This is a genomic window from Streptomyces sp. NPDC002446 (assembly GCF_053595675.1).
On record NZ_JBSFYC010000025.1, the window covers coordinates 1 to 55,558 of the forward strand.

52 protein-coding genes (1 of these 52 cut by a window edge) are annotated in these 55,558 nt (G+C 73.0%); 20 read left to right on the top strand and 32 right to left on the bottom strand.

Annotated features, from left to right (window positions below; genetic code table 11):
- Positions 1-220 precede the first annotated feature (220 nt).
- Positions 221-994, bottom strand: coding sequence for a DUF72 domain-containing protein (locus tag ACWD6P_RS16420; RefSeq protein ID WP_451444770.1), 774 nt, complete (start codon positions 992-994; stop codon positions 221-223).
- A 154-nt stretch (positions 995-1,148) separates the two neighbouring features.
- Here ACWD6P_RS16420 and ACWD6P_RS16425 point away from each other — a divergent pair, with 154 nt between their 5' ends.
- Together ACWD6P_RS16425 and ACWD6P_RS16430 are read left to right on the top strand one after the other, a co-directional pair.
- Positions 1,149-1,943, top strand: a complete 795-nt coding sequence (locus ACWD6P_RS16425) for an alpha/beta fold hydrolase (protein ID WP_451444771.1) — start codon at positions 1,149-1,151, stop codon at positions 1,941-1,943.
- Positions 1,940-3,214, top strand: a complete 1,275-nt coding sequence (locus tag ACWD6P_RS16430; protein WP_451444772.1) for a cytochrome P450 — start codon at positions 1,940-1,942, stop codon at positions 3,212-3,214. Before ACWD6P_RS16425 ends, ACWD6P_RS16430 begins: the two co-directional genes overlap by 4 nt.
- Positions 3,215-3,657: 443 nt before the next feature.
- On the opposite strand, the gene ddaH is transcribed toward ACWD6P_RS16430, so the two are convergent.
- The 3 genes from ddaH to asnB all read right to left on the bottom strand — a co-directional run bounded on the left by ddaH (position 3,658) and on the right by asnB (position 6,909).
- The gene (gene ddaH, locus ACWD6P_RS16435; protein WP_451444773.1) at positions 3,658-4,443 is read right to left on the bottom strand and encodes a dimethylargininase; all 786 of its coding nucleotides are present in this window, start codon (positions 4,441-4,443) and stop codon (positions 3,658-3,660) included.
- Positions 4,444-4,508: 65 nt separating this feature from the next.
- On the bottom strand, positions 4,509-4,916 hold the full coding sequence (locus ACWD6P_RS16440; RefSeq protein WP_451444774.1) for a GntR family transcriptional regulator: 408 nt from the start codon (positions 4,914-4,916) through the stop codon (positions 4,509-4,511).
- Positions 4,917-5,061: 145 nt separating this feature from the next.
- On the bottom strand, positions 5,062-6,909 hold the full coding sequence (gene asnB / locus ACWD6P_RS16445) for an asparagine synthase (glutamine-hydrolyzing) (protein WP_451444775.1): 1,848 nt from the start codon (positions 6,907-6,909) through the stop codon (positions 5,062-5,064).
- A 223-nt stretch (positions 6,910-7,132) separates the two neighbouring features.
- Here asnB and ACWD6P_RS16450 point away from each other — a divergent pair, with 223 nt between their 5' ends.
- From ACWD6P_RS16450 to ACWD6P_RS16460, 3 genes are all read left to right on the top strand, one after another.
- Complete coding sequence (locus tag ACWD6P_RS16450; protein WP_451444776.1) at positions 7,133-8,062, top strand: GNAT family N-acetyltransferase; 930 nt, start codon at positions 7,133-7,135, stop codon at positions 8,060-8,062.
- 110 nt (positions 8,063-8,172) lie between these two features.
- A complete protein-coding gene (locus ACWD6P_RS16455) occupies positions 8,173-8,712 on the top strand; it encodes a hypothetical protein (protein WP_451444777.1) in 540 nt (179 codons plus the stop codon).
- 215 nt (positions 8,713-8,927) lie between these two features.
- On the top strand, positions 8,928-9,989 hold the full coding sequence (locus ACWD6P_RS16460) for a lytic polysaccharide monooxygenase (RefSeq protein ID WP_451444778.1): 1,062 nt from the start codon (positions 8,928-8,930) through the stop codon (positions 9,987-9,989).
- 90 nt (positions 9,990-10,079) lie between these two features.
- Here the strand turns inward: ACWD6P_RS16460 and ACWD6P_RS16465 are convergent, their stop codons facing one another.
- Positions 10,080-10,547 carry an Lrp/AsnC family transcriptional regulator gene (locus ACWD6P_RS16465; protein WP_451444779.1) on the bottom strand — a complete coding sequence of 156 codons (468 nt, stop codon included), beginning with the start codon at positions 10,545-10,547 and terminating at the stop codon, positions 10,080-10,082.
- An 80-nt stretch (positions 10,548-10,627) separates the two neighbouring features.
- Between ACWD6P_RS16465 and ACWD6P_RS16470 the strand changes: the two genes are divergently transcribed.
- Positions 10,628-11,911, top strand: coding sequence for an APC family permease (locus ACWD6P_RS16470; RefSeq protein ID WP_451444780.1), 1,284 nt, complete (start codon positions 10,628-10,630; stop codon positions 11,909-11,911).
- A gap of 21 nt (positions 11,912-11,932) precedes the next feature.
- On the opposite strand, the gene ACWD6P_RS16475 is transcribed toward ACWD6P_RS16470, so the two are convergent.
- A complete protein-coding gene (locus tag ACWD6P_RS16475) occupies positions 11,933-12,415 on the bottom strand; it encodes an SRPBCC family protein (RefSeq protein WP_451444781.1) in 483 nt (160 codons plus the stop codon).
- A 145-nt stretch (positions 12,416-12,560) separates the two neighbouring features.
- Between ACWD6P_RS16475 and ACWD6P_RS16480 the strand changes: the two genes are divergently transcribed.
- Complete coding sequence (locus ACWD6P_RS16480; protein ID WP_451444782.1) at positions 12,561-13,145, top strand: TetR/AcrR family transcriptional regulator; 585 nt, start codon at positions 12,561-12,563, stop codon at positions 13,143-13,145.
- A gap of 85 nt (positions 13,146-13,230) precedes the next feature.
- On the opposite strand, the gene ACWD6P_RS16485 is transcribed toward ACWD6P_RS16480, so the two are convergent.
- A complete protein-coding gene (locus ACWD6P_RS16485) occupies positions 13,231-14,130 on the bottom strand; it encodes an esterase/lipase family protein (protein WP_451444783.1) in 900 nt (299 codons plus the stop codon).
- Between the two features lie 307 nt (positions 14,131-14,437).
- On the opposite strand from ACWD6P_RS16485, the gene ACWD6P_RS16490 reads away from it, so the two are divergent.
- Complete coding sequence (locus ACWD6P_RS16490) at positions 14,438-15,085, top strand: pyridoxamine 5'-phosphate oxidase family protein (RefSeq protein WP_451444784.1); 648 nt, start codon at positions 14,438-14,440, stop codon at positions 15,083-15,085.
- Positions 15,086-15,109: 24 nt separating this feature from the next.
- On the opposite strand, the gene ACWD6P_RS16495 is transcribed toward ACWD6P_RS16490, so the two are convergent.
- Together ACWD6P_RS16495 and ACWD6P_RS16500 are read right to left on the bottom strand one after the other, a co-directional pair.
- Positions 15,110-16,174 (bottom strand): DNA polymerase Y family protein, encoded by a 1,065-nt coding sequence (locus ACWD6P_RS16495; RefSeq protein ID WP_451444785.1) that lies wholly within the window; start codon positions 16,172-16,174, stop codon positions 15,110-15,112.
- The gene (locus tag ACWD6P_RS16500) at positions 16,171-19,782 is read right to left on the bottom strand and encodes a DNA polymerase III subunit alpha (RefSeq protein ID WP_451444786.1); all 3,612 of its coding nucleotides are present in this window, start codon (positions 19,780-19,782) and stop codon (positions 16,171-16,173) included. Before ACWD6P_RS16500 ends, ACWD6P_RS16495 begins: the two co-directional genes overlap by 4 nt.
- A gap of 222 nt (positions 19,783-20,004) precedes the next feature.
- On the opposite strand from ACWD6P_RS16500, the gene ACWD6P_RS16505 reads away from it, so the two are divergent.
- The 3 genes from ACWD6P_RS16505 to ACWD6P_RS16515 all read left to right on the top strand — a co-directional run bounded on the left by ACWD6P_RS16505 (position 20,005) and on the right by ACWD6P_RS16515 (position 22,328).
- Positions 20,005-21,078: a DUF3533 domain-containing protein gene (locus ACWD6P_RS16505; protein WP_451444787.1), complete on the top strand. Its 1,074-nt coding sequence runs from the start codon at positions 20,005-20,007 to the stop codon at positions 21,076-21,078.
- On the top strand, positions 21,075-21,398 hold the full coding sequence (locus tag ACWD6P_RS16510; protein ID WP_451444788.1) for a nuclear transport factor 2 family protein: 324 nt from the start codon (positions 21,075-21,077) through the stop codon (positions 21,396-21,398). Before ACWD6P_RS16505 ends, ACWD6P_RS16510 begins: the two co-directional genes overlap by 4 nt.
- Positions 21,399-21,887: 489 nt before the next feature.
- Positions 21,888-22,328 (top strand): subtilase-type protease inhibitor, encoded by a 441-nt coding sequence (locus ACWD6P_RS16515; RefSeq protein WP_451444789.1) that lies wholly within the window; start codon positions 21,888-21,890, stop codon positions 22,326-22,328.
- A gap of 119 nt (positions 22,329-22,447) precedes the next feature.
- On the opposite strand, the gene ACWD6P_RS16520 is transcribed toward ACWD6P_RS16515, so the two are convergent.
- The 11 genes from ACWD6P_RS16520 to ACWD6P_RS16570 form a co-directional block, all read right to left on the bottom strand.
- Entirely contained in the window at positions 22,448-23,518 is a 1,071-nt protein-coding gene (locus ACWD6P_RS16520) for a S1 family peptidase (RefSeq protein ID WP_451444790.1), read from the bottom strand.
- 391 nt (positions 23,519-23,909) lie between these two features.
- Positions 23,910-24,857 (bottom strand): slipin family protein, encoded by a 948-nt coding sequence (locus ACWD6P_RS16525; protein ID WP_451444791.1) that lies wholly within the window; start codon positions 24,855-24,857, stop codon positions 23,910-23,912.
- Positions 24,858-25,061: 204 nt separating this feature from the next.
- Positions 25,062-25,970 carry a S1 family peptidase gene (locus ACWD6P_RS16530; RefSeq protein WP_451444792.1) on the bottom strand — a complete coding sequence of 303 codons (909 nt, stop codon included), beginning with the start codon at positions 25,968-25,970 and terminating at the stop codon, positions 25,062-25,064.
- A 277-nt stretch (positions 25,971-26,247) separates the two neighbouring features.
- Positions 26,248-27,033 (bottom strand): DUF1684 domain-containing protein, encoded by a 786-nt coding sequence (locus tag ACWD6P_RS16535; RefSeq protein ID WP_451444793.1) that lies wholly within the window; start codon positions 27,031-27,033, stop codon positions 26,248-26,250.
- Positions 27,034-27,038: 5 nt separating this feature from the next.
- Entirely contained in the window at positions 27,039-28,358 is a 1,320-nt protein-coding gene (locus ACWD6P_RS16540; protein ID WP_451444794.1) for an NtaA/DmoA family FMN-dependent monooxygenase, read from the bottom strand.
- Positions 28,355-29,365 carry an LLM class flavin-dependent oxidoreductase gene (locus ACWD6P_RS16545; RefSeq protein ID WP_451444795.1) on the bottom strand — a complete coding sequence of 337 codons (1,011 nt, stop codon included), beginning with the start codon at positions 29,363-29,365 and terminating at the stop codon, positions 28,355-28,357. Before ACWD6P_RS16545 ends, ACWD6P_RS16540 begins: the two co-directional genes overlap by 4 nt.
- Before the next feature lie 26 nt (positions 29,366-29,391).
- Positions 29,392-30,381 (bottom strand): ABC transporter substrate-binding protein, encoded by a 990-nt coding sequence (locus ACWD6P_RS16550; RefSeq protein WP_451444796.1) that lies wholly within the window; start codon positions 30,379-30,381, stop codon positions 29,392-29,394.
- A 2-nt stretch (positions 30,382-30,383) separates the two neighbouring features.
- Entirely contained in the window at positions 30,384-31,154 is a 771-nt protein-coding gene (locus tag ACWD6P_RS16555) for an amino acid ABC transporter ATP-binding protein (protein WP_451444797.1), read from the bottom strand.
- On the bottom strand, positions 31,151-32,050 hold the full coding sequence (locus ACWD6P_RS16560; RefSeq protein ID WP_451444798.1) for an amino acid ABC transporter permease: 900 nt from the start codon (positions 32,048-32,050) through the stop codon (positions 31,151-31,153). Before ACWD6P_RS16560 ends, ACWD6P_RS16555 begins: the two co-directional genes overlap by 4 nt.
- A complete protein-coding gene (locus tag ACWD6P_RS16565; RefSeq protein WP_451444799.1) occupies positions 32,034-33,896 on the bottom strand; it encodes an FAD/NAD(P)-binding protein in 1,863 nt (620 codons plus the stop codon). Before ACWD6P_RS16565 ends, ACWD6P_RS16560 begins: the two co-directional genes overlap by 17 nt.
- Entirely contained in the window at positions 33,893-34,786 is an 894-nt protein-coding gene (locus tag ACWD6P_RS16570) for an amino acid ABC transporter permease (protein ID WP_451444800.1), read from the bottom strand. Before ACWD6P_RS16570 ends, ACWD6P_RS16565 begins: the two co-directional genes overlap by 4 nt.
- A 439-nt stretch (positions 34,787-35,225) precedes the next feature.
- Here ACWD6P_RS16570 and ACWD6P_RS16575 point away from each other — a divergent pair, with 439 nt between their 5' ends.
- The 4 genes from ACWD6P_RS16575 to ACWD6P_RS16590 all read left to right on the top strand — a co-directional run bounded on the left by ACWD6P_RS16575 (position 35,226) and on the right by ACWD6P_RS16590 (position 38,454).
- Entirely contained in the window at positions 35,226-36,302 is a 1,077-nt protein-coding gene (locus ACWD6P_RS16575; RefSeq protein ID WP_451444801.1) for an LLM class flavin-dependent oxidoreductase, read from the top strand.
- A complete protein-coding gene (locus ACWD6P_RS16580; RefSeq protein ID WP_451444802.1) occupies positions 36,299-36,805 on the top strand; it encodes a GNAT family N-acetyltransferase in 507 nt (168 codons plus the stop codon). The genes ACWD6P_RS16575 and ACWD6P_RS16580 overlap by 4 nt, the downstream gene beginning before the upstream one ends.
- Positions 36,802-37,755 (top strand): ABC transporter substrate-binding protein, encoded by a 954-nt coding sequence (locus ACWD6P_RS16585; protein WP_451444803.1) that lies wholly within the window; start codon positions 36,802-36,804, stop codon positions 37,753-37,755. Before ACWD6P_RS16580 ends, ACWD6P_RS16585 begins: the two co-directional genes overlap by 4 nt.
- A gap of 246 nt (positions 37,756-38,001) precedes the next feature.
- A complete protein-coding gene (locus ACWD6P_RS16590; RefSeq protein ID WP_451444804.1) occupies positions 38,002-38,454 on the top strand; it encodes a cell division protein SepF in 453 nt (150 codons plus the stop codon).
- A gap of 83 nt (positions 38,455-38,537) precedes the next feature.
- Here the strand turns inward: ACWD6P_RS16590 and ACWD6P_RS16595 are convergent, their stop codons facing one another.
- Both ACWD6P_RS16595 and ACWD6P_RS16600 read right to left on the bottom strand, forming a co-directional pair.
- Positions 38,538-39,743, bottom strand: a complete 1,206-nt coding sequence (locus ACWD6P_RS16595; protein WP_451444805.1) for an acyl-CoA dehydrogenase family protein — start codon at positions 39,741-39,743, stop codon at positions 38,538-38,540.
- Positions 39,744-39,877: 134 nt separating this feature from the next.
- A complete protein-coding gene (locus tag ACWD6P_RS16600; RefSeq protein WP_451444806.1) occupies positions 39,878-41,530 on the bottom strand; it encodes an MFS transporter in 1,653 nt (550 codons plus the stop codon).
- Positions 41,531-41,742: 212 nt separating this feature from the next.
- Between ACWD6P_RS16600 and ACWD6P_RS16605 the strand changes: the two genes are divergently transcribed.
- Both ACWD6P_RS16605 and ACWD6P_RS16610 read left to right on the top strand, forming a co-directional pair.
- A complete protein-coding gene (locus ACWD6P_RS16605; RefSeq protein WP_451444807.1) occupies positions 41,743-42,936 on the top strand; it encodes a hypothetical protein in 1,194 nt (397 codons plus the stop codon).
- Between the two features lie 286 nt (positions 42,937-43,222).
- Positions 43,223-44,257, top strand: coding sequence for a phosphatase PAP2 family protein (locus tag ACWD6P_RS16610; RefSeq protein WP_451444808.1), 1,035 nt, complete (start codon positions 43,223-43,225; stop codon positions 44,255-44,257).
- A 106-nt stretch (positions 44,258-44,363) separates the two neighbouring features.
- Here the strand turns inward: ACWD6P_RS16610 and ACWD6P_RS16615 are convergent, their stop codons facing one another.
- The 4 genes from ACWD6P_RS16615 to ACWD6P_RS16630 all read right to left on the bottom strand — a co-directional run bounded on the left by ACWD6P_RS16615 (position 44,364) and on the right by ACWD6P_RS16630 (position 48,120).
- On the bottom strand, positions 44,364-44,579 hold the full coding sequence (locus tag ACWD6P_RS16615) for an I78 family peptidase inhibitor (protein ID WP_451444809.1): 216 nt from the start codon (positions 44,577-44,579) through the stop codon (positions 44,364-44,366).
- Between the two features lie 458 nt (positions 44,580-45,037).
- On the bottom strand, positions 45,038-46,027 hold the full coding sequence (locus tag ACWD6P_RS16620; RefSeq protein WP_451444810.1) for a hypothetical protein: 990 nt from the start codon (positions 46,025-46,027) through the stop codon (positions 45,038-45,040).
- Entirely contained in the window at positions 46,024-47,277 is a 1,254-nt protein-coding gene (locus tag ACWD6P_RS16625) for a glycosyltransferase family 4 protein (RefSeq protein WP_451444811.1), read from the bottom strand. Before ACWD6P_RS16625 ends, ACWD6P_RS16620 begins: the two co-directional genes overlap by 4 nt.
- Before the next feature lie 156 nt (positions 47,278-47,433).
- Entirely contained in the window at positions 47,434-48,120 is a 687-nt protein-coding gene (locus ACWD6P_RS16630) for a transglycosylase family protein (protein WP_451444812.1), read from the bottom strand.
- 284 nt (positions 48,121-48,404) lie between these two features.
- Between ACWD6P_RS16630 and ACWD6P_RS16635 the strand changes: the two genes are divergently transcribed.
- Positions 48,405-49,217: a hypothetical protein gene (locus ACWD6P_RS16635; protein WP_451444813.1), complete on the top strand. Its 813-nt coding sequence runs from the start codon at positions 48,405-48,407 to the stop codon at positions 49,215-49,217.
- Between the two features lie 173 nt (positions 49,218-49,390).
- A complete protein-coding gene (locus ACWD6P_RS16640; protein WP_451444814.1) occupies positions 49,391-49,678 on the top strand; it encodes a hypothetical protein in 288 nt (95 codons plus the stop codon).
- Positions 49,679-49,719: 41 nt separating this feature from the next.
- Here the strand turns inward: ACWD6P_RS16640 and der are convergent, their stop codons facing one another.
- The 5 genes from der to aroH all read right to left on the bottom strand — a co-directional run bounded on the left by der (position 49,720) and on the right by aroH (position 54,214).
- Positions 49,720-51,180, bottom strand: coding sequence for a ribosome biogenesis GTPase Der (der, locus tag ACWD6P_RS16645; protein WP_451444815.1), 1,461 nt, complete (start codon positions 51,178-51,180; stop codon positions 49,720-49,722).
- Positions 51,181-51,268: 88 nt separating this feature from the next.
- A complete protein-coding gene (locus ACWD6P_RS16650) occupies positions 51,269-51,856 on the bottom strand; it encodes a lysophospholipid acyltransferase family protein (protein WP_451444849.1) in 588 nt (195 codons plus the stop codon).
- A gap of 95 nt (positions 51,857-51,951) precedes the next feature.
- Positions 51,952-52,683: a (d)CMP kinase gene (gene cmk, locus ACWD6P_RS16655; RefSeq protein ID WP_451444816.1), complete on the bottom strand. Its 732-nt coding sequence runs from the start codon at positions 52,681-52,683 to the stop codon at positions 51,952-51,954.
- A gap of 86 nt (positions 52,684-52,769) precedes the next feature.
- On the bottom strand, positions 52,770-53,855 hold the full coding sequence (locus tag ACWD6P_RS16660) for a prephenate dehydrogenase (protein ID WP_451444817.1): 1,086 nt from the start codon (positions 53,853-53,855) through the stop codon (positions 52,770-52,772).
- On the bottom strand, positions 53,852-54,214 hold the full coding sequence (gene aroH, locus ACWD6P_RS16665; protein WP_451444818.1) for a chorismate mutase: 363 nt from the start codon (positions 54,212-54,214) through the stop codon (positions 53,852-53,854). The genes ACWD6P_RS16660 and aroH overlap by 4 nt, the downstream gene beginning before the upstream one ends.
- 162 nt (positions 54,215-54,376) lie before the next feature.
- Here aroH and ACWD6P_RS16670 point away from each other — a divergent pair, with 162 nt between their 5' ends.
- Entirely contained in the window at positions 54,377-55,072 is a 696-nt protein-coding gene (locus tag ACWD6P_RS16670) for a nucleotidyltransferase domain-containing protein (protein ID WP_451444819.1), read from the top strand.
- Positions 55,073-55,192: 120 nt separating this feature from the next.
- Here the strand turns inward: ACWD6P_RS16670 and ACWD6P_RS16675 are convergent, their stop codons facing one another.
- Positions 55,193-55,558: the final stretch of a pseudouridine synthase gene (locus ACWD6P_RS16675; protein WP_451444820.1), read on the bottom strand. The gene runs 765 nt beyond the window's last position; 366 of the gene's 1,131 nt are visible here — the last part of the coding sequence; the start codon falls outside the window, past its right edge; it ends in the stop codon at positions 55,193-55,195.

Genomic DNA, 55,558 nt, shown 5'->3' on the forward strand with positions numbered 1-55,558 from the left:
GGTGTCCGGACGTAAAGCGAAGCAGTCCGGACACCCTGCCCCGGAGGACCGACACCGCCACCCGAAAAGCCCCGCGCAGCGGCAACGCCCGCCGCAGGCGCAACGGCGAGCAAGCCAAACATCGACCCAGGCAAAGCGCAGCGGAAGGGCCGCAGGCGAACCCAGCGCAACCCCCACGGCGGGAAAGCCGAAAGCGCACGCAGGTATACCCGGCCCGCGCTCAGCCGGCGGAGCCCCGCCCGGACGGCGTACGGCTCACGGAGCGGCCGGCGGCCGCGGCGGCGCGGGCGAAGCGGACCGCGTCGAGGACGGCCGCCCCGCCCGGGTCGTTGTTGAAGTACGTGTAGACCTCGGCCCGCTCCGGCCAGGTGTCGGCGATCCGCCGCGCCCAGGTGGTGAGCGCCTGCCGTCCGTAGCGCGGCCAGGGTTCCGCGCGGCCCTCGTGGAAGCGCAGATACCCCCAGGCGGCGGTCCGCCACAGGGGCGTCACGGGCCGTGAGCCACGGTCCGCCCAGCACAGCGCGGCGCCCCGGCGCTCCAGCACACCGCGGATCTCCTCGGTCCACCACGAGTCGTGCCGCGGCTCGACGGCCACCCGGGTGCCGGCCGGGAAGCAGCCGAGGCAGTCGTCGAGCAGTCCGGCGTCCGCGTGCAGCGTGGGCGGCAGCTGGAGCAGGACAGGCCCGAGCCGCGGGCCGAGGGCCGCCGCGTGCGACATCAGCCGCTGGACCGGTTCCGCCGGGTCGCGCAGCCGCTTGATGTGCGTCAGATAGCGGCTGGCCTTGACGGCCATCACGAAGCCGTCGGGTGTGCGCTCCCGCCAGTCGGCGAAGGTCTTCTCCTCGGGCAGCCGGTAGAAGGCGGCGTTGCTCTCGACGGTCGCGAAGTGGCGGGCGTACTCCTCCAGCCACAGCCGCTGCGGCCGGTCCTGCGGGTAGAGGACCTCGCGCCAGTCCTTGTACTGCCAGCCAGAGGTTCCGACGAGGACGGTCATAGCCGCGATCCCTGCCCGTTGCCGGGCGGCCCGTATCAGCCCGTGGCGCTCTTGCGGGGTGGGGAGGTTACGGCCAGTGTGGTCGGAAATGGCCGTGGCCGCCCGGCAGGGGCCGCCCGCCGTCGACGCGTTCCGTCACACGTTTGGAGTGAGCGTGGCTTCCTTCGTACTGCCCCACACCCTGCACGGTTCGGGTTCGCACAAGGTGTTCGCCGTGCACGGCTGGTTCGCCGACCGGTCGGCCTTCGATGCGGTCCTGCCGGATCTCGACCGGGACTCCTTCCAGTACGCGCTGGTCGATCTGCGCGGCTACGGCGAGGCGAAGGGCGCGGACGGCGCGTACACCACGGCCGAGGGGGCGGAGGATGTGCTGGCGCTCGCCGACCGGCTGGGCTGGGACCGGTTCTCGGTGGTCGGCCACTCGATGGGCGGCAGCGTCGCCCAGCGGGTGCTGGCCGCGGCACCGCAGCGGGTACGCCGGCTCGTGGGGATCTCGCCGGTTCCCGCCTCCGGGATGCCGATGCCGCCGGAGCAGTGGGAGCTGTTCTCCGCCGCGGCGCACACCCCGGAGAACCGGCGCGCCATCATCGACCTCACCTCCGGCGGGCGCCGTCCGGCCGCCTGGCTGGACCGGATGGTGCGGCAGTCGCTGGAGCGCAGCGAGGCCAAGGCGTTCCGGGCCTGGCTGGACTCCTGGGCCGGGGAGGGGTTCGCCGCCGAGATCGAGGGCTCGGCGGTGCCGGCGCTGGCGGTGGCCGGGGCGCTGGACCCGGCGCTGGGTGCCGAGTTGATGCGTCAGACCTGGCTGCGGTGGCACGACCAGGGCGAGCTGGTGGAGCTTGCGTCGGCGGGGCACTACGCCATGGACGAGACGCCGCTGGAGCTGATCCGGACGGTGGAGGACTTCCTGCGGGCCGATGGCGACGGCGCGGGGGCGGAAGCGGGATGACCGGCGCCGCGGTCCCCCGGGACGCGGTGCCGGACGTCTTCGACCCCCGCGGCTACGCCGACGGCCTTCCGCACGCCGCGTACCGGCTCCTGCGCGACCGGCACCCGGTGGCCTGGCAGGAGGAGCCCGAGGTGCTGGGCTGGCCCGCGGGGCCGGGCTTCTGGGCGGTCACCCGGCACCACGACGTCGTACGGGTCCTGAAGGACACGCACACCTTCTCCTCCCACGTGGGCGCCACCCAGATCCGCGATCCCGACCCCGCTGACCTGCCGTTCATCCGCCGCATGATGCTCAATCAGGACCCCCCGGACCACGGGCGGCTGCGCCGTGTGGTCAGCCGCGCCTTCACCCGCGGCCGGATCGACCGCTTCGCGTCCGCGCTGCGCGCACGGGCCCGTGATCTGCTGGGCACGGCGGTCGCCACGGCGCGCGCCGGGAGCGGGGTGTGCGACGTCGTCACCGAGGTCACGGACGACTACGCGCTGCTCAACCTCGCCGACCTGCTCGGCGTGCCGCCCGGTGAGCGCGGGCTGCTCCTGGACTGGACCCGGCGCGTCATCGGCTACCAGGACCCGGACGAGGCGGGTACCGCGAAGACCGGCCCGGACGGGCGCCCGGCCGATCCGCGCTCCCCGGCGATGCTGCAGGACATGTTCGCCTTCGCACGGGAGCTGGCCGCGCACAAGCGGCAGCACCCGGGCGACGACGTGATGACCGTGCTCGCCTCGGACGGCGCACTGACCACGCCCGAACTGGAGATGTTCTTCTTCCTGCTGACCATCGCGGGCAATGACACCGTACGCAGCGCCGCTCCCGGCGGTCTGCTGGCGCTCGCCGGGCACCCGGACGCGTACCGCGCGCTGCGCACGGGGGCGGTGGGCATGGCGACGTGCGTGGAGGAGCTGCTGCGCTGGCATCCGCCGGTGCTGTCGTTCCGCCGGACCGCGGCGCACGACACCGAGGTGGCCGGCCGCCCGATCCGCGCCGGCGACAAGGTCGTCGTCTTCCACGGCTCGGCGAACCACGACGAGCGGGTCTTCACCGCCCCGCACCGCCTGGACCTGGCCCGTAGCCCCAATCCCCATGTCTCGTTCGGCGACGGCCCGCACATCTGCCTCGGCGCCCACCTCGCCCGCCTGCAACTGCGGGTCCTCTACGAGGAGACGGCCGCCCTGCTGCCCGCCCTGGCGGTCGCCGCTCCGCCGCGGCGGCTCGTGTCGAACTTCATCCACGGCCTGAAGTCGCTGCCTCTGCGGGTGGCTGAGGCGTAGGGCGCCCCGGCTCCGGCTACCAGGCCGGTTTGCGATCGTGGCCGTAGCGGAACGGGCCCGCGGGGTGGTCCGTGACGACGTTTCTCTGCGATTGCTGCTACCGCGGCGCAAGGAACGGAGAGACGGTTCCGGACTGGCCCTTTTCCGCGGTGGCGGCGGGCTGCACCGGAAATGGCAGTCCGGTCAGGACCGAATCCTCTTCGCGTACCGGGCGCGCTCCGCGCTGCTGAAGAATCCCGAGATGGTAGACCTTCACACCCCTGGATTCGCCGTCGGCGGCGCGGGCCTGGGCCGGTAGCCGGACTCCCCACTGCTCACATGGCACGGAATACAACGTTGTCCCCCTGGTCTGCGCTGAGATGCGGCCGGCCACCGCTGGGCCGGCCGCTCCGCCAGCTAAGACCAAGGCGATCAACGTGAGATAAACGCGGCCGCAACCCCCGTCATGCGTACAGCCCGCGCAGCCGTACCGACAGGCAGGTGACACAGCCCTCCAGCTTCTCGAACTCGCCGATGTCCACGACGACGGGCTGGTAGCCGAGGTCGGTGAAGAGCTCCTCGCTCCGGGGCGCGCCGGCGGCCATCAGCAGCTTTCCGCCGCCGAGCAGCACGACGTGGGCGCCGGACGCCTCGGGGACGGGCAGGAAGCGGGGGAAGAGGGACGGGTCGTCGACCAGGGGCGGGTAGCCGATGACCGTGCCGTCGGGGAGTGCGGTCACCGCGGATTTGAGGTGCAGTACCCGGCTCACCGGGACAGCGACCACGCGGGCGCCCAACGGCTCGAAGGCGGCGCGGAGTTGGCGTACTCCCTCGGCGTTGGTGCGGCCGCCGCGGCCGACGTAGACGGTGTCGCCGACCTTCAGGACGTCGCCGCCGTCCAGGGTGCCGGGCGGCCGGATCTCGTTGACGGAGCAGCCGAGCGCCTCGACCGCGGCGCGGGCGTCCGGGATCTCGGATCTGCGCTGGTCGGCGCCGGGGCGGGCGAGCAGTGCCACATTGCGGAACATGACCATGGCGTCCTCGACGAAGACCGCGTCGGGGCAGTCGTCGGCGGGGGCGACCTCGATGGTCTGCCAGCCGTGGGCGCGCAGCGTCTCCACGTAGGACTCCCACTGGCGCAGGGCCAGCGCGGGGTCGACGGGGCGGCGGTCGATATGGGTGACCAGCCCCTCGGCGAGGCGGGGGCCGGGGCGGCGGACGAGGGCCCGTTGGGCCTGATTGCCGGTCATGCGGCTCCGATCGGGAACGGGGGCGGGCGGGCGGCGGACGTCGGTCGTCGGTCGTCGGGCGTCGGTCAGGCGGGGGTTCCGTACGTGGCGCGCAGGGCGTCTTCGACGGCGGCGAGGGCGGCGCGGTGGTCCAGGCCGAGCCGCTGGGCGCGGCGGGCATAGCTCTCGGCGGCCGCGGCGGCTTCCCGGTCCGCGGCGTCGCCGGCCGCCGCGATGAAGCTGCCGTTGCGGCCGCGGGTCTCGATCACCCCGTCGGTCTCCAGGGCCCGGTAGGCCTTGGCGACGGTGTTGGCGGCCAGTCCGAGGTCTTCGGCGAGGCCGCGGACGGTGGGGAGTTTGTAGCCGACGGGCAGGCTGCCGTCCCTGGCGCGGTCCGCGATCTGGGTGCGGACCTGCTCGAACGGCGCGACGGCGGAAGCCGGGTCGACGGTGAGGGTGAGGGTGGGGGTGGGGGTGGGGGCCTGCGGGGACACGGGGCGCTCCTGGTGCTGGTGGTGGGCGGGCGCGGGCTCCCGCGCCCCGGGTGCCCGGGATGCGGGGCGTGCTCGTACCCGCGGGTGCGCATGTTTGTCGCATCCATTGTGCGCCAGGAGCGCCGGGCGTGCCGGGAGACGGGCCCTACAACTGGAGGGTGGTGCCGGTCGTGCGCAGCCAGTCGTTCATGCCGAGGGCCAGCTCGGCTCCGGGGCGGATGTCGCGGGTCGCGCCGTCGGCGGTGGCCTCGGCGAGGGCACCGGGGTCCAGCAGCGGCCGGACGGGGGCGTCGCGGTCGGCGGCCAGGTCCCTCAGTCCGTCGCGCAGCGCCTCGTTGTAGCGCGGGTCCTGGGTGCTGGGGTAGGGGCTCTTGACGCGGTCGGCGACCAGGTCGGGCAGCACATCGCGGGTGGCGGCGCGCAGCAGCGACTTCTCCCGGCCGTCGAAGGTCTTCATCGCCCAGGGGGTGTTGAAGACGTAGTCGACGAGGCGGTGGTCGCAGAACGGGACGCGGACCTCCAGGCCGACGGCCATGCTGGCCCGGTCCTTGCGGTCGAGCAGGATCTGGACGAAGCGGGTGAGGTGGAGGTAGCTGATCTCGCGCATCCGGCGTTGGTGGCCCAAGTCGCTGTCGAGGTAGGGGACTTCGGTGAGCGCCTCGCGGTAGCGGGCGGCCTCGTATCCGGGCAGGTCGAGCTTGGCGAGCAGCCCGGTGTCCAGCAGCGCCTCACGGACCGCTTCGCCGCCGGAGAGGCCGGTGATGCCCGCCGCCGCCCAGGGGAAGGTGTCGGCGTGGACGGCCTCGGGGTCGTGGAACCAGCGGTAGCCGCCGAAGACCTCGTCCGCGGACTCACCGGACAGCGCGACCGTGGACTGTTCGCGGACGGCCTTGAACAGCAGGTACAGGGAGGTGTCGCCCTCGCCCATGCCGTTGGGCAGATCGCGGGCGGCGAGCACCGCGGCGCGGTGGCCGGGGTCCATCAGGGCGGCGGTGTCCAGGATGATGTCGCGGTGGTCGGAGCGGACGTGTTCGGCCAGGGCGTGGGCGTACGGCCCGTCGGGGGTGCCGCGCAGGTCGTCGGGCCGGAAGTTCTCGGTGTAGCCGGTGAAGTCGACGGCGAACGAGCGCACCGGGCCGCGGCCTTGGGCGGCCAGCGACCTGGCGGCGAGCGCGGTGATGGCGGAGGAGTCCAGGCCGCCGGAGAGCAGGGTGCACAGCGGCACATCGGCGATCAGCTGGCGGTCGACGATGTCGTCGAGCAGCTCGCGGATGTGCGCGATGGTGGTGGCGAGGTCGTCGGTGTGCTCGCGGGCCGTGAGGGCCCAGTAGCACCGGCTGGTCACCCCGCGGCGGTCGACCCGGACGATATGGCCGGGGCGGACCTCGTGCATGCCCTTGTAGACGGCGTGGCCCGGGGTCTTGGTGAAGGTGATCAGCTCGGCGAGGCCCTCGGCGTCGACGACGGGCCGTACGGCGGGGTGGGCGAGGATCGCCTTGGGCTCGGAGCCGAAGAGCACCCCGTCCGGGGTGGGGTGGTAGTAGAGCGGTTTGATGCCCATCCGGTCGCGGATCAGCAGGAGTTCTTCGGTGCGCGGGTCCCAGAGGGCGAAGGCGTACATGCCGTTGAGGCGCTCGGCGAACGCCTCGCCCCACTGGAGATAGGCGTGCAGCACCACTTCGGTGTCGCTGCTCGTACGGAAGGTGTGGCCCAGCTTCTCCAGTTCGGCGCGGAGTTCGCGGTAGTTGTAGACCTCGCCGCTGTACGTCGTGACGATCAGGGTGCGGCCGTCGTGTGCGACGGTCATGGGCTGTCTGCCGCCGTCGATGTCGATGACGGCGAGCCGGCGGTGGCCTAACGCGGCGTGGGTGTCGAGCCAGATGCCGGCCGCGTCCGGGCCGCGGCAGGCCATGGTCGCGGTCATCGCCTCAAGCGTCGGGCGCTGGGCGGTCAGGTCGTTGTCGTAGGAGATCCATCCGGTGATTCCGCACATGTTCGCGGCTCCCTCCATACGTGGGCGGCGGGCCTCCGCGCCCCGGCGGCGGCCTGCCAGGCCACCGTACGCCCAGATAGTTGTACCGGCCACCGATGCCTGTCGGGTTGCGTCCGGAATGAGCCACCCGTTTGCCGCAGTACGGAAAAGCGGAGGCACGGCGGGCCCCGTACGCGGGAAAAAGGGCGGCAAAACGGAGCTTCGGCGCGTACCGTCCGCCGCTATGACGCTTACCGTGCGCGACTTCCGCCCCGCCGACGCCAAGGCCGTCGCCGACCTGCGACGGGTCGGTTCGCCGCATCGGCTCTCCACTCCGCAGGGCATCGCCTGGGGCGTCTCCTCCGCCTCCCCGGCGCAGTGTCTGCGGCTGTTCGTCGCCGAGCGGGACGGCAGGGTCGCCGGCTTCGTCCGCGCGGCGCTGCTGGACGACAGCAGCGTCCCGGGCCAGGCCGAGGCGACCGTGTACGTCCATCCCGACCACCGTGGCCGGGGCGTCGGACACGCCCTGCTGGCGTCGGCCGAGGAGCATCTGTCGGCGGCGGGCGCCACCCGCCTGTTCGCCCGGGTGGCCGACGAGCCGGGCGCGCACTCGTTCGCACGGCGCCACGGCTACCGCCGCACCCGCCCGGTCCGCTTCCTCCGCCTCGCTCTCACCACGGCCGGGCTGCCGCCCCTCCCCGCCGCCCTGCCGGCCGGTGTCCGGCTGCTCACCGGCACGGACCTGGAGGCCGATCCGCGACCGCTGTACGCGGCGGACGCCGAGGTCTGCGCCGACGAACCGGGCGATGTCCCGGGCGACGCCCTGACCTACGAGGACTGGCTGCGGCGCATCTGGGAACACCCCCATGCCGACCCGGACCTCACCTCGGTGGTGACCGTCGGCGGCGAGATCGCCTCCTTCAGCCTGGCCGCGACCGACGGCCTGGGCCGCCATGCCTCCGCCATGACCGGCACCCGCCGCGCCTTCCGCGGCCGGGGCCTGGCCCGGCTGGCCAAGACCGCCTCCCTCCGCCGCGCCCGCGACCACGGCTGCACCGAGGCCTTCACCGGCAACGATGCCGCCAACACCCCGATGCTGGCGATCAACCAGCGCCTCGGCTACCGGCCGTACACCGAGGAGTGGCGGTACGTACGGCAGTTGGGGCGGAACTGACGCCGCCTGCGGCCCTCCCGGTGCCGGATGCCCGGCCGGTCACGAAGCACGGCCGGCGATCGACGGGCGGCCTGCCACCACGGCATTCCCGGCTGACAGACTCTTCGGCCATGGCGGACAACGGACTGTGGGTCGGCATCCTCACCGCGCTGACCGCGCTCGGAGCCAGTTACATCACCGCGCGGGCGACCTCGCGCGCAGCGCGGGCCCAGGCCCGAACGACCGCGATGGCACAGGCCCTTCGCGAGCAGCGCGACCGGCGCCGGTCCACGTATCGCGAGATGATGGGCTGCGCGCACGCCTTCTCGGAGGTCACCTGGCAGATCGACGACGTCGACGCGACACCCGACCGTGACGGCAAGGACCGGCTCCTGACGCGGATGTACGAGCGCATCGGCCCGGCCATCGGGAACATGAACAAGGCAACCCATGAGGTCCGGCTCGACGGCCCGGCCGAGGTCTCCGCCGCAGCGGAGCAGGTGCGCCAGACGGCGCGACGCGTGCAGCCGCGGCTCAAGGCGCTCATCGGCGACGGCAGCCCCGGGCGGCGGCGCGACTACGACGCCGCCTACCAGCAATTCCGGGAAGCCTACGGCGCGTTCATCGGCCTGGCGCGAGGAGCACTGGAGATCGAGGACGAGGAGATATGACCCCGCCGTCCCGGCCCCGATGCCCGTTTTCCCCCTGACTGCCTGTGGCCCCGCTTAGCGGCTCCTTAAGCACACCATAAAGATCCTCAGGATCGTCCTTCCGGCCTCAGATCCGCTGTTCAGCGGGGCTAGCGTGCTTCTCGCAAGGCGGCCGCCCCCCCACTCCGCCGCCCCTTGTGCCCCTCTCGACGCAACTGATGAAGGAGACCCCCACGATGACCGCTCGTCGTAAGGCCGCCGGGATCGCACTGGTCGGTATCGCCCCGCTCGCGCTCACCGTGCTCACCGCGAGCCCGGCCGCCGCGCACGGTTCGATGTCGGACCCGGTCAGCCGGGTCTCGGCCTGCTACGCGGAGGGGCCGGAGAGCCCGAAGTCCGCGGCGTGCAAGGCCGCCGTGCAGGTCGGCGGGGTGCAGGCGCTCTACGACTGGAACGGGGTGCGGGACGGCAACGCCGGCGGGAAGTCGAAGGAGAAGATCCCGGACGGGAAGCTGTGCAGCGGCGGCGACGCCACGTTCAAGGGGCTGGACCTGCCGCGCGCCGACTGGCCGTCGTCCGCGATGCGGGCCGGCAACCACACGTTCCACTACCGGGCGACCGCCCCGCACCGGGGCACCTTCGAGCTCTACCTCACCAAGGCCGGCTATGACCCGACCAAACCGCTGAAGTGGTCGGACCTGGAGGCGAAGCCGTTCGCGAAGGTCACCGACCCGAAGCTGACCAACGGGGAGTACGTCTTCGACGGCAAGGTGCCGGCGCGGTCCGGGCGCCATCTGATCTACAGCATCTGGCAGCGGTCGGACAGCCCGGAGGCGTTCTACACCTGCTCGGACGTCGTGTTCGGGAAGGGCGGCGGCCGGTCCGGCGGCTCCGCCGCTGCGCCCGCGCCGACCGCCTCCGCGCCGACGGACACCCAGATCGCGGCGGGCGCGGACAAGTCGTCTTTGGACATCAACCACCACGGCCACAAGGGCGGCGGCAGCGGCGGCCACAGCGGCGCGGACACCCACGACGGTGCGGACGGCCACGGCAGCGCGGCGCCGGCGGGCGGCGGCGATCAGCCGGCCCCGGCCGGCGGCGGCAACGCGGCGCGGCCCGACGGGGACGCCAAGCCGCTCGGCGAGGACGCCAAGCCGCTCGGCGGGCAGCGGCTGGCACAGACCGGTGGTGACGGCTCCACCGCCCCGTTGGCCATCGGCGGTGCGGCCGTTCTGGCGACGGGCGCCGCGGTGCTGTTCGCCACCAGCCGCCGCAAGGCCGCCCGTCACCGCGGCTGACCCCGGCGCCCCCCGGCTGCCCCGGCCCCCGGTACCCCGCCTCCGGGGAAGCGACGCCGCCTCCTGTGTCCCAGGGGCGGCGTCGCGCCGTCACGGGCCGTTCGGGGGCAGCGGTTCGATCACGTCGTTGGCGACGTGCTGGTAGATGAACGAGCTGCGGCAGTCGACGACTTCGCGGCGCTTGAAGACCTGGTCCATCAGAAGGGCGTGCAGCCGGTCGACGTCCGGGACGGCGACATGGACCAGGAAGTCGTCGCCGCCCGCGACGACATAGACGCTGAGCACTTCGGGCAGCGAGGTCAGGAACGCCTTGAAGCGCTCGATGACCTCGCGGTTCATGGGCCGGATCCGGATCGTGAGCAGCGCCTGTACGGGCCGGTTGAGGGCGCGCAGGTCCACCGTGGCGCGGTATCCGGTGATCACGCCGCGGGCCCGCAGCGCACGGACCCGCTCCAGGCAGGTGGAGGGCGCGATATTGAGCATGCGGGCCAGCTCGCGATTGGTCTGCCGTGCATCGCGCTGCAGTTCGCGGACAATCGCCGAATCAATGTCGTCCATGAGGACCATGGTGGCGCACCTGCCGAATTTAGTTCGGTGGGAGGCCATATTGATCATCCGTGCGGTTACATTCAGCGACCGTGACCGTACAACAAACATCCCTTGCTGCTTCTGAACGGGCGGATGTACGGCGGCTGGGCATCGGTAGCGGTACCGCGCTGTGTGCGGGTGCGGTGCTCGGCCCCGGTGTCCTGACCCTGCCGTCCCTGGCCGCCGCCGCGGCCGGCCCCGCCTCGATCCTGGCCTGGGTGGTGCTGCTGGCGATGTGTGTGCCGGTGGCCGCCTCCTTCGCGGCGCTCGGCGCGCGGTTCCCCGACGGCGGGGGCGTGGCCACGTATGTCCACCGGGCGATCGGCCCGCGGGCCGCGGCCGTGGTGGGGTGGTGGTTCTTCGGGGCGGTGCCGATCGGCGTGGTCGCGGCGGCCTGGATCGGCGGGAAGTACGTGGCCGGCGCGGCCGGTTGGCCGGATGCGGGTGCCTCCGTGGTCGCCGGAGTGGTGCTGGCGGGGTCGCTGGCCTCCAACGCGGTCGGGCTGCGGATGTCGGGCCGGGTGCAGCTGCTGCTCGGCGGGCTGCTGGCGGCGGTGCTGCTGTGCACGGTGCTGGCCGCCGCGCCGCAGGTGTCCGCCGCGCACTTCACACCGTTCCTGCCCGGTGGCTGGTCGTCGGTGGGATCGGCGGCCTCGCTGCTGTTCTTCGCGTTCGCCGGCTGGGAGGCGGCCAGCCATCTGTCGGGCGAGTTCGCCGATCCGGCGCGGGACCTGCCGCGGGTGACGCGCCGTACGCTCGTCGTCATCACCGTGCTCTATCTCGGGCTCGCGGTGGTCACGATCGGTGTGCTGGGCCCGGCGGCGGCCGGCACCGACACCCCGCTGACCGAACTGCTCGCCCGGAGCGCGGGGTCCGCCGCCCGCCCGGTGTCCGCCGCGGCCGCGCTGTTCCTCACGTTCGGGGCGGTCAACTCGTATCTGGCCGGGGCCTCGCGGCTCGGTGCGGCGCTCGGCCGGGACGGGGCGGCGCCGCGCTGGCTGGCCAAGGGCGGGGCGCCGGGCGAGGTGCCACGGCGGTCGCTCACGGTGCTGGGCGGGGCCGCCGTGCTGCTGGGGGCGCTGGCGGGCTTCGGCGGCGCCGATCTGGACCTCCTGATGAGGGCCACCGCCACCTGTCTGGCGGCGGTGACCCTCGCCGGCCTGGCCGCCGCGCTGGTGCTGCTGCCGCGCCGCACTCCCCTGTGGTGCGGTGTGGCGGCGAGCTCGCTGCTGACGGCGGCTGTGCTGGCCTTCTCCGGATGGCTGCTGGTGATCCCGGCGTGTTACGCGTGCGCCGCCTTCGGCTTTCTGACGCTGCGCCGGATCGTGCGCTGAGGCGGCGCACGGCCGGAGCCGTCAGCGGGTGAGGCCGCGCAGCAGACGGACGTAGCGGCTCCAGCGGGCGGGCCGGGCCACGGTGCCGGTGCAGCCCCGCTCGGCGCGGTCCAGGCTGTCCTCCAGGACCGCGTCGTGGAAGTGGCGGTAGGCCAGCGGCCAGGTGAGCCGGGCGCGGCCGCGGGCGCGCATGGCGAGGGTGTGGCGCAGCAGGCTGCGGTCCGGGCCGAGCGGCTGGACGGTGTACTCGTGGAAGCCGTCGAAGCCGCGCGGCCCGCTGAAGGTGAAGCGCACCCACTGGCCCGGTACGTACGCCGCCACGGTGTAGCGGACCGGGCCGTGGCCGCCGGCCGCACCCGGCGCCAGCGGGCCGTCGAGCAGCATCGGGGGCCAGTCGCGGCCCGGCCAGAGCCGGTCGCCTTCGCCCGAGAGGCCGTCCAGCAGCAGGCCGGCCTCGGCCGCGGGTACGGGCAGCTCCCGCTCGTGCACGTTGTAGACACCCATGACGCAGAACTCTCCGTATCTGTCCGTCCGCCGTCGCGGCGCACGCTCCGCCGGCACGCCCCCCGTGGGCACATCCCGCCCGGGGTTTCAGAGGGATCGTTCTAGAGGGGCGCCTCCAATATAATTGGAGAGTACCCTCTAGAACATGGCCAGGCCACCTCGTTTCGACACCGCGCAGCTGCTCGACGCCGCCGTAAGGCTGGCCGCCGAGACAGGACCCTCGGGCGTCACCATGTCGGCCGTCGCCGCGGCCGTCGGCGCGCCCAGCGGCTCGCTCTACCACCGCTTCCCCGGCCGCACCGCGATGCTGGCCGAGGTGTGGCTGCGTACGGTCGAGGGCTTCCAGAAGGGCTACTTCGAGGCCCTGGAGTCGTCCAACGACCCGCGCGCCGGGGGCCGGGCGGCCGCCCGGCACGTCGTGGCGTGGAGCCGCGCGCACCCGCGGGAGGCCGCGCTGCTCCTGTACGGGGCCCATGAATTCGGGCGCGACGAATGGTCGGACGAACATCTGCGGCGCGCCAACGAGGGGAACATGCGGGTGCGGGCCTCCCTGGCGGCGCTCGCGGGCGCGCTGGGGGTGCACGGCACCGAGAGCCTCGACCGGGTGTCACTCGCCGTCGTCGACGCGCCGCTGTCGCTGGTCCGCCGCCATCTGCGCGGCGGAACCCCGCTGCCGCCGCACGCCGAGGAGCTGGCGGAGGAGTGCGCCGACGCCCTGCTCGCCTTCTGACGTTCTGAAGTTCTGACGCCGGCGCGCCGGGCGCCACCGGGGAAGGAGGCCCGGCCCGCGGGCGGCGGACCGGGCCGGCCGCCGGTCAGGAGAGGCAGGTGGTCGGGGTGGCGTGGGCCGGGTCGAGGGCGTTGGCCGTCTCGTGGAAGGCGACGCGGTCGGCGAGCCCGATGGCCAGATGCTCGGAGAGGTCGACCGGACACAGGTCCTGGAGCACGACGTTGCGTACGTCGGGGCCGTCGAGGAAGCCGCTCCGGTAGGGCGTGACGACCTCGTCGTACTTGGTCGCGATCACCGTGTAGTGCACCCCGGGGACGGTGTCGCCGCCCTCGTTGAGGCGGTTGAGGAGGTCGGAGCCGACGATCTGGTCGGACAGGCCGGGGGTCAGCTTGCCGAGGTGGTCCTTGGCGCCGGGGAACTGGTCCAGCAGCCGGGTCAGGCCGTTCAGGTCGGTACCGTGGTTGTCGGGGGCGAGCCCGACCAGCGTGTTCACCTTGTCCGCGCCACCGTGGAACTTCAGGTACACCCGGGGCATCATGCCGCCCTGCGAGTGGCCGACCAGGTCGGCCTTGCGCGCCCCAGTGGCGGCCAGCACCCGGTCGACGTATGCAGCGAGCTGCCGGGCGGAGGCGTCCACCGGCCCCAGGCCGTGGAAGAACGGGACGCCGGGCAGCTGGCCGTAGTCCAGGGAGAAGACGCAGTAGCCACGCGCCACCAAGTAGGGCGCGAGGCCGAGCCAGTTGTCGACGGAGTTGCCGAGCGTGCCGTGCACCAGGATCACGGGCCGGGGGTGGGCGGCGGAGGGTTTGCAGGAGTAGTTGTTCCAGCCGCTGCTGACGGTGGGGGCGGCAGCGGCGGGTGACATCAAAGAGGTGCGACGCGAAGCGTCTCCGGCCGGGGTGGCGGCAGGCGACGGGTGGGCGAGACCGAGGGCCAGGGCGAGGGCGGGCAGTAGGGTGAGCGTTCGTGACCAGCGCAGCTTCATACGATGCTCCTTGCGGGGTGAGGGGACTCCGAAGTGCTCGGTGAGCCGTTCACCTGCGATCCGGATCGCAAGGGCCAACATGCTTGACTCGCAAGTAAGTTACGGCCGAGTAAGCAGGGCGTACCAGTGTCGTGACGGTGAAGGAAACCGCACACGATCCTCACCGCACGCCCCGGTCCGCCGGCGCCCGTTTCATGCCTGTGCCGGTGTCCGCTCCGTCACTTCCGCGCCGGGGCGGCGCGGTTGTCAGTCCCATCGCTTACCGTCGATAACGCCTGACCAGGGAAGTGAACGAGGGGAGACACCGATGGAGATGGCACGGACGGCGGATCTGACGGGGATCGAGGAAGTGTCGTCGGCGGCGGAGCTGCGCGAGCTGATCGGTGAGCCCACGCCGCACGCCGTGAACAAGACCCGCCATCGGCTGCACGACCTCGACCGCCAGTGGCTGGCGCGCTCACCGTTCTGCCTGATAGCCACCGCGGACGCGCAGGGCCGGTGCGACGTCTCCCCCAAGGGCGACCCCGCGGGCTTCACCCACGTCCTGGACGACACCACCCTCGTGATCCCGGACCGCCCCGGCAACAAGCGCGCGGACGGGTTCCTGAACGTCCTCGCCAATCCCCACATCGGGCTGAACTACGTCCTTCCGGGGCGCGGTGACACCCTGCGCATCAACGGCCGCGCCCGGCTGCTGCGCGATGCCCCGTTCTTCGACGAGCTGATCGTCAAGGGCAACCGCCCGCGGCTGGCGCTGCTGGTGGAGGTGGAGGAGGTCTTCTACCACTGCTCCAAGGCCTTTTTGCGCTCGGAGCTGTGGAAGCCGGAGAGCTGGCGGCCGGAGGCGCTGCCCTCCCGCGCCCGGATCGTCAGCAGCCTGGAGGACCAGGACAGAACCCTGGCGGAGCTGGAGGAGCACTACGGCCCGCGGTATGCGGAGGGGCTCTACGGCTGAGGGGGCGCTACGGCTGAGGGGGCTCTACGACCGGTGTCCTCGGCCGTGCCGGCCGAGGGTCGCCGCGGGCCGTACGGCTCCGGTGCCGAAGCGCGCCCGGGCCCGGTCGACGGCCGCCTCGATGCGGTGTGCCTTGTCGTCGGCCGGGTCGAAGGTCAGCTGGCGGGCGGCGTGTTCGGCGCGGCAGAGGTCCTCGGCGCGCAGTGCCACGGACCGTACGCGCGCCCGTTGCAGTCCGAGGGCGGCGTGCAGCGCGTAGGCCGCCTCGGTCAGCGCGGGCCCGTGAGCGGTCGGTCCGTCCAGCCGCCGGGTGCGGGTCGTCGTGGAGCGGTCGGCGTAGCGGACGGTGAGGGTGAGCGCGCGGGCCACCTGCCCGCTCGCGCGCATCCGGGCCCCGAGCTCGTCGGCGAGCGAGAGCAGCGCCCGGCGGCGCCTGGCCGGGTCCAGCTCGTCGTGGACGAAGCGGTGTTCGGCGCCCATCGAGCGGGCCGCCGCATTGGGCACGACCGGCGTCGGGTCGATGCCGCGGGCCCTTTCGTACACGATCCGGCCGGTCTTCGCGCCGAGGATCCGCTGCAGGGTCGCGGGCGGTGCGGCGGCGATCCGGCCGACGCTGTCGAGCCCGTAGGCGGACAGGGCGCGCGCGGTCGCCGGGCCGACGCCGAGCAGCGCGGACGCCGGCCGGCGGTCGAGGAGGGCCGCGACGGCCGCGGCGTCATCGGGGACGACCCGGATCTCTCCGGGGGCCGCCCCCCGGGCTGCCATCCGGGCGAGCAGCGGGTTGGCGGCGATCCCGATCGTGCACCGTACGCCGTGCCAGACCAGCGCGCGCAGCCGTATCAGCTCGGCGATGCCCGCCGCGTCCCGGTCGAAGTAGCGCAGCGCACCGCGGACGTCCGCCAGCGCGGCGTCCGGCGGCAGCGCCTCGATCATCGGTGTGAACTGCGCCAGCAGCGCCAGCAGCCGCTCGAACTCCACGGCGCTCACCGGGGCGTCGCCGGCGGCCTCGAACCGTACGTGGAGCATGCCCGGCGGCCGCGGGGCGCCAGCCGCTCCGGTGGAGCCGGTGCTTGCATCGCGAGGGCTCATCCCGCGCTCCCGGGGCTGGAGTGCCACAGCTTGCGGCCGGTGGCGGCGCGTTCCCCAGGGGGCTGGAGGTCGGCCCAGGGGTGCAGCTCATAGCCGGTCTCCAGCCGGATGGTGCGGCCCGGGGCGCCGGCCGTCTCGGGCTCCCCGCCGGGCTCGCCCGGCCTCCCGGCGGGCCCCCTGTCCGCCTCGGCCGCGGGCTGGTCCGGCCCCTCCGCGAGCCGGGCGGTGACCGCCTCCAGGCCGCCCTCGCGGCGGAGTTCGGCCAGCTCGGCGAGGTTCCAGGCGGCCGCGCCGACCACGCTGAGGCTGCGCGGCCCGCGCCGCTGGACCGTACCGCGCACCAGCAGCAGCCAGGAGTGGAAGACCGTGCGGGCGCAGGCCTCAAGGGGGCTGGGGGTACCTCCCAGGCCCCCAGGGCCTGGGGGAGCATCGAAGAAGGCGCAGTCGACCAGGCCCGTACTGTCGTCCAGGGTGGTGAAGATGACCCGGCGGCCGGAGCGGATCGGCGGTGTCTGGGTGGCCGCCTTGGCCCCGGCCACCAGCACCGTCTCGCCGTGCCTGACGTCCCGCAGCCGCCGGGCCGGCAGCGCGCCCAGCTCCGCGAGGAACTCCTGGTGGTCGGCCATCAGATGGCGGGAGGCGTCCATGCCGAGGACGCCCAGCTCGGCGCTGAGCCGTTCGACGTCGCTGAGGTCGGGCAGCCCCGCGGGCTCGACCGGATCGGTCTCCCCCACGCTCCCGGCCCCGCCCGGACCGGAAGGCACCCCCGTCTCCTGCGCCATGTGCAGCGTCAACTGGCCTCCGGAGGCCTGCCGTCCGTGGTGGTGCAGCTCGGCGACGTACAGCAGCAGATCGCGCCGGTTGGCGCCGAAGGCGTCCAGCGCGCCCACCCGGGCGAGGCGTTCGGCCACCGGGCGGGACGGCCGGGCCCGCTGCCACAGGTCCTGGAGGGAGTGGTACGGCTGCCCTTCCGCGATCCGCCGCGCCTCGGCCTCGCTCATGCCGTGGACGTCGCAGAGGGCGAGCCGCAGCCCCCAGACGCCGCCGGAGCCCTCCCCGCCAGACCCGTCGGACACCAGTTCGATGCGATGGGCGACCGCCGAGCGGTTCACGTCCAGCGGCAGCACCGGCACCCCGCGCCGCCGGGCGTCCGCCAGCAGCAGCCGCTTCGGATACATCCCGGGGTCATGGGTGAGCAGCCCGGCGTAGAAGGCCGCGGGGTGGTGCGCCTTGAGCCAGGCGGACTGGTAGGTGGGCACCGCGAAGGCCACCGCATGCGCCTTGCAGAAGCCGTACGAACCGAAGGCCTCGACGATCTCCCAGGTGCGCGCGATCACTTCGGGCGCATAGCCGCGCCGCTCGGCGCACCGCGCGAACCAGGCGCGCACCCGGCCCTGCAGCTCCGGGTCCGACAGCGCGCGCCGCTTCTCGTCCGCCTCGTCCCGCGCGCAGCCCGTCATGATCCGCAGCACCTCGATGATCTGCTCGTGGAAGACCACCACCCCGTAGGTCTCGCGCAGCGGTTCCTCCAGGTCGGGGTGCGGATAGCGGATCGGCTTGCGCCCGTGCCGGGCCTCGATGAAGGGCCGCACCATGTCGGCGGCGACCGGCCCCGGCCGGAAGAGGGAGATGTCGACGACCAGGTCGTGGAAGGTGGCCGGCTGCAGCCGCCCGATCAGGTCGCGCTGGCCCGGCGACTCGATCTGGAAGCAGCCGAGGGTCTCGGTCGAGCGGATCAGCTGGTAGGTGGCCGGGTCGCCGGGCGGCACCTGTGCGGGGTCGTCGAGGTCGATCCGGCGCCCGGTGGCCCGGACGGTCTCGGCGACCGCGTGGGCCATCGCGGACTGCATCCGCACACCCAGCACATCGAGCTTGAGCAGCCCCATCTCCTCCACGTCGTCCTTGTCGAACTGGGACATCGCGAAGCCCTCGCCGCTGGTGGGCACGACGGGCGTACGGTCCAGCAGCGTGGCGTCGGAGAGCAGCACCCCGCACGGGTGCATGGCGATCCCGCGCGGCAGCGCGTCCAGCGCCTCGACCAGCTGCCACAGCCGTTCGGTGCCGTACTCGCGTACTCCGCGCAGCTCCGGCAGTTCGGTCAGCGCGGCCCGTGCGTCGCGGGCGCGGATGTGCGGGAAGGCCTTGGCGAGCCGGTCCACCCGCGCCGGGTCCATGCCCAGGGCCGCGCCCACGTCCCGTACGGCGTGCCGTACGCGGTAGGTCTCGGGCATCGAGACCGTGGCGACCCGCTCCGCGCCGAAGCGGTCGAAGATCGCGCGGTAGACCTCCAGCCGGCGGGCGGACTCGACGTCGATGTCGATGTCCGGCAGCGCGGCCCGCCGCTCGGACAGGAAGCGCTCCATCAGCAGCCCGTGCTCGACCGGGTCGGCGTGCGCGATGCCCAGGAGGTGGTTGACCAGGGATCCGGCGCCGGACCCGCGGGCCGCGACCCGGATGCCCAGCTCCCGCACGTCGTCCACCACCTGGGCGACCGTCAGGAAGTACGAGGGGTAGCCGAGCCGTTCGATCGTGCGCAGCTCGTCGTGCAGCCGCGCCCAGCGCGTACGGTCGCGGTCGTAGCCGCGCAGCACCATGCCGGCGGCGCAGCGCGAGCGCAGCACCCGGGCGGCGGTGCGGTGCTCCGCGCCGACCAGCCGCGGCTCGGGGAAGTGGATCCGGCCGAGCCCGATGTCGTCCTGCGGGTCCACCAGGCACTCGCCCGCGGTCTCCTCGGTCATGGCGAGCAGGCGGTGCGCCAGGCCGCGCCGGAAGCCGGCCGCCTCGGCGATCCGCTCGGCGGTGCGGCTCATCGCGGCGGCGTCCTTGAGCCAGCGCTCGCCGCCGTCGAGGGCCTCGGGGCGGCGCGGGTCCACCGGCACCAGGCGGCGGGCGGAGTCCAGGACGTCGGCGACGGGGCCCTGGCCGGGGTCGGCGTAGCGGACCGCGTTGGTCAGGACGGCGCAGATGCCCTGGTCGACGGCGAAGCCGAGGGTGCGGGCGGCCAGCCGCGGGGAGCCGGGGCCGCTGCCGGGCCGGCCGTGGTCGACGACCTCCAGGCGCAGCGCCTCGCCGTACAGCTCGCGCCAGGGGGCGATGAGCTTGGCGGCGCGGTCCGGGCGGCCGGCGGCCAGCGCCCGGCCCACCTCGGAGTCCGGTCCGAGCAGCACGGTCAGTCCGGCCGGGGCGGACTCCAGGGCGCTCCAGGGAAGGACGGGCTGCTCCGCCCGGCCCGCATGGGCGGCCGAGACCAGCCGGCACAGGGCGGCCCAGCCGGCCGCTCCGTCGCGGGCCAGGAAGACGGCGCGGGCGGCGGACTCGTCGAGGAAGGCGCCGCCGCGCACGGGGGTGCGCCGCCGTGCCGTGGCCGCGCCGGCCGCGGGTCCCGACTCGCGCTCCGCCACGGCCAGTTCGCTGCCGAACAGCGGGCGGACACCGGCCCCGGCGGCGGCCTTGGCGAAGCGTACGGCTCCGGAGAGCCCGTCCCGGTCGGTCAGCGCGAGGGCGTCCATGCCGCGCTCGGCGGCACGCTCGGCGAGCCGCTCCGGATGGGAGGCGCCGTAGCGCAGGGAGAACCCCGAAGCGGTGTGCAGATGCGTGAACCCGGGCATCCGCACCTCCTGCACCTCATCCGCCCCCCGGCCGATCCTGTGTCCCTCGTTCCTCCTGTCCACCATAACCCGGACATCGAACATTCGTACGAACAACACGCCGGGGCCGCCGCCGGCCGTCCGCCGATCAGCCCCACCCCGTCTGCACACGCCCGCCACCGACCGCAAGATAGGTGGACAAAAGCCTCATCACGGCGCCGTCAGGGCGGCGAGGAGCGACACATGGCCACGACGGAGGACGGCACCCGCACCACCTTCCTCGGGGAGGTGCGGAGCGCGGTGACACCGCACGCCGCGCTGCTGGTGCTCGGCGTACTGGGCCTGATGATCGCGTTCATCACCTCGTACACCGGCGCCTTCCACCAGCCCAGGCCGACCGATGTGCCGCTCGCCGTGGTCGCTCCCCCGCCCGTCCGCGGACAGCTGACGGACAAGCTGGACCGGCTGCCCGGCTCCCCGCTGGACCCGCGTGCGGTGGCGTCCGAACGCGAGGCGCTGCGGCAGATCGAGGACCGGACGATCGACGGCGCGCTGATCGTCGACCCGCGCGGCACCACCGACCGGCTCCTGGTGGCGAGCGGCGGCGGCGCCTCCCTCTCCCAGGCGGTCGAAACGGTCGTCCGCGCGGCGGAGAAGGCCGAGCGGCGCACCGTACGCACGGTGGACGTGGCCCCGGCCGACCGGGGCGACGGCCGCAGCCTCTCGTCCTTCTACCTCGTCGTGGGCTGGTGCGTCGGCGGCTATCTGTGCGCCGCGATCCTCGCGATCAGTTCCGGGGCGCGCCCCTCCAACGGGCACCGGGCGGTCATCCGACTGGCCGCGCTGGCCGTATACGCGATCGCCGCCGGGCTGGCCGGCACGATCGTCGTCGGCCCCGTGCTGGGCGCCCTGCCCGGCTCCTTCTTCGGGCTGTGGGGCCTGGGCGCCCTGGTCGTCTTCGCGGTCGGCGCCACCACCCTGGCCTGCCAGGCCCTGCTGGGCATCATCGGCATCGGCCTGGCGATCCTGCTGATCGTCATCCTCGGCAACCCGAGCGCGGGCGGCGCCTACCCCTACCCCCTGCTGCCCCCGTTCTGGCGCGCCATCGGCCCCGCACTCCCCCCGGGCGCGGGCACCTGGACGGCGCGCTCGCTCGCCTACTTCCGCGGCGAGGCGGTGACCTGCCCCCTGCTGGTGCTCTCCGCGTGGGCGGTGGGCGGCGCCGCGCTCACCCTGATCCTCTCCGTCTTCCGCAGGACCGAGCCCTCCGCAGAGCCCCCCTCCCGGGCCCCTCAGAACCAAGGAGCAGCGCCATGACCATCCCCGTCGACCAGCTGTCCGACCCCGCGGTGCGCGCCCTGGTCACCGCCATCAACGGCAACGACGAGCAGGCGTTCTTCGCCGCGCTCACGCCCGACGCCACGATGTCCGACGACGGGTCCGACCGGGACCTGCGGCAGTGGTCCGACCGGGAGATCTTCGGGTCGCGCGGGCACCTGGACGTGCAGGCGGAGTCGGACGGCGGGCGGTCGCTGGTGGCGGACTACCGCAACGACACCTGGGGGCAGATGCGTACGCGCTGGTCGTTCACGGTGACGGACGGCAAGGTGAGCCGGTTCGAGACCGGGCAGGCCTGAGGGACGGGCAGGCCTGAGGGCCGGGCACGGACCGCCGGCGCAGCACCCGGGCCCCAGCGCTCCGGCCGCGGCGGATTACACAGATGTTTCACGGCGTTACCGGCGCGAGACGGGCGGATGACGAGGCGTAAGCCGCCCCAAAGCGGGGCATCCCTTACCCCCGGCGGACCTGCCGGCTGCCCGGAGGCCGCCTCCTCCCCTCCACTTCAGCCAATCGACAGAGATCGAAACCCTCCCGAACGACCGGTCGGCGGCCGGATTCCTACCTTCCGGGTAGGTACGGCTCATGCCACGAGCATGACGGGCGGGGCATCCCCGCTGGCCGCACGGCGGTCGATCCGGGCCCCTCCTCACACCCCCGACTCGTTCGCGCCATTACGCTCAGCTTTCATTCAACGACTCAAAGCGATCGCCGAACGTGCTTTTCGGTGCGCGCTTGGGCCAGACTCCCGTCCGGTATCTGCACCTTCGAGCAAGGGAGTGTTCGTCATGCGTTACATCACTGGGGCGATCGCGTTCGGCGCCGCACTGGTTCTGGGCACGCTGGCCACCACCGCACAGGCCGTCGCCGCACCGGCGGCGCCCGCGCGGTCCGGTGGGCTCTACGCGCCCACCGAACTGGTGCTGACCGTCGGCCAGGGCGAAAGCCGCGCGACCGCCACGGTGCAGCGCGCCGTGACGCTCAGCTGTATGCCGGTGGCGAAGGGCAGCCACCCGACTCCGAGAGCGGCCTGCTCCGAACTGCGCTCGGTCGCCGGTGACTTCACCAAGGTGACCACCGCCGGATCGGACCGGATCTGCACCAAGGAGTGGGCGCCGATAGTGGTCACCGCGGACGGCGTCTGGCAGGGCAAGCGGGTGTCGTACACGTACACCTTCTCCAACGACTGTGCACTGACCGGCGGCAGCGGCTCGGTGTTCGAGTTCTGACCGGCACGGTCCAGGTCCCCGGGCGCCGGACGGCGGCGCCCGGAGGCGGAGTCGGCCCCCGGGCGCCGCGCGGCGTCCGGGGGCCGCTGTCATGCCAGGCGCATGGCGTGCCGCACGTGTCAGCCGATCTGCGCCCCGTAGGCCTCCAGGGCCTCCGGGACCGGCTGGAAGAAGGTCTCGCCGCCGCCGGAGCAGTCGCCGCTGCCGCCGGAGGTGAGGCCGAGTGCGCTCTCGCCGTCGAAGAGCGCACCGCCGCTGTCGCCGGGCTCGGCGCAGACGGTGGTCTTGATCAGGCCCTCGACGGTGCCCTCCTGGTAGTTGACGGTCTCGTTGAGGCCGGTGACCTCGCCGTCGTGCACCTGGGTGGTGCTGCCGCTGCGCTGTACCTTCTCGCCGACGGTGGCATCCGCGGCCTTGGTGATCTTCTGCGTGCTGCCGTTGTAGAGGTCGACCTCGCTCGGGTGCGCGGTGTCGCCCGTGTACTTGACGATGGCGTGGTCGTCACCGGGGAAGCTGGACTTCTCGGTGGTCGCGATCTCCGAGCCGCCCTGCTTGTCGGACCAGCTCTGGACGGCGTTGCCGCAGTGACCGGCCGTCAGGAAGTACGGCTGGCCGTCCTTGACGACGTTGAAGCCGAGCGAGCAGCGGGCGCCGCTCCCCCAGATCGCGTCGCCGCCGGCGATGAAGGGGGTGAACTCGCCCTTGCTGCGGCGGAGTTCGACCTTGTCGCCGAGGGCCTTGGTGACCTTGGTGAGGCGGTCCAGCCGGTCGCCCCTGACCGTGCGGTCGGCGGTCACCACGACCTTGTTGCTCCGCGGATCGATGCCCCAGGAGGTGCCAGGGATGGTCGCCTTGGACTTCAGCGTCTGCCGGGCCGCGTCGAGCTGGGCCAGCGTGTGCTTGACGAGTCTGGCTTCCGCGCCCTTGGCCCGGACGGTCTCGGCCGCCGCCTCGCTGACGACGTTGACCACCAGCTTCTTGGCCTTGGCGTCGTAGAACGCGCCGGCCGTACCGGTCTTGAGCTGCGATGCCAGGGTGGTCGCCGCGGCGGAGGTCAGCTTGGCCGCCGTGGGGGCGGGGGCGGGGGCCGCGTTGGCGCTGGCCAGGGTGACGGTGGCGGTGGCGGCGAGCGCGAGCGCTCCCGCGGCCGCCAGGACGGCGCGCCGGTTGGGTATGCGTCGGTGCTTCAACTCAGAGCCTCCCGTGGGGGGAAGGGCCCGGACTGTGGGGAGTTGCACGGGCCCGGAGAGTGAGTGATCGGGACACGGGCGGTCCGCCCCCGTGGAACAGCGTCTCGGGGAGTCGCGTCCATGCCAACGTGCGGAGCCGAGTATTCCCATCCGCCTCACTCGCGCACAAGACCGAGTTCCGGTCTCACATACGGGAGTTCACGAATTCATCACATCGTCACCACACCGATATCCGCGGACCCCGGTCCCGACTGCGGACATCAGCGGGCATGCGGGGACGGCGGCGGTGCGCGAAGTGTGAGGACCGGTTCTGGCCGGAAAAGAGCCCCCTCTCGGACGAGAGGGGGCCGGGTGCGTACGCGGGCGCGTCGCTACGGGCGCGCGCCGCCGCTCACGGCAGTTCCTCCGCCGCCGGCAGCTCCTCCAGCTCCGACGACAGCACACGGTCGGCCTCGGCGTCGGTCTCCTCGACGGCAGTGCGCGACTCCCCTGCGCCCTGCGCCTCCCCGTCGGCGGCCGCGGCGGCCGGCCGCCGGGCGCGCGCCCGTCCGGCCTCCGCCTCGGTCTGCGCCTGGGCCTGCAGTCCGGAGCGCTCCAGGAACCGCAGCAGCTCCACGGGGAAGGGCAGCACCAGGGTGGAGTTCTTCTCGGCGGCGACCGCCACCACGGTCTGCAGCAGCCGCAGTTGCAGCGCGGCGGGCTGGTCGGACATCGCCGCGGCGGCCTCGGCCAGCTTCCTGGAGGCCTGCAGCTCGGCGTCGGCGTTGATCACCCGGGCCCGCCGGTCCCGGGTCGCCTCCGCCTGGCGGGCCATCGACCGCTTCATCGTCTCCGGCAGCGAGACGTCCTTGATCTCCACCCGGTCGACGGTGACGCCCCAGCCGATGGCGGGGCTGTCCATCATCAGCTCCAGCCCCTGGTTGAGCTTCTCGCGGTTCGACAGCAGATCGTCCAGTTCGCTCTTGCCGATGATCGAGCGCAGCGAGGTCTGCGCCATCTGCGAGACCGCGAAGCGGTAGTCCTCGACCCGGACGACCGCGTCGGCGGCGTCCACGACCTTGAAGTAGACCACCGCGTCGACCCGGACCGTGACGTTGTCGCGGGTGATGCCCTCCTGGGCGGGGACCGGCATCGTGACGATCTGCATATTGACCTTACGCATCCGGTCGATGGCGGGGATGATCATGGTGAAGCCCGGCTCCCGCACCGCGGACGTCAGCCGCCCCAGCCGGAGCACCACACCGCGTTCGTACTGCTTGACCACGCGCGCGGCCGCCATGAAGTACACCCCGCCGGCGCAGAGCAGACCCACCCCGGCCGTCACCAGTTCTTCGACCATCACGGCCCCCTGATGTGTGCCGTATGCCGTCCGAATCGGGCTTGCTCTCCATGGTATGCCCGGCCCGGAGGGGGGTCGAGGCGCGCGGCGGGCGCGGTCGGGCCCCCGTCCTGCAGGGGAGACCTGCGGACGGGGGCCCCGCACCACCGGACCCGGGCCCGGGGATCACGGCCGTGCGTACGTACGGATGTCAGCCGGTCGGCGTCAGTAGACGCTCACGCCGTACGCGCTGAGCGCCTCGGTGACGGGCTGGAAGAAGGTGGTGCCACCGGACGTGCAGTCGCCGCTGCCGCCGGAGGTGAGGCCGAGCGCCTTGGTCCCGGAGTAGAGGGGGCCGCCGCTGTCGCCGGGTTCGGCGCAGACGGTGGTCTGGATGAGTCCGGAGACGATGTCGCCGCCGCCGTAGTTGACGGTGGCGTTGAGGGCGGTGACCTTGCCGCTGTGGGTGCCGGTGGTGGAGCCGCGGCGGGTGACCGTCTGGCCGACGGTCGGGGTGCCCGCGCTGGTGATGTCCTGGCTGCCGACCGTCCCGGGGTGCGCCACGGACGTGTTGGTGTACTTCACGATGCCGTAGTCGTCGCCCGGGAAGCTGGAGCCGGCGGTCGGCCCGATGCTCGTGGAGCGCGCGGAGTTGGTGTACCACGGCGGATTGCCGTCGGTGCAGTGACCGGCCGTCAGCAGGTAGTAGGTGCTGCCGCTGCGGACGTTGAAGCCCAGGGAGCAGCGCCAGCTGGAGGCGTAGATGGCGTCGCCGCCGGAGATGAACTTGCGGAAGGTGCCCGCGATCCGGTCGATGCGGAGCGCTTCGGCGTTGCCGCCCGCGGCCCGTTCGATCCTGGCGATCTCGGCCTGGGAGACGGTGCGGTCGGCGGTGACGACCAGGGTGTGGGTCCTGCTGTCGATGCGCCAGGCGGTGCCGGCGACGTCCGCGGCGCGTACCGCGTTGCCGGCGGCCGAGAGCTCGGCGGCGCTGAACGTCCTTGCGGGGGCGGGGTCCTGGGCGTTGGCGGTCGGGATGGCGATGGCTCCGACAGCCACCAGTCCGGACGCCACGGCGATCAGCCGGGTGCGTCTCGCTACGCCGCTGCGGGGGGTGGTGCGCTCGTTCCTCACTGATTCCTCCGAGGGGGATCGGGGGGCCGCAGGTGAGCGGCCCGGTGAGGCGCAGCCGAAGGGCACGCGGGAATCCGCACGTTATTTTCAGCGTGCCCCTGACAAGCGCTGAGCGGAGTTTCGGGCGCGCCGCCCCGGCGGCGCAAGAGGCCTGCACGAATGTCTCGTCCCCGACACACGGCTGTCACCTCACCCGCCGCACCACGCACTCCGCCCCGGCAGCCTCGTTGACGGCTGCCGGGGCGGCGCTGACCCCCTCGGTCGCGGCTTGGACGGATCAGTGGACGATGTGGTTCCGCTCCCCCGCGCGCAGGGCGATCGGCAGGGTGTTGCCGGGCGGCGGGAAGGGGCACAGGAAGTGGTCGGCGAACGCGCACGGCGGCAGCAGGGTGCGGTTGAAGTCGACGGTGACGGTGCCGTCCTCGGCGGGCGCGGACGGCCGCAGAAAGCGGAAGCGGTAGCTGTCGGTGCCGCTGGTCGCGTCGGCGAGCACGGCCCACAGGGAGCCGTCGCCCTCGACCGCGACCTGCAGGGTGTGTTCGTCCCCTTCGAAGGTGAAAGCGAGTTCACCGGCGAGACCGAGCAACCGCCGCTGCCCGTCGGCGTGCGGCACCCGGACCGTGCGGCCCTGGGCGTACGGGCGGAACCGGCCCGGCCGCACCCAGCGTTCGTCGTGCGCGTAGACCTCGATCCCGGCGAAGGAACGGCGGGCGGCGGAGTGCGGATCGTAGTCGCGCACCGCCCACCGGCCCTCGCGCCGCAGCACCAGCAGATGCCGCTCGCCCACCGCCACCCGGGTGGCGGTGGGGCCGGGGTCCTGGCCGAGCCGGAACTCACCGGCCGCCGGTTCGCCGTCCACGGTGAGCCCGTCCCCGGCGGCGGCCCGCAGCACGACTTCGTCGGCCCCCTCGGTCCAGATGCCCGGCAGTCCCCCGATGCGGCCACCGGGGTGGTCGGCCAGCCAGTGCGTCCCGGTCAGGGCGAGCGGGCCGTAGGGCCCGGAGACGGCGGCGACGCGCCGGGCGTGCCAGTCCCGCCACTCCTGGAGTGCGTGGGTGCTCATGGCGGTCAACCCTTCCATACGGGGCGCGCGGGCTTCGGCAGCCCGAGGTGGGAGCGCAGGGTCGTACCGGAGTACTCCGTGCGGAAGACACCGCGCTCCTGGAGGAGCGGTACGACCCGGTCGACGAACGGGTCGAGACCGCCCGGCGTCAGATGGGGCACCAGGATGAACCCGTCGGCGGCGCCGGCCCGGACGAAGGTGTCCATCTGCGCCGCGACGTCCTCGGGAGTGCCGACGAAGGACTGCCGTCCGGTGGTCTCGATCACCGTCTCGCGCAGGGACAGCCCCTTGGCGCGGGAGAGCGCCCGCCACTTGTCGGCGACCGCCTTCGGGTCGGCGATCCTGACCCGGCCCTGCGCCAGCTCACCGCCGGGGTCCGGATCGAGGTCCGGCAGCGGCCCGTCGGGGTCGTACCCGGAGAGGTCCACGCCCCAGATCTGCTCCGCCGCGAGCAGCGCGTTCTGCGGGGAGACCTGCTGCCGGCGGATCTCGGCGGCGTGTTCCTGGGCCTCGGCGGCGGTGTCGCCGAGGACGAAGGTGACCCCCGGCATGATCTTGAGGTCGGCGGGCTTCCTTCCGTACGCCGCGAGGCGGCCCTTGACGTCGGCGTAGAAGGCGCGTCCCGCCTCCAGGCCCGCGTGCCGCGTGAAGATCACATCGGCGGCGGAGGCGGCGAACTCCCGGCCCTCGGACGAGTCCCCGGCCTGGATGACGACGGGATGGCCCTGCGGGCTGCGCGGCACGGTGAACTCGCCGCGGACGGTGAAGTGCGCACCGCGGCGGTCGACCGTCCGGGCGTGGTGGCCGTCCTCGGTCCGCGAGTCCCACAACTCCCGTGCGGTGGCGAGGAATTCGGCAGCCCGGAGATAGCGGTCGGCGCGGTCCAGGTATCCGCCGCGGCGGAAGTTCTCACCCGTGAAGGCGTCGGAGGTGGTGACGACGTTCCAGGCCGCCCGGCCGTTGCTGAGGTGGTCGAGGGAGGCGAGCCGGCGGGCGAGTTCGTAGGGCTCGTTGAAGGTGGTGTTGACGGTGGCGGCCAGCCCCAGGCGCTCGGTGACCGCCGCCAGGGCGTTGAGCACGGTGATCGACTCGGGCCGGCCGACCACGTCGAGGTCGTGGACGAGCCCCTTGTGTTCGCGTATGCGCAGCCCCTCGGCGAGGAAGAAGAAGTCGAACAGGCCGCGTTCGGCGGTGCGGGCGAGATGCTCGAAGGAGGAGAAGTCGATCTGGCTCCCCGACCTCGGGTCCGCCCAGACGGTGGTGTGGTTGACGCCGGGGAAGTGCGCGGCGAGATGGATCTGCCTGCGTGCGGTCGCCGGGGTCATGCGGTCTCCCCCGCGAGGGCGTAGCGGCTGGCCGGCCGGGGCAGGCCGAGGCGTTGGCGCAGCGTCCCGCCCGGGGGACCGGAGAGCAGCAGCCCGCGCTCCCGGAGGGCGGGGACGGTGGCCTCGACGAGCAGCGCGAGGTCCCGGCCGGGGTCGGCGGGACGCAGATGGAAGCCGTCGGCGGCTTCGTCCGCCCGCCAGTCGGCGATCAGGTCAGCGAGCCCGGTGCCGTCGGCGGTGTCGTCGAGTTCGACCGGCAGCGAGGCGAACACCCGCAGCCGACCGGGGTCGCGGCCGTGTGTGCGGGCGCGGTCGCGCAGCTCCTCGCGGACCGCCCGCGCGGTGGCGGGATCCTCGACACGGACGAGGGCGAGGTCGGCGTGGGCCGCGGCCACCTCGCGCGCGGGCTCCTCGCTGGCGTCCACCGCAATGACCGGGCGGCCCTGCGGGGGCCTGGGCACGGTGGAGGGGCCGCGGACGGAGAAGGTGCGGCCGGCGAAGTCGATGTGGTGGAGCTTGTCGCGGTCGATGAACCGGCCGGTGGCGCGGTCGCGGATCTCCGCGTCGTCCTCCCAGCTGTCCCACAGCCGGGCGACGGCCTCGGCGACCTCGGCCGCCTCGGCCCAGACCTCGGCGGGCGGGGCGGCCGGCCGGCGGCCGAAGAGTGCGGCGTCGGCCCCGGTGGTGGAGACGTCGACGGCCCAGCCGGCCCGGCCGCGGCTGACCCAGTCCAGGGTGGCGACGGCGGTGGAGACGTGGAACGGCTCGGTGTGGGTGGTGGTGACGGTGGGGATCAGCCCGATCCGTCCGGTCGCGGGGGCGACCCGGGCGAGCACGGCCAGTGCGTCGAGTCCCGGGCGGGCGAAGCCGTCGCCGAGGGTCACGAAGCCGAGGCCGCCGCGCTCGGCGAGCCGGGCGAGCGCGACGAAGTACGCGGCGTCCTGGGCGGCGTGTCCGGCGGTCGGCGGGGTGTCCAGCGCGACGGCCAGGTGCAGGGGGTGGGGCATGGGGTTCCTTTCCGTTCCGGCGCCGGTCAGTCGGCGGTCCTGGGCAGGCCGGGCGGGTTGATCCGGGAGGTCTTCAGGGCCTCGTCGGTCAGCCCCCAGCGCGCCAGCACCCTGCCGTAGCGGCCGTTGTCGATGACCTTCTGCAGGGCCGCGGCATAGGCCTTGACCAGGCCGCTGCCCTTCTTCGTGGTGGCGGCGATCGTCCCTGGGACGGTGCCGCCGCCGGAGAAGGAGCCGACGATCTCGGTCTGGCCCGCGGTGTTCACGTGGTAGGCGGCGGTCGGGTTGGGGCCGAAGTAGGCGTCGATACGGCCCGATTGGAGGGCGAGGTAGGTGTCCGAGGGCTTCTGGAAGTACTTGATGTCCACCGGCTTGCGGCCGGCCCGCTCGTTCTCCCTGCTCCAGTCGACCAGGATCTTCTCCTGGTTGGTGCCGGAGTCGACCGCGACGGTCCGGCCCGCGACGTCCTTGGCGCCGCGGACCTGCCACCCGCTGCCCTTCTTCGCCTCCACCGCCAGCCGGTCGAGCCGGTAGGTGGCGAAGTCGTACGCGTCCTTGCGCTCCTCGGTGACGGTGACATTGGAGAACACCGCGTCGAGCTTGCCGCTGTCCAGGCCGACGAAGAGGTTCTCCCAGGACAGCGGGTCGAAGCGGGGTGCGAGCCCGAGGGTGTCGGCGACGAGGGTGGCGATGTCCTCCTCGACGCCGATGAGGGTCTTGTCATCGGTGGCGTGGAAGGAGAGCGGCGGGCTGGCGCCGGCGCTCACCCCGATCCGCAGGGCGCCGGTCTGGCGGACCCGGGCGGGCACCAGTGCGGCGATCTCGGGGTCCTCGGTGCCCCGGACGCGGTGCTGGTCGGGACCGATATTGATCTTCAGTCCCCCGGCGCCGGCGGCGACGTGCTCGCTGCCGCCGCCCGGCGCCCCGCCGCCGCAGGCGGTCAGCAGCACGGAGCCGGCGGCGAGGACGAGGGCGGTGGTCAGGGTGCGGCGGCGGTGCAACGGACGGCTCCTCATGCTCAAAGGACCTTGGAGAGAAAGGACTTGGTGCGCTCATGGCGCGGGTGGTCGAGGACCTCGGCGGGCGTGCCCTGCTCGACGATCCGCCCGTCGTCCATGAAGACGACGGTGTCGGCGACCTCGCGGGCGAAGCCGATCTCATGGGTGACGACGATCATCGTGGTGCCCTGGTGCGCCAGGTCCTTGATGACGTCGAGGACCTCGCCGACCAGCTCCGGGTCGAGCGCGGAGGTCGGCTCGTCGAAGAGCAGCAGCTTGGGTTCCAGGGCGAGCGCACGGGCGATCGCGACCCGCTGCTGCTGGCCGCCGGAGAGCGTCCTCGGGTAGGCGTCCGCCTTGCCGGCGAGCCCGACCCGGGCGAGCAGCGCCCGCGCGGCCTCGGCGGCGTCCTTCCTGGACCGGCCGAGCGCGGCGACCGGGGCCTCGGTGAGGTTCTCCAGCACCGTCAGATGCGGGAAGAGACGGAAGTTCTGGAAGACGAAGCCGATCCCGGTGCGCTGCTTGAGGATCTCGCGCTCGCGCAGCTCGTACAGCCTGTTGCCGGACCGCCGGTAGCCCACCAGCGCCCCGTCGACGCTCACCGAGCCGCTGTCGACCTTCTCCAGGTGGTTGATGGTGCGCAGCAGGGTGGACTTGCCGGAGCCGGACGGGCCGAGGACGACGGTGACCTCGCCGGTGCGGACCTGGAGGTCCACGCCCTTGAGGACGTCGAGCGAGCCGAAGCTCTTGCGGACCGCGCGGACGTCGACCATCGGGCCGGGCGTGCTCATCGGGTGGCTCCCTTGGAGTAGTGGCGTTCCACGTAGTGCTGGAGGACGGAGAGCGCGGTGGTGAGCAGGACGTACCAGGCGGTGGCCACCATCAGCAGCGGTACGACCCGGCCGTTGCGTCCGTAGATGACCTGGACCTGGTAGAAGAGCTCGCCGATCGCCATGACGGAGACGATCGAGGTGCCCTTGAAGAGGGAGATGACCTCGTTGGTGGCGTTCGGCAGGATCGAGCGCATCGCCTGCGGCAGCACGATGCGGCGCAGCTGCCGCAGCCGGGGGATGCCGAGCGCGGCGGCCGCCTCCAGCTGTCCGGCGTCGACGGCGAGCACCCCGCCGCGCACGATCTCGGCGGCGTACGCGGCCTGGTGCAGCGCGAGGCCGAGCACCGCCGCGCCCATCGCGCCCACCAGTCCCATGGTGTCGAAGTGGAAGAAGCCCGGGCCGAAGGGGATGCCGAACTCCAGCCGTTTGTAGAGGTAGGCGAGGTTGAACCAGAACAGCAGCTGGACGATGAGCGGGATGGAGCGGAAGGCCCAGATGTAGCCGAGGGCGGCCCAGCGCAGGAAGGGGCTCGCGGACAGCCGCATGAAGGCCAGCACCACACCGAGGGCAAAGCCGAGGGCGGTGCCGTAGACGGTCAGCTGGAGGGTGACCCAGACCGCCTTGAGCACCGTCTCCGCGGTGAGAAACCGGGCGAACACCTCCCATTCCCAGGCCGGGTTGGTGACCAGTCCGTGGACGAACTGGGCGATCAGCACGGCGGTCACCGCGACCGCGGCCCAGCGCCAGGGATGACGTACGGGCACGATCTTCAGGGCCGCCGGATCGTCCCGTCCCGGCGGCCCGGCCCGCTCGGGTGCGGACTGCTCGACGGGTGGGTCAGTGGTCAGCGGCATGGGAGTCCTCGGGGGTGGGTGGTGCGGGGACGGGGAGGGGCGGGGCGGCCCGGTCGCGGAGGAAGGTCAGCAGCGCCCGCGCGGCGGCGTCGTTCTGCCGGAAGGCGGGGGCGTTGGTACGGGGGCGGGCGAAGGCCCCGGAGGAGCGGGCGTCTGTGTGCGGGCCGAGGGCGAAGCGGCGCGGGTGCGGCCGTCCGGCCCGGTCCAGGATCCGGCCGTCGGTGGGGGCCACCGCCAGCAGCCCGGAGGGCGTCGTGGCCGCGCCGTCGGTGTACAGGCCGCGCAGCAGGCGGTCGCGGGTGCGCACAACGGTCGGCGCCGGCAGCCGGGCCTCCACCAGCGCCCGCGCCTCGACCGACTCCCCCGGCGCACTGGCGCTTGTGGCGCGGAACACCCCGCGCCGCTCGTCGGCGGTGACGGTGGTGCCGGCGCCGAGGAAGCGCACCACACCGGCGCGGGACAGCGCGAGAAGCTGCCGCAGCCGCGGGCCGGGCGGCCCGGAGGCGAGGTGGCTGAAGAAGCCGTGCCACCAGGGGCCGAGGTCGCCGAGCCGGACCAGCTGGCCGTATACCGACAGCAGGGCGAGGAAGACCGCCAGGTCGGGGCTGTGCGCGGGGTCGTGGCGGCGGGCGAGGTCGGCCTCGATGTAGCCGCGCAGTCCCTCTTGGAGTGCCTCGCCGTCGGGGTAGCGCACCCCGGCCAGCGGACGGTCCAGGGCGTCCAGGTCGAGACGGTCCGCGGGGTCCGGGACGGCGGCGGTGACCAGGGCCTGGAGGGCCGCTCCGCCGGGGTCGGCGGCGGCGTACTTCTCCTCGAAGTCCGGCCAGTTCATCCGGGTGCGCTCGGCGTGGGCGGTGAACAGCCGGTGGTAGTGGGCGAAGCCCAGCTCCTTGTCGATCAGCGGCCGGACGTCGCGGTCGAAGTCTCCCCCGCTGTCGGCTCCGTTCGAGCGGGGGGACCCCCATCCGCCCGGCCGGGCGAGCAGCTCGTCGACCTGTTCGGGGCCGAAGAACCGCGGCAGCGGCGGCCGTTCGCCGTGCGGCTGATAGCCGATCTTGGAGTGGTACGGCACCCCGCGCCGCGACCCGACGTGCAGGACGGGTTCGCGTCCCGAGGGCCGGTAGGCCGGCCGCCCGTCGGGGCCGGTGGTGTACGTGCCGCCGCGGCCCTCGGTCAGCAGCACCATGAGGTCGATGAAGGCCAGCCCGAAGCCGCGGACGAGCACCGGCTCGCCGGGCCGGAGGGCGCTCAGATCGCTGTCGGCGGTGAACGCGGCCGGCAGGTGCGTCAGCCCGTGACGGGCCGCGAAGTCGCTCAACTCCCGTTCTTCCAGCTCTGGTTCGGCTTCCAGATGCCCCAGGGTGAGCACCACGAGATCGGCGAGGAGCGGGGTGGGGCGGCCGGCCAGCCATACCTGCTGGCGGCCGTCGCGGGAGCCGGAGACCCGTACGGCCGTGTGCCGGTGTTCATGGACGGCGACGGACGGCGGCAGCGCGGCCACCGAGCGCTCGTACACCCAGCGCAGATACGCGCCCTGCTCCCGCCGGCTCAGGAACTCCTGCCCGCCGGCCTCGGCCCACTCGGCGAGCGTGGGCCCCGGCCGGACGGGACCCGCCTGCTCCACCGTCGCGTCGGTGAACATGGTGACGTCCTCGGCCATCGAGTTCATCCACAGCAGCGGGGACTGGTCCGCGCGCCAGATGCGGCCGCCGCCGGGCGGGTACGGGTCGACGAGGTGGATGTCCAGGGGCCGGTCCCCGTACAGGGAGGGGAGGTTGGCGGCGAGCCGCTCCAGGACGCCGGTCCCCCGCGGGCCGGCCCCGACGATGACGAGCGAGGCGGTCACCGGGCACCGGCCGTACCGCGGGCGTAGTGCCGCTCGATGAAGTACTGGCCGACGCTGAGCGCGGAGGTGACCACGATGTACCAGAGGGTGGCGACCAGCAGCAGCGGGATGACCTGGTAGGTGCGGTGGTAGACCAGTTGGACGGAGTAGAGCAGGTCCTGGACGGCGATCACGCTGACGATGGAGGTGCCCTTGAGGGTGCCGATCAGCATGTTGCCGGCCGGCGGCACGATGGCGCGCATCGCCTGCGGCAGCACGATCCGGCGCAGCCGGCGCCCGGCGCCCAGCCCCAGCGACTGGGCGGCCTCCAGCTGGCCCTTGTCGACGGAGAGGATGCCGCCGCGGACCACCTCGGCGGCGTACGCGGCCTCGTGCAGGGTCAGCCCGATGACCGCGATGGTGACCGGCCCGAGGAGATCGACCGTCTTGATGCCGAGGATCGTCGGGTACAGCGCCCCGATGTTGAACCAGAACAGCAGCTGCACCAGGATCGGCATCGACCGGAAGAGCCAGACGTAACCCCAGCTGACGCCGCGCAGCACGGGGTTGGCGGAGAGCCGCATGGTCGCGAGCAGGGTGCCCAGGACGAAGCCGAGCGCCATGACGAGCGCGGTCAGCCAGAGCGTCAGGCCCAGGCCGCGCAGTACGGCGGTGGTCAGGAAGTAGTCGGCGACCACGTCCCACTGGAAGGCGTCGTTGCGTACGACGGAGGTGGCGGCCAGGGCCAGCAGGGCGAGGACGGCGGCGGCCGCCGCCCACTGGCCGGTGCGGCGGCGCGGGACGATGCGCGCGGCGGCGTCGGGCACGGCGGGGTCCGGGGCGCCGGGCAATGCCGCGGCGGGCGTGACGCGGGCGTCGAGGGTGTCGGGGGCTGGATCTACCAAGGACATGGCGAAGGCTCCGTGGATGCCGAGAGCGAGCACAGGCTCTGGGCGCCTTCACACGGGCCGAACGGGTCGCGCCCCTCAGCACGACCGGTCCCCGATGCTAGGGAGTGAACACGCCGTGCTGTCAAGGCCGTCCACACTGTGAGCGATGGATCACTTCGCGGTTGACGGGGAAACGGATGCCTGTTCCACTTAGTCGCATGTACGCATGGCAGCGGCTGGTCACCCGCGACCACATCGACTTCGGTCGTGTGTGGTCGTCGTCCTGTTGAGCTGACGCCCTGCCCTGAAGCCCGTCGCCGATCAGGCCGGGCCGTTTTCGCGGTTCTTCCCTTCCGCCAACCGCGCGCCTTCACACACACCTCGCGCCGCCCTTTTCCGGCGCACCCTCCCCTCCCCTCGCAGTTCCCCGTTCTCCGCTCCTCCCCTAGAAGGGCGCGGTATGCGCTTCGGCGTCATGACTTTGATCGACAACGTCCCGGACGCGCTGTCCGGACATCTCCTCACCCCGCACGACCGGCTCCAGGAGGTCCTCGAACTCGCCGTCCTCGCCGAGGAGTTGGGCTTTGACGCCTTCGGTGTCGGAGAGCGGCACGGTGCACCGTTCCTGTCCAGCTCCCCGCCCGCGGTGCTGGGCGCGATCGCCGCACGTACGCGCCGCATCCGGCTCTTCACCACCGTCACCGTCCTGTCCACCCTCGACCCCGTCCGGGTCGCCGAGGACTACGCCACCGTCGACCAGCTCTCCGGCGGCCGGCTGGAGCTGACCATCGGCAAGGGCAACGCCCCCGAGCCCTGGCACCTCTTCGGCCGCGACCCGGACGACCAGTACGCGCTGCAGGAGGAGAACTACGAACTGCTGCGCCGGCTGTGGAGCGAGGAGCAGGTCACCTGGTCGGGCCGCTTCAGGCCCGCGCTCCGGGACGCCACCGCGCTGCCGCGCCCCTACCAGCAGCCGCCCACCGTCTGGCACGGCAGCGCCACCAGCGAACGCTCGGTGGAGCTGGCCGCCCTGTGGGGCGACCCGGTCTTCGCCGCCAACGTCATCCAGCCGGTGGCCGATTACGCCAAGCTGATCGACCACTACCGCGCACGCTGGGCGGACTACGGGCACGATCCCGCGGCGGCGCTGGTCGCGGCGGGCGGCACGCTCTACGCCGCGGCCGACGACCGCACCGCCCGCCGGGAGTTCGCGCCGTACTACCAAGCGGCCGTCGCCGCCCGTGACGTACCGGGCAACAACACCCCGTTCCGCACCCTGGACGACGCCGCCGACCACGGCCCGGCGCTGGTCGGCTCCCCCGGGCGGATCGCCGCCAAGATCCGCGAGCAGCATGCCGCGTACGGGCATGCGCTGCAGTTCTTCTCCGTGGACAGCGCCGGGCTGCCCTTCGCGCGCAGGGCCGAGGTGCTGCGGCTGACCGCCGCCGAGGTGCTGCCGCGGCTGCGCGACGAGCTGCCCGATCCGCTGCCCTGGCCGTCCGCCGCGCCCGCACCGGTGCCGGAGGCGGCCCGGTGACCACCACGCGCCGCCCCGCACGGGCCCAGCATCTGACGGTGCATCACACCACCGTCACCGACCCCCTCGCCCGGCCGCTGCTGGACGAGCTGACCCACGAGTACCGCACCCGGTACGAGAGGCCCGTCGATCTGAGCCTGGAGTACCCCGCCGCGGAGTTCGCCCCGCCCGGGGGCGCGTTCGTGCTGCTCCTGGAGGACGGCGACCCGGTCGCCGGCGGCGCGTACCGCCGCTACGACGCCCGCACCGCCGAGCTGAAGAGGATCTGGACCCACTCGGCGCACCGCAGGCGCGGGCTGGCCCGGCGGGTGCTCGACACCCTGGAGCGGGACGCCGCCCAGCGCGGCTACACCCGTGTCTTCCTGACGACCGGTCCGCGTCAGCCGGAGGCCAGGGGCCTCTACCTCGCCGCGGGCTACCGCCCGCTGTTCGACCTGTCCGCCGCCCCGGAGTCGATCGGCCCCCTGCCGTTCGAGAAGCACCTGGAGATCCCGCACCCATGACCACCACCCCGCCCCGCACCACCGCACTGCGCGCCGCGGCCCTCCTGGCCACCGCCGTCCTGGCGCTCACCGCCTGCGGTGCGGGCACCCCGCCGCACGGCGCCGGGGCCGCCGGACCGGCCGCCGCCGACGCCGATCTCCCCACCGAAGACGTGGTCTCGGCGGTCCGCAGGGACCCGGCCGCGGCGAAGCTGCTGCCCGCGGACGTCCGGGCCCGCGGCACCCTGTCCCTCGCCGCGAGCGTCGGCACCCCGCCCGGCGCCGCCTATCTGCCCGACGGCAAGACCCTGGCCGGACAGGACATCGACTTCGCGGACGCGGTCGGCAAGGTCCTGGGCCTGCGCGTCGACCGCGAGGTGGCGAGCTTTGAAGCGATCCTGCCGGCCCTCGGCAGCGGCAAGTACGACGTGGGCACCGGCAACTTCGGCGTCACCGACGAGCGCCGCCGGACCGTCGACTTCGTCACCTACATCAACGACGGCCAGGGCTTCGCCGCGCGCAAGGACAGCCCGTTGAAGAAGGTCACCTCGCTGCGGCAGCTGTGCGGGCTGACGGTCGCCACCGGCGCGGGCACCACCTTCGAGGCGACGCTGGAGGAGTATGCGCCGCAGTGCGCGAAGGCCGGCCGGAAGCCGTACGACGTCAAGACCTACGCCGAGCAGGGCGCGCTGTGGATCTCGCTCCAGCAGGGCCGCAGCGATGTGGTGATGAGCACCATCAACGGACTGCGCTACGCGGTCACCCGGCAGCCGGACCTGCGGTTCCTCAACGAGTTCAAGCGGCTCGACGTGGGCTTCGCGTTCAAGAAGGGCACACCGCTGGCGCCCGCCGTCCGCGCCGCGGTCAACCGGCTGCGCGAGGACGGCACCTACGACCGCATCCTCAAGAAGTGGGGTACCTCCCCCTCGGCCATCAAGACGTCGCAGATCAGCCCGCCGGAGATCAAGTGAGCCGCCCGCGCCTGGCCCGCCGGCCAATTGCCGACACCACTCGGTATCACTCGGTCGGGTACCGACCGTGATGTTCTTCATACTGTCAGTTCCCGTGCAGGGCGCGGAAGCTGATGGCGCGCCACCCTCTTTGCACCAGATGTGTCACGAACCCCCCGTGCGGCGGCTATCCACTTGGCACACCCTCCGCCTCATGGACGACGATAGGGGCGGACACGCAGACACCGCGGGTGAGAGGAGGCGTCAATGGGATCGGTGCGCAAGGCGAGTGCCTGGCTTGGCCTCGTCGACGACAATGATGACGAGCGCTACTACGACGACGACTACGCCGAGGGACCCCACGCCGGTGACTCGGGCGGCAGCAGCCCCTGGGTGACCGACCCCCGGGTCCGGGTGGCCGACGCGACCGCCCAGGACCAGGGCACCCGCATCGCCACGGTCACCCCGGAGAGCTTCCGGGACGCCCGCGGCATCGGCGAGCTCTTCCGGGACGGCGTCCCGGTGATCGTCAATCTGACGTCCATGGAGCCCGCCGACGCCAAGCGCGTCGTGGACTTCGCGGCCGGCCTCACCTTCGGCCTGCGCGGCTCGATCGAGCGGGTCGCCACCCGGGTCTTCCTGCTCACCCCCGCCGACTACAGGGTGCTCAGCGGCGAGACCCACGACCACCGCAACGGCGGTTTCTTCAATCAGAGTTAACGGGCTTCACGTGCTTCCGGCCGGGGATCCGGGAGCCGGCCCCCGGGTGATGCGGCAGTCAGGGTCAGCGGGGGCGGGGCCGCTCACCGGAAGGCGTCCAGCCCGGTGAGCGCCTTGCCCAGCACCAGTTGGTGCATCTCGACGGTGCCCTCGTAGGTGAGCACCGATTCGAGGTTGGTCGCATGCCGCATGACGGGATACTCCAGCGAGATCCCGTTGGCGCCGAGGATCGTACGGGCCGTGCGGCAGATCTCGATCGCCTCCCGTACGTTGTTCAGCTTGCCGAAGCTGATCTGCTCGGGGCGCAGCCGCCCCGCGTCCATCCGCAGCCCCAGATGGTGGGCCAGCAGGATCCCCTTGTGCAGTTCGACGGCCATGTCGGCGAGTTTGGCCTGGGTGAGCTGGAAGCCGCCGATCGGCTTGCCGAACTGCTCGCGGACCTTCGCGTAGTCCAGCGCCGCCTCGAAGCTGGCGCGGGCGGCGCCCATGGAGCCCCACACGATGCCGTAACGGGCGTGGCTGAGACAGCCGAGCGGGCCGCGCAGACCGGTGACCTCCGGCAGCACCGCATCGGCCGGCAGCCGCACCTCGTCCAGGACGAGTTCGCTGGTCACCGAGGCGCGCAGGGACCACTTGTGCTTGATCTCCGGGGCCGAGAAGCCCGGGGTGCCGGCGGGGACGACAAAGCCCCGGATGCCGTCCTCGGTCCCGGCCCAGACCACCGCGACACCGGCCACCGAGCCATTGGTGATCCACATCTTGCGCCCGTTGAGCACCCAGTCCGCGCCGTCGCGCCTGGCGTACGTCCGCATCCCCGCCGGGTCGGAGCCGTGGTCCGGCTCGGTCAGGCCGAAGCAGCCGATGACCTCGCCGGAGGCCATCTCGGGCAGCCACCGCTGCTTCTGCTCCTCGGAGCCGAAGCGCCAGATGGCGTACATGGCGAGCGAGCCCTGGACGGAGACCAGCGAGCGGATGCCGGAGTCGGCGGCCTCCAGCTCCAGGCAGGCCAGTCCGTACTGGACGGCGGAGGCACCGGCGCAGCCGTAGCCCTGCAGCGACATGCCCAGCGCGCCGATCGAGCCGAGCTCACGGGCCAGTTCGCGGATACCGGGCAGCTCGCCGTCCTCGTACCACTGCGCGATGTGCGGCAGCACGCGGTCGGCGGCCCACCGGCGGACGGTGTCGCGGACCGCGCGGTCGTCGTCGGTGAGCAGTTCGTCGATGCCCAGGGGGTCGCTGGGGTCGAACGGCGGGACCGTCGAGGAAGCTGCGGACGGCTGTGCGGACATGGCGGGCCTCCGGCGGGTTCAGCGCTCGCGCGAAAACTAGCAGTGGTAGTTATTGCGCGTCCGACGGTACGGCCCGGGGTGCCGCGCGGCAAGGGTCACCGCCGCGCGGCGAGGCGGGCGGCGCGCGGCGCCGATCAGCGGCCGGAGCCCGCCGGGGCGGGCTCGCCGCTGCCCCGCCCGGCGCCCGCCGTGGCAGCGTCCTGGCCGGGCTCGCCCTCGGCCTCCGCCCGCTCCGTGGACTCCGCGGCCCGGCGCGGCAGCCGCAGCGCGATCCCCGCGCCGACCAGCAGCAGCACCGCACTGGCGATGAGGGTGATGTGCAGCCCGCGGACGAAGGAGTCCCGGGCGGCCTCGCGCAGCGCGTCCCGGGCGGCTCCGCCCAGACCCGCGGCCACCTTGTACGCCTCGCCGAGAGAGTGCGCAGCCGAGGCGGAGGCCTTCTCGGGGACACCGCCGACATGGGCCAGCCCGGGTGCGTAGGCGGCGTTCATCACGCTGCCGAGCAGGGCCACACCGATGCCGGCGCCGAGCTGGTAGGAGGTCTCGCCGATGGCGGCGGCACCGCCGGACTGCTCCGCGGGGGCCTCGCTCAGCATGGACTCGTACGCCCCGAAGAGCGTGGACTGGAAGCCGAAGCCCAGCAGGACGAAACCGCAGGCCAGCAGCCACGGGCGGTCCTGGCTGCTCATCGCGGTCAGACAGAGCACCGCGACGGCGGTCAGCACGAAGCCGAGCGAGACCATCGCGCGCGGGCCGACGGCCTGCAGCATCTTCGAGCCGGTCAGACCGGCGGCCATCGCGGCGAAGACCAGCGGAAGCATCCGCAGCCCGGTCTCCAGGGGGCTGAGGCCGAGGACGAGCTGGAGGTACTGGACGGCGATCAGCTGCAGCCCCACCAGGGCGAGCATGGCCAGCACGATGCAGCCGACGGAGGTGCCGAACGCGGGCCGGGCGAACAGCCGCATGTCGATCAGCGGGTGCTCGCGGCGGCGCTGGCGCCGTACGAAGAGGATCAGCAGCAGGGTGCCGAGGACGATGGGCAGCAGCGTGGTCGGGCCCACCACGGCCATTCCGCTGCCGATCCGCTTGACGCCGAGGACGATGCCCAGCACGCCGAGCGCCGCGACGACCGCGCCGATCACGTCCCAGGGCCCGTTGCGCTCGCCGCGCGACTCCGGCAGCAGCCACCGGCCTATCAGCAGCATCGCGGCCATCATCGGGATGTTGATGAGGAAGACCGAACCCCACCAGAAGTTCTCGACGAGGAAGCCGCCGAGGACCGGGCCGACCGCGGCACCGACCGCGGCCACCGCGCTCCAGACGCCGATGGCGACCGCGCGCTCGCGCCGGTCGGGGAAGACCTGCCGCAGGATCGACAGCGTCGCAGGCATGATCATCGCGCCGCCGATGCCGAGCAGGGCGCGGGCCACCATCAGGATCTGCGGGTTGGGCGCGAGCGCCGCGGCGGCCGAGGCCAGGCCGAAGAGGCCGTAGCCGAGAAGGAGGATGCGGCGGCGGCCGACGCGGTCGCCGAGCGTGCCGAAGAGGATCAGCAGCGAGGCCGCGATCAGCGGATAGACATCCACGATCCAGAGCAGCTCGACCGGTCCCGGCCGCAGGTCCTCGGTGACGGAGGGCACGGCGACGTACAGGATCGTGGTGTCCAGCGCGACGAAGAGCAGGCTCACACACAGCACGATCAGCACGGTCCAGCGGTTGACACCGCCGCCTGAAAGCCGGGGAACACCAGCCGTCCGTCCACTGCCGGACGCGGTCGTCCCGGACATGCAGCACCTCCAGTCATGCTCTCGCGGCCACGGATCAGGGCGCGAAAAACGCCCCGGGAGAACCGGCGGCACGGGCGAGTTGAGACGTCAGACTACGCGAGTCCCCGAACGTGCCGCGTGGCTCACCTCACGATGAGACGCTCATCGCAGCGCCATACGTTGCGCCACCCGCCGTTGGTAGTCGTTCTTCGGCCACCTGGATAATCGTCCGGATGCACGATCTCGCCTCGGCCGGCGTTCCCGGCCGGATACTGCGCGACGGCGCCGCCGTACGGGCCGCGCTGCGCCGCGCCGCACCCGCGCTCGCGGCGTACGCGGCGATCCGGCTGCTGGGCCTCGCCGTCCTCGTGGTCTGGTCGGCCGCCGAGGACAGGAACTGGCACACGCTGCTGACCGCCCGCTGGGACTCGCTCTGGTACACCCGCGTCGCCGAGCAGGGCTACGGCTACGCGGTCCAGCTGCCCAACGGCGACCTCCACTCCAACCTGGCCTTCTTCCCGCTGCTGCCGTGGCTGGAGCGGGGGCTGTCGGCGCTCTCGCCGCTGTCCTCCGCGGACGCCGGGATGGCGGTGGCCTGGCTGGCGTCGCTGGCCGCGGCCTGGGCGCTGTACGCGACCGGGGAGCGGCTGCACGGGCCGCGGGCCGGGGTCGCGCTGGCGGCGCTGTGGGCCGCCCTGCCGGTCGGGATCGTGCAGTCGATGGCGTACTCGGAGTCGCTGTTCACCGCGCTCGCGGCCTGGAGCCTGTACGGCGTGCTGACCGGGCGCTGGGTGTGCGCGGGGGTGCTGGCGTCCCTCGCCGGGCTGACCCGGCCGGTGGGCGCGGCGGTGGTCGCGGCGGTGTGGATCACCGCGGCAGTGACGCTGTGGCAGGACCGGGCCGGCGGCGTACGGCTGCGCGCGGCGCTGCGCAGACGCCCGGGGATGCTGGCCGGGGTGCTGCTGGCGCCGCTCGGCTGGTGCGGCTACTTCCTGTGGGTGGGGGCCCGGCAGGGCTCGCTCACCGGCTATCTGGACGTCCAGAACGGCTGGCGCAACGGCTTCGACGGCGGTGTGGCGTTCGGCGCCTTCGCCGGGCAGCTGCTGTCGGGGCCCGCGTTCCTGGCAGGCCTCGGTCTGGTGGTGGGCGTCGGCCTGGTGATCTGGCTGTATGTGCGCGGTGTACGGCGGGGCCAGCCGCTGCCGCTGGCGGTCTACGGCGGGCTGGTGCTGCTGCTCGCGCTGACCGCCAAGGGCTACTTCGGGTCCAAGCCGCGGCTGATGATGCCGGCCTACCCGCTGCTGCTGCCGCTGGCGGCGGGGCTCGCGCGCTGGCGCCCGGTGCAGTGCCGGCTGGTCATCGGGCTGGCGGCGGCGGGCTCCGCGGTCTACGGGGCGTTCTGGCTGAACGGATCCGGCCCCCCGTGATCATCTTCCGGTCGCACCGACCGGACGATCCCGCTCCGCGGCCCCCGCCTCCGAGGAAACACCGCACAACGCCCCGGCAAATGACGGATAAACTCCGCGGGAGAAAAACGGATAACGCGCTGAGCGCGCCGACACGCAAGCGCCCGGAAGGGATTGAGAATCGCCGGGAATTCGCTTGCAAATCCCCGCGGCGAAGCCCCGTTTGAGACGCATTCCACATCACATCGTCATTACAAAGCGCACAGTTTGACCAAGCACCTACATCACACGCGGTAACGTCGATTGAGTGCGTACCGATGAGAAGCTCGACCAGATGGAGGAGCGCCCGACCGATCGCGCCCGGCCACCCCAGATGACCCGGACCCGCCAATGGCTGTTCGGCGGAACCCTGGCGGTGTACGCGGCGATCGTGGTCGGCGTGCTGACCACTTCATGGCTGGTCGCCTTCGACTGGCAAGTCATGTTCTTCCGGCCGTACAAGCAGTGGCCGGAGATCCACGCCTTCCTCGACTACTTCGTCGTCCTGGGACAGCGCGGACCGACCGCCGTGGCGGTGGCGGCCTGGCTGGGCTGGCGCTGCTGGCGTCAGCGCAACCTCCACCCGCTGCTGGTCCTCGGCGCCTCGCTGCTGCTGCTGAACATCACCGTGGGCGCCGCCAAGCTCGGCATGAGCCGGCTCGGCCCGCACTACGCCACAACCGTCGGCGCCAACGAGATGTGGCTCGGCGGCGACATATTCCCCTCGGGCCACACGGCGAACGCCGTGGTCACCTGGGGCGTGCTCGCCTACCTGGCGACCACCCCGCTGCGCCGCCGCACGCTGTCGGTGATCGCCGCGCTGGGCGCGCTGGGCGTCGGCATGACGACGGTCTACCTCGGGACGCACTGGGTCAGCGACGTGCTGCTCGGCTGGGCCGCGGGGCTGCTGGTGCTGCTGGCGATGCCCTGGCTGGAGCCCGGCATCACCTGGGTGGAAGACCGCCTGATGGGCATCATCCTGCGCCTGTGGCTGCGGCTGCGCCCCGATTCGCTGCGCGGCCCGCTGCCGGCCGCTTCGCTGGCCCCGGGGGTGTCGCGGCAGCGCATCGCCCCCGACGGCGAGGTGCTCGTACGCGAGACGATCGGCGCCTCCACGGGCGGCCGCTCCGCCGGCCACGCCCCGGACGGCTGGCCGCACCACCCGCCGCGCCCGTACACCATCCGCTCGGAGCGCACCCCGGTCACCCCGGCGGGCAGCCGGCGGCCGCCGCACGCGGACCGCGTCCCGCGCACCACACCGCTGAGCCCGACGTCCGGGCGCGGCCGCAACACGGGCGGCTGACCGCCCCTCAGTCCGCGGGGCCGGTACGCACACCCCCACCCCGCAGCGAAGGCCCCGACCGCTCTCCCTGGAGCGGCCGGGGCCTTCGTCGTACGCGGGGGGGGGCTCACCCCTGCCAGCTGCGGTGCACCGTACCGTCCTTGACCTCGAAGTTGAGCCGGCCGGCGAGGTACTCCATGGTGATCAGCGCACCCGGCGGCAGCGAGCGGACGGTGTTCCAGCCGCGCGCCCTGGCGCGCTCCTCGGCGTCCTGCCGGTCGAGGCCGACATACGCCTCGATGTCGTCCGCCGGGTTGTTCGGAAGGTTCGGTACCTCAGCCATGACAGCTACCGTAGGCGCCCGCTCCGGCCCGCGGAAGGCCCGTCCGCCGCACACCCCGGTGTCTTTCCGGTCCGTCGATGGTCACACTTGTGTCACAGCGGACGTTCCGGCGTTTGCCGGAACTGCCGTCACCCTTACGCGCCGTGCGTTGCCGCAACCGGGTGGAATATAAAACCGTCGCAATTCCACCTTGATCAAATACGGAACGAGCTCTTCCGCTCCCGGCGGCACGGGCCTCGCGACGCGGAAATCAATCGCGCCGCAAAGGCCGATTTCCATTACCCGACGCCCTTTATCAAGCGTCCGGAAATCGCCCAACGAGACACACTCCGCACACATTTCCCGCACATCGCCCCCCTGGCCGGTTCCCGCTCCCCGCCCCCGCCCACCGGCCTCCGCATCCGCACGGCCACGGGGCCTCCGGTCCGGGGCGGCGGCGCCCCGGACCGGATGCCCCGTCAGCTTCCGTCCGGTCCGGTGACCCGTATGGCCAGGTCGTTGTCGAGGGTGTAATACGGGCCGATCCTGACCTGGCCGGCGGCGCACTCCACCGGCAGCGCCGGGTAGCTGAACACCTGCTTCTTGTCCGCGACATCGTCCAGCAGGCGGGCTATCCGGACCGCCCTGCCGCCCTCGGCGGGGCGCAGCCACAGGTCCCAGGGCTCGCTGCCCTGCCGCCAGTGCCCGGCCAGCTCCTCGTAGGGCAGCGTGAAGGTGAACTCCGCGCCGTCGGCGGTCAGCGGGACGGTGACGGTGGCCGGGCCGTCGCCCGGTGCCCCGGGCGTACGCCGGGCGCGGGCCTCGGCCCGGGCGCTGCCGGCCGGCACGGCCCCGTAGAGCCGGCCGGAGACCGTCATGCCGTCGGGCGCCACGACGATGTCGCCGGCCTCGGCGTGCGGCCCGCGCAGCCAGCTGCGCAGCGCGAGATTGCCGAACTTGGTCGCGTACGGGATCCGTACGCCGAGCCGGCCGATGCCCGCCAGCGGACGGCGGTCCACCAGCGACCGCAGATCGTTGACGCCCGGCAGCAGACGCCGGGGGTCCTCGCCGTCGCCGAGGTCCGCGTAGGCGTTCCAGCGGCCCTCGGCGAGCGCGACGGTGCTGGGCAGGACGGCGCGCAGCCGGCCGGCGCCGTTCGGGCCGAGCGGCAGCCGCACCTCGTCGTCCGCGCCGTCGCCGCCCCGCAGCCGCAGCACCAGCGCCGCGCTCCAGGCGGCCGGGGTGTCCTCAGGGGCGGTCAGATCGAAGGTGAGGCCGCCCGCGGAGTCGGCGATGCAGTCGGCCCGCAGCTCCCCGGGCGCCGTCGGCCCGCTCGCCCGCGTGCGCGGCGCGGCCTGCCGCTCGGTGCCTTCGCGGTCCGCGCCGGCCGCGGCGGTGGGTTCCTGGTCGATGGCGGCCGGCTCCTTCGTCTCGTCTCCGCTCACGGTCAACTGGCTCGACCCGGTCATGCCGTCCGCACCCCTCTCCGCACGGCACGGGCCGCGTCCTTGGTGGCGTAGGCGCCGCTGAGCAGCGCTCCCCGGGCGCGGTGCAGCCCACCGCGCAGCCGGCTGGCCCGTCTGCGCGCCAGCAGCTCACCGAAGAGGGCCTCATAGCGCCCGGCGACCCGGCCGGGGTCGAAGCGGGCGGAGGAGGCCAGTGCGGCGCGGCCCATCTGCCGGCGGGCGGCCTCGTCGTTGATCAGCGTGAGCAGGGAGCCGGCCAGCGCCTGCGGATCGCCGACCGGCACCAGCTTCCCGTCCACCCCGTCGGCGATGATCTCGCCGGGCCCGTGCGGACAGTCGGTGGCCACGACCGGCAGACCGCACCGCATCGCCTCGACGATCGTCATCCCGAAGGACTCCAGGCTGGAGGAGACCGCGGCGATCGAGCCCTTGGCCCACTCGGGCTCCAAGGGGTTGGCCGGGCCCATCAGGAAGACGTGGTTGTACAGGCCGAGTTCGTCGATCAGACCGCGCAGCGCGGCCTTCTCCGCCCCGCCGCCGTATATCCGCAGCCGCCAGTCGGGGCGCTCCGCGGCGACCTGCGCGAAGGCCCGGATGAGGACGTCATAGCGCTTGACGGGGGCGAGCCGGCCGGCCGCGACCACCCACTTGCCGCTGCCGTCGGCGGGCGCGACGCCGGGCGCGGGCACGCTGTTGGGCACCGCCTCGATGCGCACTCCGGGCAGCCGCAGTCCCCCGCGGTAGGCGCACGCATCGGCCTCGGTGACGGTGGTGACCGCGTCCAGGCGGGGGTAGGCGCCGCGCAGCGCCAGCTTGAGCGCCCGGCTGTGGGTGTCCAGGGTCAGGTGCTCCTGGCCGATACGGACCGGCCCGCGGCGCGTCTGGCGCGCGATGTGCACATTGAGTCCGGGCCGGGTCCCGACCACCACGTCCGCCTCCGTGCGGCGCAGATGCCGGGCTATCCGCCGGTCGGTGAGCTCGCTGTACTGCGCGAAGCGGCCCTCGGCCGCGGGGAAGACCCTGGCGGGCCGGGTGTGCGCCGGATCGGCGGCGTCGGGGCCGGACTCCCGGAGGTCGACGAGGTGGCGCAGCGCGACGCGGGGGCCGAGGTCGAAGACCGGGGCGTCACGGTGGCGCAGCACGGAGACGATCTCGACGTCATGCCGCTCGGCGAGCGTACGGGCCAGATTGAACGTGGTGCGGATCGTCCCCCCTATCCCGTAGGCGTTGTGAATCAGGAATGAGATGTGCATCCGTCCCCGTGTCCCCTGGTCTCCCGGTCGTTCCTGCGCTCGCCGCGGACGGCATCGCGCTCCCTCCCGACGGCACGACGTGTCCTGCTCACTGAACGGGAAGACCGTGGAACGGGGTTCCGGGTTGGGGACCATCGCCAAGCTGTGCCGAAAGAGTTAGGGCATCGGTAGCGACGAAAGGGAACCTTCGGCCCACAAATCCCATCCTGACGCCGAGGACGGCTGCTGCCTCTCCTTGTGCCCGGGGCCCGACGACCGGCCGGGAATCGTCAGTTCGGTGCCGACCCGCAGCCGGTGGGGGTCGTCGCCCACGAGCGTCCTGTTGGCCCGGTAGAGCGCCCGCCAGCCGCCCTTGACGTGGTACATGCGGGCGATCCCACCGAGCGTGTCCCCGCGCCGCACGACATACCTCCGGTCGCGGGCGATCAGGCCGCAGCGCCTGGCGCACACCGGCCAGGCGCCCCAGCCCTGGACCGCCTGCACCTTCTTCGCGATCTCGATCTGCTCGTCGCGGGTGGCGAGGTCGGCCCGTCGCGCGAAGCGCAGGCCGCCGAACGACTCCCAGGTGGGCTGCCAGAACTGCAGGCCGCCGTAGTAGCCGTTGCCGGTGTTGATGTGCCAGTCACCACTGCTCTCGCACTCGGCGAGGCAGCCCCAGGGCCACGGGCCGGCGGCGCAGCCGTGCCGCGGCTTGCCGCCGCCGTCGCCCCTGCCCCCGCCGCCGTCGCCCGGCCCGTCGGCGGCGGCACCACCGGGCAGGCACAGGGCCAGGACCGCGGCCGCCGCGGTGAGCAGCCCGACGGATCCCGCGGAGCGCCGTGGCGCCGAAGAGTTGTCCGACATAGCCGGTGACGGTAGGCAGCCGCCCGCCGCCGGCCGGCGCGGCGCGCCCTCCGGGCCCCGCTCCCACCCGCTCCGGTGTACAAAACGCCGCCAACTGCGCCACCTTCCCCGCGAGAGCTGGCGGTAAGTGACTGCTTCTTGGGCGCCTTTCCTTGGTTTTCCACTGTGCGGCGATTGGTTCGATTCTGTTCCCGTCGTCGCGTGACCCCTGCCGCAGGTCACCCGTTGTCCTTTTACGAGCCGGGAGACCGCCCGGCAGACGCACAGAGATCGAGGAGCCACCCGTGCCGCGCATGCTCGACGTCAGCGACGACGTTCGCGCCGAGATCGGCGACGAAGAAGCCGACCGCCTGCTGGCCGGTGGCGACGACGCCCCCGGCAGCTACGACTGCACCTCCTGCCGAACCCCGGGCGACAGCGAGCAGGAGCGCACCAGCACCGTCCTGTTCGTGGGCGAGGAGACCGCGGTGCTCGCGTTCGCCCACGCCACGTGCATCCCCTCGCAGGTCGTCCCGGTATCGGAGGAGCAGCTCCAGGGAGCCGTGCGCTCCATCACCGGTGAGGACGCCGTCCCCGGTGCCCGCGTGCCGGACCCCGCTCCGGCCGCTCCCGCCGCCGGCAACGGGCGCCAGGCCACCCTCGGCATCACCTGCGGTCTGGTGCTGATCGAGGGCGAGCTGCGCCCCGCCCTGGTGGTCGAGCCGGACGGCCCGATCGCCCGCCCCGGCTCGGCCGGCCTGCAGGACGAGTTCCTGCCGCTGCTCATGGAGCAGGGCTTCCAGCCGGTGACGGACATGAACCGGCTCCCCGCCAGGAACGACGGCTGGTCCGCGCTGCTGGCCATGGGCAAGCTGCACGCCGTGCTGCAGCCCGGCGGCGCCGGCGGCCAGGCCGCCTGGTGGCAGGCCCACCAGCCGCTGGCGGTCTCCGACGGCTGGCGCGCCGCCGCCAACAAGGCCCAGACGGTGCTGATGTACGCCGCGCCCGCGGGCACCATCGGCCATCAGCCGCGCGAGGACCTGATGCGCCAGGCGCTGGAGGACGCCGCCGCGAACGGCGCCCTGGTCGCCGCGGCGATGCCGCTGGCCGGCACCTGACCTCTCAGCGGCACCCGATCGCGGGGGCAGGACCGCCTATTCGGCCGGTCATGCCCTCGCGATCGGCCATTTCCACAGGAAAGCCGCATCCCACGGCCATCGGGGTCGTTGGCACATACGTGCACGCATACGACCCCTCCTCCCGCGCCCCGTACTCCCCCCCGATCCCCGGCATGCGCCCGTCACACGAACACGGGCCGACGCACACGACTGACCGCGGTTCGGCCACGCCGATCTATGACGCGCTGTACGCCGAGTACCGCCGCTCCTTCCGGGCCCTGCCCGGGGACCGTTCGGACGAGCCGGAGACCTCGGAGGCGCTGCGCGGCACGGGGAACTGGGGCCGTACGACGGCCTCCACGGGGCACTGGGAGGTCGTGGGCCGCCAGCCGTACCACCCGCGCGGCCATGTCCCGGCGCTCCCCCCGGGCCAGCGCGACGGGCGCCGGCACGGCCGCTGACGCACCCGGCGGGCCGCAGCCCGCCGACGCGCCCGCCGCTGCTACTTCTTCTTGCTGCGCTTCTCCCGCACCCGCACCGAGATGTGGATCGGCGTCCCGTCGAAGCCGAACTCCTCGCGCAGGCGCCGCTCGATGAAGCGGCGGTAGCCGGCCTCCAGGAAGCCGGAGGCGAAGAGCACGAAACGCGGGGGCTTGGTGCCGGCCTGGGTGCCGAAGAGGATGCGGGGCTGCTTGCCGCCGCGGATCGGGTGCGGGTGGGAGGCCACGATCTCGCCGAGGAAGGCGTTCAGCCGCCCGGTGGGGATGCGGGTCTCCCATCCGGCCAGCGCGGTCTCGATCGCCGGGACCAGCTTCTCCATGTGGCGGCCGGTGCGCGCGGAGACGTTCACCCGCATCGCCCACGGGACCTGTACGAGGTCCCGCTCGATCTCGCGCTCCAGGTAGAAGCGGCGCTCTTCGTCGAGGGTGTCCCACTTGTTGTAGGCGATGACCAGGGCGCGTCCGGCCTCCACGGCCATCGTGATGATCCGCTGGTCCTGGACGCTGATGGACTCGCTGGTGTCGATCAGGACGACCGCGACCTCGGCCTTCTCCACGGCCGCCGCGGTGCGCAGCGAGGCGTAGTAGTCGGCGCCCTCCTGGAGGTGCACCCGGCGGCGGATACCGGCGGTGTCCACGAACTTCCAGGTCTTGCCGCCCAGTTCGATCAGTTCGTCGACCGGGTCGCGGGTGGTGCCGGCCATCTCGTTGACGACCACCCGCTCCTCGCCGGCGACCTTGTTCAGCAGCGAGGACTTGCCGACGTTCGGGCGGCCGATCAGCGCGATCCGGCGGGGGCCGCCGACTGCCTGGCCGAAGGTCTGCGCGGGCGCCTCGGGCAGCGCCTCCAGCGCGGCGTCGAGCATGTCGCCGGTGCCCCGGCCGTGCAGCGCGGAGACCGGGTACGGCTCGCCGAGGCCCAGCGACCACAGCATGGCGGCGTCGGCCTCTCCAGAGGGGCCGTCGACCTTGTTGGCGACCAGCACCACGGGCTTGCCGGCCCGGCGCAGCAGCTTGACGACGGCCTCGTCGGTGTCGGTCGCGCCGACCTTGGCGTCGACGACGAAGACGACCGCGTCCGCGGCCTCGATGGCGAACTCGGCCTGCATCGCGACCGATGCGTCGATGCCGAGCACGTCCTGCTCCCAGCCGCCGGTGTCGACGACCTTGAAGCGGCGGCCGTTCCAGTCGGCCTCGTAGGTGACGCGGTCGCGGGTGACGCCCGGCTTGTCCTCGACGACCGCCTCGCGGCGGCCGATGATGCGGTTCACCAGCGTCGACTTGCCGACGTTCGGGCGGCCGATGACGGCGAGGACGGGCAGCGGGCCGTGGCCGGCCGCGGCGATGTCGCCCTCGACCTCCTCGAGGTCGAAGCCCTCCTGCGCGGCGAGCTCCATGAACTCCGCGTACTCGGCGTCGCCAAGCGCACCGTGCTCGTCGCCGGTGGGGATCTGGTCGTTCATGAAGTCCGTTCCTCACGCATTCACTGTGCGGCTACGCCGCGTGGTCATCGGTGGACCGCTTGTCGGCGGACCACTACTCAAGTGTCGGTCAGCGCCCGGTCAGGCGCCTGGCCTCGGCCAGGTGGGCGGTCAGCCGCTCCTGGATCCGTACGGTCGCCTCGTCCAGCGCCTTACGGGTGCGCCGCCCGCTCCCGTCGCCCGCCTCGAAGGCGTCGCCGAAGACGACGTCGACGCGGGTCCGCAGCGGCGGCACGGCCGGCATCAGCCGGCTGCGGCGCTCCTTGCCGCCGAGCACCGCCACCGGCACGACCGGCGCTCCGGAGCGCACCGCGAAGTACGCCAGCCCGGCCCGCAGGGAGGCGAAGTCGCCCTCGCCACGGGTGCCTTCCGGGAAGATCCCCAGCACCCCGCCGCGCTCCAGCACCCCGAGCGCGTCGGTGATCGCCTTGCGGTCGGCGGCGCTGCGGTCCACCTTCAGCTGCCCGATGCCCCGCAGGAACGGGTCCAGCGGGCCGACGAAGGCCTCCTTCTTGATGAGGAAGTGCACCGGCCGGGGCGCGGTGCCCATCAGCATCGGGCCGTCGATGCCGTGCGAGTGGTTGACGGCGAGGATCACCGGGCCGGACGACGGCACCCGCCAGGCGCCCAGCACCCGCGGCCGCCACAGCCCGTACATCAGGCCGATGCCGATCCGCCGGCCGACCGCGGCACCGGCAGCGCTCGGGATGCCGGACCCGCGCCCGTCCCCGCCCGGCGCCCCGCCCCGGTCGGTCACCGCGCGAGTCCCGCCTTTTCGGCGCTGACGCCCTCGATGAGGGTGACCACGCACTCGATGACCTGCTCCAGCGTCAGCTCGGTGGTGTCCACCTCGACCGCGTCGTCGGCCTTGGCCAGCGGGGAGGTCTTACGGGAGGAGTCGGCGGCGTCCCGCTTGATCAGCGCCTCGCGGGTGGCGGCCAGGTCGGCCGCCTCCTTGCCCTTGAGCTCGCCGCTGCGGCGGGCCGCCCGGGCCTCCGGGGACGCGGTGAGGAAGATCTTCAGATCGGCGTCGGGCAGGACCGTGATGCCGATGTCGCGGCCCTCGACGACGATGCCGCGCGGCGCCGCGGCGGCGATGGAGCGCTGCAGGTCGGTGATCAGGGCCCGCACCTCGGGGACCGCGCTGACGGCGCTGACCGCGGCGGTGACCTCCTGGGTACGGATCGGGCCCGCGGCGTCCAGGCCGTCGACCGTGATCGTCGGGGCGGCCGGGTCGGTGCCGGAGACGATCACGGGCTTGGCGGCGGCGTCGGCCACCGCGGTCGCGTCCTGGACGTCGATGCCGTTGCTCAGCATCCACCAGGTGATCGCGCGGTACTGGGCGCCGGTGTCGAGGTAGCCGAAGCCCAGCTTGGCGGCGACGGCCTTGGACGTGCTGGACTTGCCCGTGCCTGCGGGGCCGTCGATGGCGACAATCACTGCAGCCGGGGCGGTCCGAGCGGCGGTTTCCACGGTGACGAACACCTTTCTTGTTACACGGGGCGGGGGTCCAAGGCCATAAGGGCCTCGCACAAGGTTACTGGCTCACCCGTGCGGCGCCGTCCACGGTGTCACTGCCGGATGGACCAGCCCCGCTCCCGCAGCTCCGCGGTCAGCCCCGGCACGGCCTGCGGCTCGACCATCAGCTGGATGAAGCCCGCCTGCTGGCCGGTGGCGTGCTCGATGCGGACGTCCTCGATGTTGACCCCGGCCCGGCCGGCGTCGGCGAAGATCCGGGCGAGCTCGCCGGGCTGGTCGCCAATGTAGACCGCGACGACCTCGTACGCGGCCGGGGCGGCGCCGTGCTTGCCGGGGACCCGCTCACGGCCGGCGTTGCCGCGCCTGAGCACGTCCTCGATACCGCCGGCGCCCGCGCCGCGCTTGTCCTCGTCGGCGGACTCCAGGGCGCGCAGGGACCGGACGGTCTCGTCCAGATCGGAGGCGATCTCGGCCAGCACGTCGGCGACCGGGCCCGGATTGGCGGACAGGATGTCGATCCACATCCGGGGGTCGGAGGCCGCGATCCTCGTCACATCGCGTATGCCCTGGCCGCAGAGGCGCACGGCGGTCTCGTCGGCACCCTTGAGACGGGCCGCGACGAGGCTGGAGAGCAGCTGCGGGGTGTGCGAGACCAGGGCGACGGCGCGGTCATGGGCGTCCGCGTCCATCACCACGGGGACGGCGCGGCACAGCGCGACCAGCTCCAGGGCGAGGTTCAGCACCTCGGTGTCACCGTCGCGGGTGGGCGTGAGCACCCAGGGGCGGCCCTCGAAGAGATCGGCGGTGGCGGCCAGCGGGCCGGAGCGCTCCTTGCCGGCCATGGGGTGCGTGCCGAGGTAGCCGGTCAGGTCGCAGCCCATCGCCTCCAGCTCGCGCCGCGGACCGCCCTTGACGCTGGCGACGTCGATGTACGCGCGGGCCGCGCCGCGCCGTATGGCGGCGGCCAGCGCCGTCGCGACATGGGCCGGCGGCACGGCCACGATGACCAGGTCGACCGGCTCCGGGGGCGCCTCGGCGACGCCCGCGCCGAGCGCGGCGGCCGTCAGGGCCTGGGCCTGGTCGTGGTCCTCCAGGAAGACCTGCACGCCCCGCGCGTTGAGGGCGAGCGCGGCCGAGGTGCCGATCAGGCCGGTTCCGATGACGAGTGCGGTCCTCACTGCGCGATGTCCTTTCGCAGCGCCCCGGCGGCGCCGAGGTAGACATGGGCGATACCGGCCTTGGACAGCCCGCTCTCGACATGGGCGAGCACCCGCACCACGCGCTCCATGGCGCCGGTGACGGCCAGCTCCTGGGCGCAGATCAGCGGGACGTCCGTGATGCCCAGGGCGCGCGCGGCGGCGGCCGGGAAGTCGCTGTGCAGATCCGGGGTGGCGGTGAACCACACGCTGATCAGGTCGTCGGCGAGCAGCCCGTTGCGGTCCAGGATCGCGGTGAGCAGCTCACCGACCCGCTCCTGCATGTGCTCGGCGTCGTCCCGCTCCAGCTGGACGGCCCCGCGGACCGCTCGTACCGCCACGTCACTGCTCCCCTTGCGTCGTGTGCTGCGTCTTTCGCGTCATGCACCTGTGCACGCACTGATCAGCGTAACCAGCCGCACTGACATCGCGTGCGCGGCCGGTCGCCGCCCGGCGCGCAAACCTGGTGACACGCGCCCGTCCCGCCAGCCACAATCGCCGCCATGTCCGCAGCCACCACCGGCCACTCGCTGGTCGCCGAGCACACCGTCTACGGATGTGTGATGGGCTCGCGCGCCTTCGGGCTGGCGACCGCGAGCAGCGACACCGACCGGCGCGGGGTGTACCTCGCACCGACCCGGCTCTTCTGGGGCTTCGAGAAGCCGCCGACCCATGTGGAGGGACCGCGCGAGGAGGAGTTCTCCTGGGAGCTGGAGCGCTTCTGCCAGCTGGCGCTGCGGGCCAACCCCACCGTCCTGGAGTGCCTGCACTCCCCGCTCGTCGAGCGGGTCGACGCCACCGGCCGGGAGCTGATCGCGCTGCGCGGGGCGTTCCTGTCCCGCCAGGTGCACCGCACCTTCGCGGGCTACGCCACCGGGCAGCTCAAGCAGCTGCGGGCCGATCTGCGGCAGCGCGGCGCGCCCCGCTGGAAGCACGCCATGCATCTGCTGCGCCTGCTGGCGACCTCGCGCGATCTGCTCCGTACGGGCGTCCTGACGCTGGACGTCGGCGACGACCGGGAGGAGCTGCTGGCGGTCCGGCGCGGCGAGGTGGCCTGGGACGTGGTCGAGCGGCGGATGGTGCGGTTGTCCGAGGAGGCCGGGGCGGCGGTGTCCGGCTCGCCGCTGCCGGCCGAGCCGGACCGGGCCCGGGTGGCGGACTTCCTGTTCCGGGCGCGGCGCGCGTCGGCGCTGGGCTGAGCGCGCCGCTTTCCTCCATGCGCGCCGCTTTCCTCCATTTTTTCCCCGCCGCCCACCCCCCTTCGGGGGGTGGGCGGGTGTAGTGGGGACCCTGCTACAGCTCCCTGCTACAGCTCCCTGCTACAGCTCCACCTCGCGCATCAGCATGCCGACCTCGGTGTTGGTCATCCGGCGCAGCCAGCCCGACTTCTGGTCGCCCAGCGCGATCGGGCCGAAGGCCGTCCGCACCAGCTTGTCGACCGGGAAGCCGGCCTCCGCGAGCATCCGGCGCACGATGTGCTTGCGCCCCTCGTGGAGGCTCACCTCGACGAGGTAGTTCTTGCCGGTGTTCTCGACCACCCGGAAGTGGTCGGCACGGGCGTAGCCGTCCTCCAGCTGGATGCCGTCCTTGAGCCGCTTGCCCAGGTCGCGCGGGAGCGGGCCCTGGATGGCGGCCAGGTAGGTCTTCTTGACGCCGTAGCGCGGGTGCGTCAGCCGGTGCGCCAG

Bases quoted from the DNA above. Each gene is read 5' to 3' on its own strand.
- ACWD6P_RS16420 (WP_451444770.1), bottom strand. From the start codon at position 994: ATGACCGTCCTCGTCGGAACCTCTGGCTGGCAGTACAAGGACTGGCGC.
- ACWD6P_RS16430 (WP_451444772.1), top strand. From the start codon at position 1,940: ATGACCGGCGCCGCGGTCCCCCGGGACGCGGTGCCGGACGTCTTCGAC.
- ddaH (WP_451444773.1), bottom strand. From the start codon at position 4,443: ATGACCGGCAATCAGGCCCAACGGGCCCTCGTCCGCCGCCCCGGCCCC.
- asnB (WP_451444775.1), bottom strand. From the start codon at position 6,909: ATGTGCGGAATCACCGGATGGATCTCCTACGACAACGACCTGACCGCC.
- ACWD6P_RS16450 (WP_451444776.1), top strand. From the start codon at position 7,133: ATGACGCTTACCGTGCGCGACTTCCGCCCCGCCGACGCCAAGGCCGTC.
- ACWD6P_RS16455 (WP_451444777.1), top strand. From the start codon at position 8,173: ATGGCGGACAACGGACTGTGGGTCGGCATCCTCACCGCGCTGACCGCG.
- ACWD6P_RS16460 (WP_451444778.1), top strand. From the start codon at position 8,928: ATGACCGCTCGTCGTAAGGCCGCCGGGATCGCACTGGTCGGTATCGCC.
- ACWD6P_RS16465 (WP_451444779.1), bottom strand. From the start codon at position 10,547: ATGGACGACATTGATTCGGCGATTGTCCGCGAACTGCAGCGCGATGCA.
- ACWD6P_RS16475 (WP_451444781.1), bottom strand. From the start codon at position 12,415: ATGGGTGTCTACAACGTGCACGAGCGGGAGCTGCCCGTACCCGCGGCC.
- ACWD6P_RS16480 (WP_451444782.1), top strand. From the start codon at position 12,561: ATGGCCAGGCCACCTCGTTTCGACACCGCGCAGCTGCTCGACGCCGCC.
- ACWD6P_RS16485 (WP_451444783.1), bottom strand. From the start codon at position 14,130: ATGAAGCTGCGCTGGTCACGAACGCTCACCCTACTGCCCGCCCTCGCC.
- ACWD6P_RS16490 (WP_451444784.1), top strand. From the start codon at position 14,438: ATGGAGATGGCACGGACGGCGGATCTGACGGGGATCGAGGAAGTGTCG.
- ACWD6P_RS16495 (WP_451444785.1), bottom strand. From the start codon at position 16,174: ATGAGCCCTCGCGATGCAAGCACCGGCTCCACCGGAGCGGCTGGCGCC.
- ACWD6P_RS16500 (WP_451444786.1), bottom strand. From the start codon at position 19,782: ATGCCCGGGTTCACGCATCTGCACACCGCTTCGGGGTTCTCCCTGCGC.
- ACWD6P_RS16505 (WP_451444787.1), top strand. From the start codon at position 20,005: ATGGCCACGACGGAGGACGGCACCCGCACCACCTTCCTCGGGGAGGTG.
- ACWD6P_RS16510 (WP_451444788.1), top strand. From the start codon at position 21,075: ATGACCATCCCCGTCGACCAGCTGTCCGACCCCGCGGTGCGCGCCCTG.
- ACWD6P_RS16515 (WP_451444789.1), top strand. From the start codon at position 21,888: ATGCGTTACATCACTGGGGCGATCGCGTTCGGCGCCGCACTGGTTCTG.
- ACWD6P_RS16525 (WP_451444791.1), bottom strand. From the start codon at position 24,857: ATGGTCGAAGAACTGGTGACGGCCGGGGTGGGTCTGCTCTGCGCCGGC.
- ACWD6P_RS16535 (WP_451444793.1), bottom strand. From the start codon at position 27,033: ATGAGCACCCACGCACTCCAGGAGTGGCGGGACTGGCACGCCCGGCGC.
- ACWD6P_RS16540 (WP_451444794.1), bottom strand. From the start codon at position 28,358: ATGACCCCGGCGACCGCACGCAGGCAGATCCATCTCGCCGCGCACTTC.
- ACWD6P_RS16545 (WP_451444795.1), bottom strand. From the start codon at position 29,365: ATGCCCCACCCCCTGCACCTGGCCGTCGCGCTGGACACCCCGCCGACC.
- ACWD6P_RS16550 (WP_451444796.1), bottom strand. From the start codon at position 30,381: ATGAGGAGCCGTCCGTTGCACCGCCGCCGCACCCTGACCACCGCCCTC.
- ACWD6P_RS16555 (WP_451444797.1), bottom strand. From the start codon at position 31,154: ATGAGCACGCCCGGCCCGATGGTCGACGTCCGCGCGGTCCGCAAGAGC.
- ACWD6P_RS16560 (WP_451444798.1), bottom strand. From the start codon at position 32,050: ATGCCGCTGACCACTGACCCACCCGTCGAGCAGTCCGCACCCGAGCGG.
- ACWD6P_RS16570 (WP_451444800.1), bottom strand. From the start codon at position 34,786: ATGTCCTTGGTAGATCCAGCCCCCGACACCCTCGACGCCCGCGTCACG.
- ACWD6P_RS16575 (WP_451444801.1), top strand. From the start codon at position 35,226: ATGCGCTTCGGCGTCATGACTTTGATCGACAACGTCCCGGACGCGCTG.
- ACWD6P_RS16585 (WP_451444803.1), top strand. From the start codon at position 36,802: ATGACCACCACCCCGCCCCGCACCACCGCACTGCGCGCCGCGGCCCTC.
- ACWD6P_RS16590 (WP_451444804.1), top strand. From the start codon at position 38,002: ATGGGATCGGTGCGCAAGGCGAGTGCCTGGCTTGGCCTCGTCGACGAC.
- ACWD6P_RS16595 (WP_451444805.1), bottom strand. From the start codon at position 39,743: ATGTCCGCACAGCCGTCCGCAGCTTCCTCGACGGTCCCGCCGTTCGAC.
- ACWD6P_RS16600 (WP_451444806.1), bottom strand. From the start codon at position 41,530: ATGTCCGGGACGACCGCGTCCGGCAGTGGACGGACGGCTGGTGTTCCC.
- ACWD6P_RS16605 (WP_451444807.1), top strand. From the start codon at position 41,743: ATGCACGATCTCGCCTCGGCCGGCGTTCCCGGCCGGATACTGCGCGAC.
- ACWD6P_RS16615 (WP_451444809.1), bottom strand. From the start codon at position 44,579: ATGGCTGAGGTACCGAACCTTCCGAACAACCCGGCGGACGACATCGAG.
- ACWD6P_RS16620 (WP_451444810.1), bottom strand. From the start codon at position 46,027: ATGACCGGGTCGAGCCAGTTGACCGTGAGCGGAGACGAGACGAAGGAG.
- ACWD6P_RS16625 (WP_451444811.1), bottom strand. From the start codon at position 47,277: ATGCACATCTCATTCCTGATTCACAACGCCTACGGGATAGGGGGGACG.
- ACWD6P_RS16630 (WP_451444812.1), bottom strand. From the start codon at position 48,120: ATGTCGGACAACTCTTCGGCGCCACGGCGCTCCGCGGGATCCGTCGGG.
- ACWD6P_RS16640 (WP_451444814.1), top strand. From the start codon at position 49,391: ATGCGCCCGTCACACGAACACGGGCCGACGCACACGACTGACCGCGGT.
- der (WP_451444815.1), bottom strand. From the start codon at position 51,180: ATGAACGACCAGATCCCCACCGGCGACGAGCACGGTGCGCTTGGCGAC.
- ACWD6P_RS16650 (WP_451444849.1), bottom strand. From the start codon at position 51,856: ATGTACGGGCTGTGGCGGCCGCGGGTGCTGGGCGCCTGGCGGGTGCCG.
- ACWD6P_RS16670 (WP_451444819.1), top strand. From the start codon at position 54,377: ATGTCCGCAGCCACCACCGGCCACTCGCTGGTCGCCGAGCACACCGTC.